The sequence below is a fragment of the Thermostichus sp. MS-CIW-26 genome, assembly GCF_054059115.1.
On record NZ_JBSSBV010000020.1, the window covers coordinates 1 to 54,568 of the forward strand.

The window sequence follows — 54,568 nt, forward strand, 5'->3', positions numbered from 1 at the left end:
GCAGGAATGCCCGACCGCGAGGTAAGGACTCCGTCCTGCTGACGGGAAGGGTGGCCCGCGCTCTGTCCACAGGACGAGCGCCGGGAGGATGTCACGCATCCACCCTAGCTCTGGATTGGGAAGGATGGCCAGCGCTTTTGCACAGGCGCAGCAGGGCACAGTCTCAGTACCCTGGTTGATTGAGTCAATGCAGAGGTGGGATCCCTCTGTTGGGATAGCCGTTAGGGAGGCAGGTTCACGATGCAACTGCGAACAGCTCTGCCGCTGTTGTGCCTTTCTCTCTTGGTAGCTGCTTGCCGGCCCGGCGGGCCACCTCGCAGCATGGGGGGTGAAGGGGGCGGAGAAGGCCAACCCACACCAGTGGCCGTCGGCAGGGTAGAGGAACAGCAAATCGAAGAGACTTCAGAGTTCATGGCCAGCCTCGGATCCCAGCAGGTGGCCAGTATCCGCCCTCAGGTCAGTGGACAGGTGACCCAGGTGTTCGTGCAGCTGGGATCCCAGGTGGCTGCCGGAGCCCCTCTCTTTAAGATCGACAGCCGGCAGCAACAGGCGGCGGTGGCCGGCCAAACGGCGGGGATTGCCGCAGCCCAAGCCAACCTGGAGAGCGGCCGGGCCGTGCTCAGCCAGTTGCGGGCGGATCGGATGCGGCTGGAGGCAGCGGCGGAGTTTGCCCGGGAGCAGCACGAGCGCAACCTGCGCCTCTTGGCCGAGGGGGCCATCAGCCAGGCGCAAGCGGATCAATCCAGCCGCGACCTGCGCCAGGCGGAGGCAGCTTTGGCGGCGCAACAGGAGCAGATCCGCGCTCAGGAGGCCGCGATCTTGCGGGCAGAGCGGGAGGTGCAGCGAGCCCAGGCCGAGGCGGAGCGGCAACAGGTGCAACTGCAGTTTTTCCAGGTTACAGCTCCCTTTGCCGGCATTGTGGGGGATGTTTTGGTGCGGCAAGGGGACTACGTGACGCCTCAGACGGTTTTGACCACCTTGACCCAAACCCAGGCGCTGGAGCTCAACCTCAACATCCCGTTGCAGCGGGCCCCCCAGCTGCGCATTGGCACGCCGGTGCAGATCCTGGATAGCCGCGGCGAGGTGATCGGCAGCAGCCAAATCTCTTTCATTGCTCCCGAAGCCAACGCCGCCACGCAATCGGTGCTGGCCAAGGCTCTTCTGGAGAACCCTGCCGGCCAGTTGCGCTCGGCCCAGTTTGTGCGGACTCGGGTCATCTGGGAGGAGCGGCCGGCCTTGCTGGTGCCGGTGACGGCGGTGGCCCGCTTGGGGGCGCAAACCTTTGTCTACACGGTGCAGACAACGGAGCCGCCAGCAGAGGGCATGCCCCCGGGGGCGGTGGCGGTGCAAAGGCCGGTGCAGCTGGGATCCATCTACGGAAACAGCTATGAGGTGCTGGAGGGTTTGGAGGCCAATGAGCCAATTGTGCTGAGCGGCCTGCAGAAAATCCGCGATGGCGCCCCGATTGTCGATGAGGTGCTTTTTCAGCAGAGGATGCAGCCACAAGGGGGAGGGAGACCTCCTGGATCCCCGCCCTAGGTCCTCTCTCCGGCGGTTTCCCAACTCAGCTATCCCCTTTCACTCCTCACTGCGCTGGACTATGTTTGTTGACTTTTTCATTCGCCGCCCTGTTTTTGCCAGCGTCTGCTCCATCCTGATCGTGCTGGTGGGGGCGGTGAGCATTCCCCTACTGCCGGTGGACTACTACCCACAGGTGGCGCCGCCAGCGGTGAGGGTGACTGCTGTTTATCCTGGGGCCAACGCCGAGACGGTGGAGACGGCGGTAACCAATGTGCTGGAGCAGGAGATCAACGGCGTCGAGGGTATACGGTCTATCGCCTCGGTGAGCAGCAGCAACGGCACCAGCCAGATCACCGTTACCTTCAGCCCGGATCGGGATCTGGACACGGCGGCTGTGGATGTGCAGAACCGGGTGGCGCGGGCCCAGGGCCGGCTGCCGGCGGAGGTGATCCAAAACGGCATCAGCGTGGAAAAGGCCGGCGACAGCGCCTTTGTGCTGGTGTTGGCGCTGCGCTCAGAGGCGGGGGAATACGACGAGCTGTTTTTGAGCAACTACGCGGAGCTGTTTGTGCGGGATGCTTTGCGGCGCATCCGCGGCGTCAGCGATGTCATCATTTTCGGGGAGCGCACCTATGCCATGCGCATCTGGCTGGATCCGACGCGGCTGGCCAGCTATGGTCTGACAGCTCTGGATGTGGTAAACGCAGTGCGCCAGCAGAATATCCAGGTGCCCGCCGGCCAAATTGGCGGCCAGCCCAGCCCCCCGGATCAGGAGTTTCAGATCAGCGTCCAGGCCACGGGGCGGCTGTCGCAGCCGGAGGAGTTCGCCCAGATCGTTCTCAAGGCCAACGCCGATGGCAGCTTGGTGCGCATTGCCGATGTGGGCCGGGTAGAGCTGGGGGCCCAAAGCTACGATACGTTCTTCCGCATCGGGGGGCAGGAGGCGGTGGGGATCGCCATCACCCAACAACCGGATGCCAACGCCCTAGAGGTGTCGCGGCAGGTGCGGCAGACGTTGGCGCAGCTGGCGGAGAGTTTTCCGCCCGGCTTGATCTACGAGATCCCTTTCGACGCCACCCTGTTCATTACCGAGTCGGTGCAGGAGGTGATTTTTACCCTGCTGCAGGCTATTGCCCTGGTGGTGCTGGTACTGTTCATCTTTTTGCAAGATTGGCGCGTCACCCTCATTTCCACCGTTACAATTCCGGTGGCGCTGCTGGGGACCTTCGCCTTTGTGCGCCTGTTTGGCTTTTCCATCAACACTTTGACTCTGTTCGGCCTCACCCTGGCCACTGGCTTGGTGGTGGACGACACCATTGTGGTGGTGGAGAATATCTCCCGCTACATCCGCGACCGCGGCATGCGGCCTCTGCAGGGGGCCTCGGCGGGGATGAACGAGGTGTTGGGGGCGGTGATCGCCACGACGCTGGTGCTGCTGGGGCTATTTGTGCCTGTTGCTTTCTTTCCTGGCACCAGCGGTCGCATCTACCAGCAGTTTGCCGTCACCATTGCCGTGTCGGTTTCGCTGTCCACGTTTAATGCCATTACCTTGGCTCCGGCTTTGTCGGCGCTGCTAATTCGCCCCCGCTCAGAGCAGATGTTTTGGCTGCTGCGCTGGTTTGACCGCGCCGTGGAAGGGATCCGAGCGGCCTACTGCCGCCTGCTGGAGCTGGTGGTGAAGCTGCGGCTGTTGGTGGTGACGGGGTTTATTGCCTGTTTGGGCCTCACCTACTGGCTGTTCCAAATTGTGCCGACGGGGTTTGTGCCGGATGAGGATCAGGGCTTTTTCATCACCATTGTCCAGGGGCCGCCGGGGGTTTCCCTCAACTATACCGACAGGGTGATCCGGCAGGCCGCCGCTATTTTGGAGGGGATCCCTGAGATCGAAAATCGGGTGATCGTGGGGGGGTTCAGCTTTACCGGGCCCTCGCCGGGGAATGGGCTGATCTTTGCCACCCTCAAGCCCTGGGAAGAGCGGCGGCAACCGGAGCAATCGGCGCAAGCGATTGTCAACCGGCTATTTGGGCCTTTTTTGGGCGGGATCAGCCGCGCATTGGTGATCCCGATCCTGCCGCCGGCCATTCCCAATTTGGGGGTTGCGGGCGGGTTTACTTTCCAGCTTCAGGATCGGGGGGTGAACGATTTCAACCTCTTGGAGCAGACGGCCAACACCCTGTTTTTTGTGGGCAACTCGCCGCCCCCGCCGGGCCAACCCCCCTTGGGCTTGCGGATTAACCCGCCCACCTTCAACGCCAATTCGCCGCAGCTAGAAGTACAGGTGGATCGGGAGATGGCCCAGTTGTTGGGGATCCCTCTGTTGGATGTCTTCGGCACGCTGCAGACGCTGCTGGGGGGCACCTACGTCAATGATTTCGACCTGTTCAACCGCAACTACCGGGTCTATGTGCAGGCGGATCAAGCATTCCGAGGTAACCCGGAAAGCATCGGCCAGTTCTACGTGCGGGGTGGGCAGGGGCAGCTCTTGCCGTTGAGCACCCTGGTTCAGGTGGAGGAGACCACCAGCCCGGCCATCATCAACCACTTCAACCTCTTCCGCTCGGTGGAAATTCAGGGCAGCGCCCTGCCGGGCTTTAGCTCAGGGCAAGCGATTCGGGCTATGGAAACTCTAGCCGCCCAGTTGTTGCCGCAGGGGTTTGGCTTCGAGTGGTCGGGCCTGTCGCTGGAAGAAATCGAGTCGGGAGGACAGGCGCCGCTGATCTTTGCTTTGGGCTCGGTGTTCGTCTTCCTGGTGCTGGCGGCGCAATTTGAGAGCTATGTGGATCCCTTGATCATTTTGTTGGCGGTGCCGCTGGCGGTTCTTGGGGCTCTTTTGGCGCAACTGCTGCGGGGCTTGACCAACGACGTCTTCTGCCAAGTCGGGTTGGTGATGTTGATCGGGCTGGCCAGCAAAAACTCCATCTTGATTGTGGAGTTTGCCAACCAGTTGGTTGCCCAAGGGATCCCCCTGGTTAAGGCTGCAGTGCAGGCGGCAGAGACCCGCTTCCGCGCCATTCTGATGACCGCCCTGAGCACTATCCTGGGTATTTTCCCGCTGGCAGCGGCCACGGGCGCAGGGGCAGCCAGCCGTCAGTCTCTGGGCACGGCGGTGATCGGCGGCATGTTCGTCTCGACAATGCTCAGTTTGCTGGTGGTGCCGGTGCTCTATGTCGTGATCAAGGGGATCCAGGTGCGAATTTTGGGGGGATCCCCTTCGCCTGTGGATCTGGCGCATCTGCCCCCACCGGAGGATCCCAAGGATCTGCTGCCTGGTGGCGACAGCGTTGGGTAGCAAGAGGGATCTGCTTGCTTCTTCTCTTCTGGCGGAAAAGCGAGTGGGGGAAGGGGGCACCTTTCATCCACCGAGGGCCCTGTCCTCGAGCAGTTCGGACTCGGCTTCGCTGGGCATTTTTTCCCAGAACTGAGCCAGGTGTTGCAGGCCCACAAAGCCCAACTGCCAGAGGATCAAGGCTAGAGAGCCGTGCTGCTGCCGTTGGATCTTCAGGGCCAGAGCCAGTTGTTTGGGCTTGAGGAGCTGCTGCTGGGCAGCAAACTGGCAGAACTGTCGATCCCATTGGCTGAGGGCCTGTAAATCCGGCAGGGTCGGTTCCATAGGTTTGGCTGGGCAGGAAACCCATCGAATTGAATATTGAATCTCGAGGCTCGGGATCCCCAGTGGAGATCCTGCGGATCCCTTGCAACAGGTTTCTTCCAGGGTACGTGAGCGCCCAGGCATCCCCAAGGCCAGTTCGGGCAGAGAGGACTGAGCTTTGTCGCAAAGCTGGCTTATAGATCCTGGCAGGACGGTCTATCCCCAGGGGTCGTCGTCGAAGGGACTATCTGACCAATAGCCACTCTGCTGGGATGGGGGGGGCTGTTGGGGGAGAGGAGGCGTGTAGGCAGGGGGTGGCGTTGGGATGGGGGTGGGTTTTTCCAGATCCTCAAGTCGAGGCAGGTCGGCGGGCTTGGGCTCGACACCAAGGCTTCTCAGCTTGGCTTGCGTTTCTTGCACTTGCGCATTGAGCTCTTCCAGGTAGGCGCGGTAGTGGTTGGCAGCTTCCAGGTACTGCTTGGCTTTCTTTTCGTTTTCCCGGACGACCGCCTCCAGTTCTTTGGTGCGAACGGTGTAATCGGCCTCTTGATTGGTGAGGTTTTCGATGGCTTGGTTGAGTACAGCCCGCCGTCGCTCCAGTTGGGCTACAATTTCCGACAACTGTCGTTCTCGCTCGCTAAGGCTGCGTTCCCGGTTTTGAGTTTGTTCCAGTTGAAAGCTGGCCTGGCTGAGCTGCTCTCGCAAATACATCACCTGGGGCTCCGTCTCGTTGCGTTCCTGTTGCAACTCAAAGACCCGCGCTTCCAAGTGATCTTTTTCCTGCTGCAACACTTCCCGCTCGTTCAAAAGACGGGTGTAGAGCTGGTTGAGAAAGTCCACCTCCATCACCACTTGGCTAAGCTGAGTGGCGTATTCCCCAACCAAAGCCAACTCCCGAGCGAGGTTTTGGGTTTCACTGGTGGCTTGATCGGTGAAAAACTGGGGAAGTTGGGTGGTTTCTCTGAGGCGTTGGGTAAATTGCTTGAAGCGGAAAGAAAAGTTGCTCGCCATTGCCGGTGCGGTAGCCTCGAAGATCAGGGGAATGCCGATGGTTGGATTTCACAGGGCTTGGATTGCTTCCAATCTACTTGGATTGCTTCCAATCTAACATTGAGCTACAGCTTTTGCGGAAGCTTGCCTTAGGTGGGATCGGGGGGAGTTTCAGGGGCCGGCATGGCAACTTCCCCAGAGGGATCCCGCTTCTCGGATTCCGGCTGGGGGTTTTCTGCCGCTCTGTTTTTAACCTTGTCTTTTTGGTCTTTCGAGGTGCCTTCTGAATCCTGGCCGGAGATGCGGCGCAACAGCCGTTGCAGGAGTGGGCTGCGGCGATCGCCGATGACGGAGAAGCGGCTTTCGATCTCTTCGACGGGGACGGGATCCATTTGGGCCAGCTCCGGCTCGCTGAGGAGGAGTACCCGTATCGTTGCAATGGGGATCTGCAAGAACAGGTTGGATCCCCAAAATCCAAAGGCAGCTATGGCTAGGCCGGCCAGACGGGTGCCGTTGCCAGGGGTGAGCGGGGCAAAGAGGGGGGCAAAGTCGTAGAGGCGCTCACCGACTTCCAGCATCAGGATTGCCGCCAACAGCGTCAAAATCTTATGTTCGGGGCTGAGGAAGGCGGCCAAGATGCGGCGCTGCTCGAGGGTGAGTTCTTCTGGGGGGACAGAAGCCACCCACACGCTAAAGATGTCAAACGGTTTGCGCCACTGCATAGCAAAGACCGGCCCAATGCCCACCACGGCCACCCAAGCCTGCTCCGCCCCCACCGGCAGGAGGGGATCCCCTGTGGCCAGCCCGATCAGGGTCAGCCCCACCCACAAGGGGAAGAGGAGGATGCCGGCGGCATGGAGCCAGAGGAAAGGTTCCTGCCAATGGCTGCGCATGGGGAGATGCCAAAAGGGACAGGGGAGAGCAGGGCTAGGGGCGGGATTTGTCTACCACTTCCAATTCTGTGAGGCGGAAGGTGACTAATTTGTCCCAGTTGCCGCCTTCAAAGAGGACAGCGGCATGGTTGTCGGTAACCCGCTGTACCTGGCCCTCAAAGCAGTAGTAGGTGTCGTTGGGGTTGATGACCCGCACGGCAACGCCGGGGTAGATCGGGGGAAGGGCTTCGAGGAGGGTTGGGGTTGGAGTCGTGTTCACGTTTCAGCTATCCTCTTTTTTGCAGAAGCTCTGCCTTACTATTATGGGGGAAAGCCCCTCTCTTGCCGAGTCTCCCCCTCGTTGAGCTTCTTCCCACAGCGGTTCACCGAGGGTTGGGCAATGGGCTGAGGTGTGGCTTCCAGCCCGCTAACACGAAAGGGGCCTGCACTGCAACTTCGACGGTCAATCCAGCTCCAGCTCAAGGCCCCAGACCATGGCTACCGGCGCCCAGTCTTCCCCCTCCCAAATCTGGCATGTGTTGGTGATCGATGATGAGCAGGGACGGCGGGCTGTGGCCCTCAGTGCTGCCACCTATTCCATCGGCAGGGATCCCAGCAATGCGATTGTCATCGATTCGGCGGCGGTTTCCCGGCAACACGCGCTGCTGCTGCGGCTACCCCAAAAAGATGGCCAGTATACCTACCGGCTGCTGGACGGCAATATCGAGGGCAAGCGCAGCACCAACGGCGTCTCGGTGAATGGGCAGAGATGTTTGAGCTGGGATCTCAAGGATGGGGATCAGATCCTGTTGGGGGATCGGGTGCGGATGCAGTACTGCATTCGCCAGTTGTCGGACGAAGATTTTCAGCGGTATCTCCAGTCTGTAAGCTTTCGCAGCGTGAAGGCGGAGGTGGTGGATCGACGCTCCACAACACTGCAGCGGTTTGATCCGCCCTCGATGCAGGCAATTTTGCCCCAAGAGGAGACGATGGAGAGAATTGACGTGAAGCCTCAACGCCGCAATCCGCTGCGGCTGCTGTTCCAGACCCTCTGGGGGCATTTGAGGGGAAAGCTGAGATAATTTAGCCCTCAGGAATGCCCACCCGTTCTGAGTCTGGGAGCGATGACGCGGTCTCGTCGGCGCCGCCTTTGCGCTCTTGCTCTGACGCTTCTGCCTGCAAGTCCAGGAGGGAGGGGGAGTTGGCTTCCCCAATCAACACTCCCCGCAGCCAGAGGGGAGCGACAAAGGTGGTGGCAATCACCATGACGATGATGCTGACATCGAGGGCATCGGAGAGAACCCCACTGGCGGCCCCCACACCGGCAAACACCAGGCCCACCTCACCCCGGGGAATCATGCCCACCCCGATGGCGTAGCGGTTGATGCCCGGCTTGCCAAAGGCCCCCAAGCCCGCTGCCAGCTTGCCCACAATGGCAACTCCGATCAAGAAGACGGCAATGATCAGCCCCTCTCGGTTGACGGGGAGGGTGGGGTTGAGTACGGCAAGGTTGGTTTTGGCCCCAACGCAGACGAAGAAGATGGGCACCAGTAGGTCGGAAATGGGCTTGATCTGTTCTTCCAGCTCTTGCCGTTTCTCGGTTTCGGCCAAGATTAAGCCAGCGGCAAAGGCGCCCAAAATCGCTTCTAGATGAATGATTTGCCCTACATAAGCCAGCAGAAAGGCCAGCACGAGGGCGGGCAGAAGGGGGTTACCTCGGGTCTTCAGGCTGTTGAGAAGGGCAACAAAGTAGGGGCTGAGAAGGCGCCCCAAAACAATGGAGCCGACCAAGAAGAGGATGGCACTGAGGATGATGATGCCGATATCGGAAAGGTTGACTTCTCCGTTTTTGGCCAAGCCCGCCACCACGGCCAAGATGATGATGCCCAACACGTCATCCAAGACGGCGGCGCCGATGATCACCTGTCCTTCTGGGGAGGTGAGTTTTTGCAGCTCGGCCAAGACGCGGGCGGTGATGCCGATGCTGGTTGCTGTGAGGGCAGCGCCGGCAAATATGGCGGGGATAACGGGCACATGAAACAGGTAGAGCAAGCCCAGGGTTCCGGCCAGGAAAGGCACAGCGACCCCGATGACGGCTACGGCTGCGGCTTGAGGGCCGACCCGCAACAGCTCGGCCAGATCCGACTCGAGGCCGATTTCAAACAAAAGGACGATCACCCCGATCTCGGAGAGGATGTCGATGATCTGGCTTTGGGAGGAGAACACCTGTACCAGGGATCCCTCGTCGAGTCCGGCAGTGGCTTGCAGAAATTGCATCAGTGCTGAGGATTGAGCCAAGGTGTGCAGCTCTTGGCCGGAAACTTGTCCTTCTGGGAAGACCAACAACCCCAGCGCGGAGGCCCCTACCGCGACGCCCCCCAGCAATTCTCCCAGCACCGGCGGAAAGCCGAGGCGAACGGCGATTTCTCCGGCAATACGGCTGGCCAGATAGATGACCACCAGAGCCATCAGCACCGCCGCCAAGATCAGGGGTAAAAGATTGGCAGCCCCTTCCGGTTCAAGGGGGGCAGCGGCTTCAACAGCAAGCAACACTGAATCTAGGTTGTTCAACAGCAAGATCTCACCCTCAAATGATGAACAGCTTTTTGTCTCGGGCCGGCCCTGGTGGGAACGCTGCCGTTCCCATTCCTTTCGCCCTTCTGCTGGAAGACTGTTACAGAAGCTAACCTCCCTTGGGAACTGTTGGCAACGCCCAGGTAGGCACTCTTATACTCCAGATAATTGATACTTATCTGGAGTATTGTCTCCACAGACGTTCCCATGAGCAGGACGAAGCCCTTACCACTTCCTCTCCTGGAAGACCCCTCGGAGCCGGCAATCCAGGACAAGCTGCTCCTCAGGAGGAAGCCTCGCCTTGGCCCGGTGCAGGGTTGGATCCATCCGGATCGGACGATGGCCCAGACAGATCCAGAGGATTAAAGCGGTTCATGGCTGTCCTCAGTCCCTCTTGCAAGCAGCACTCCACGGCCTCTACCGCCGTATTCAACACCCGCTCCAGCACCTCTTGTTCTGCAGGCGCAAATCCCCCCAACACATGCCCGACCACATCTTGGCTGCCCCTAGGTTTGCCCACCCCCAAACGCAGCCGCGGAAACCCTTCGCTCCCCAAGTGCTGAATGATGGACTTCATGCCGTTGTGCCCACCGGCAGAACCGGATCCCCGCAGGCGCAGACGACCCAGCGGCAAGTCCATATCGTCGTACACCACCAGCACAGAGGCGAGATCTAACTTGTACCAATCCAGCACCGCCCGCACCGATTGGCCGGAACGGTTCATGTAGGTTTCCGGCTTGAGCAAGCGTCGCTTTCCTCCCAGGGCAAACCCTTCTCCGTAGCTACCTTGGAATCGCTTCTCCAAAACCAACGGGATCCCCCAGCGCTGCGCCAGCCGATCCACCACCATAAAGCCGCAATTGTGGCGGGTATTGGCGTATTGAGGGCCGGGATTGCCCAAGCCCACAACAAGCTGCAGGGAAATCTCATCGGTTCCCTTGGGCTTGACCTGGGTCACAACGTTTCTCGCCTCCTCGAGCTAAAGTAAGGCATTGGGGCTTGGGGTGGTGTTGGCGTGTTTTTGGGCTGCTGGTCGCCCCGGAGGTTCGGATACCCAGCCGGCGGCAGGAGAACTCTTGGGGGCGAATGACTCCGCCATTGTTTATTGTGAACGCTTAATGTGAACGCTTCTGACCAACCCTGCTATGAGCCTGCCCACCCCCTTCGGTCTTCACCCCAGCACAACCGAATTCGATGCCTCGGATGCCCTGCGCCTCAGCCAGCGTCTGATTCAAGTGGGGATCGCCCTCTCCTCAGAAACGGATCTGCAGCGGCTGCTGGAGTTGATTGTTGCTCAAGCCCGAGAACTGACCCACTGTGATGGGGCCAGCCTTTTTGTCCGAGAGGGGGAGGAACTGCGCTTTTTCGTGGTCAACCGCCATGAGGAGCTGCGGGATCTGCGCTTGCCCCTCAGCCCTTCCAGCATTGTGGGCTACGTGGTGCTCACCGGGGAGAGCCTGAATCTGCCAGATGTCTACCACCTGCCCGCCGACCGGCCCTATGCCTTTAACCCACAGGTGGATCGGCAGACCGGCTATCGCACCCGCTCCTTGCTCACTGTGCCCATGCGGGATCCCTCAGGAAAGATCCTCGGCGCCCTGCAACTGTTGAACCGCCTAAAGCCGGATCACCCCACCCCCCTAGCTCCTGACCAAGTGGCCGAGTGGAGCCAACCTTTTTCTGAGCTGGAAGTTAGCGTGGCAGAAGCCTTGGCCTCCCAGGCGGCGGTTGCCTATCAAAACGTCCAATTGCGGGAAGAACTCAAATCTGCCCACTTCGAGACCATCTTCTGTCTGTCTCTGGCCGCAGAATACCGGGATCAAGATACCTCTTTTCACCTGAAGCGGATGAGCAACTACTCTCGCATCATCGCCAAGCACTTGGGCCTCTCCAGCCATGAGCAAGAGCTGATCTTCTACGCCAGTCCCATGCACGATGTGGGCAAAATCGGGATCCCGGATGCCATCTTGCAAAAGCCGGGGCGTCTGACCCCAGAAGAGCGGCAGATCATGAACCGCCATCCTGAGATCGGCTACGAAATTCTCAGCAAGTCCGACTCCGAGCTGATGCAAAAGAGCGCCATCATCGCCCTTACCCACCACGAGAAGTTCGACGGCAGTGGGTATCCGCACGGCCTCAAAGGAGAAGGGATCCCTCTAGAGGGACGGATTGTGGCCTTGGCCGATGTCTTCGACGCCTTGGCCAGCCGTCGCCCCTACAAAGAAGCCTGGGCTTTGAATGAGGTCTTTCAGTTTGTAGAAGACAACAGCGGCAGCCATTTCGACCCGCAAGTGGTGGCCGCCTTTAACCGAGGACGCAGCGAAATTCTGGAAATCTACCACCGCTATCAAGAAACCCGCTAAATCCAGCTCCAGATCAATCAGGGATCCAAGATACCAACCCAGAACATTCAGCTTCAAAGGGATCCATCCCCGCAAACTGCAAAGAAGGGATCCCAGGCCATCCTTTCCGTACAATCCCGCAGAATCTTATGGGCAAAAGGTGGGATCCCAGGGCAAACTGAAGGTGGTCGATTTTCTGCAGGAATCACCCCATCAAAGGCCGATTTAGGGCCGACTTTTTGTGTTGCTCTACACATTGGCATCCAACCCATCTGTACCCAACGTGTGCCGAGGATCCCTGTGATGGCTACCCTGACAAATCCACCCACTCCTACCCTATCGATCAACACCAAGCTGCGCGATTTGGCCTTGGTGGAGTTTCAGGTGAGCGAGTCCACCCCTTGTGAGAACGTGGTGCGCCGCCTAGAAGATGACAGCAGCCTTTCAGGAGTCATCGTGCTGGACGAGCGGTCACAGGTGCGGGGAATGTTGACCCGCCGCGCCATTCTGGAGTGGATGCTCAGCAAGCCCTACGGCCTGGATGTGTTTTTGAAGCGGCCCATCAGCTCCATGGTAGAGTTCCATAGCCGGGATTTTCTCTTGCTCCCCGGCGACTGCGATGTCATCCAAGCAGCCGACCGAGCTTTCCAACGGCCCGAAGAGACCATCTATGACCCCGTGGTGGTTCAGCTGGGATCCCAGGACTACCGCCTTCTCGATGTGCCGGTGTTGTTGGTGGCCCAGGCCCAGGTGCATCTGGCCACCCAGCGCAAGCTACAGGAGCAGCAGGAAGAGATGAAAAGGATCTTGGCAGAGCTGGAGCAGGAAAAAAACCGCAGCCTCCAGTATGCCCGGGATCTGGAGCGACAAAAAGCCGAGATCCTCAACCAAAACCTGGCCTTAGACATGGAACGTCGCCGGGCCCAACAGCGCTCCGAGGAGTTGGCTCGCCTTAACGCCCGCATCATTGAAATCAGTTCTGTGCTCTCTGAGAGAGGCAAATCCACCTTTGCCGCTACTTTTGAAGGCGTGGAAGCCGTACGCGGCCTAGTTCAGGAAATTGCCGACAACAGCCAGGAGTTGTCGCGGGAGCTCAAGGAGATCAACACCATCGTGGATTTGATCGTAGAGGTGGCAGGATACATTCGCCTGCTCTCTTTCAATGCGGCTGTAGAGGCCAACCGCAGCGGTGGTGCCGGTGGCTTTGGAGCCATTGCCCAGGAGATCCGCAAATTGGCCGGGCGAACCACCGAGGCCAGCAACCGCATTCGCGGCCTAGCAGAGCGTATCCAGCGCCAGAGCCAATCCACACTGCAATCGGCCCAAAGCAGCGCTGAGGTGGTGCAATCCCTTTACCAGCAGGCCCAGTCAGCCCAGTTGGCCCTGGAAGAGCTGCAAACCCTGTTGGAACGAGCCCAAATCTAGCCTCCCTTTTGAGATTCTTCTGGATCCTGAGAGCCTGAGGTTGCCATGGTGGCTAGGGGGCAGCTTTCCCCTCTCGAATCTCATAAGTATAAAATTGCCCAGCCACGGCAAGGGTTTCAAAGTGGTAGGTGGGCAAGGAGATCCCCAGTGGGCCAAAGTTGAGCAACGACAAATCGGTGGTGTAGAGGCTGAAAAGGATAAAGTGGTGTAGAGGCTGAAAAGGATAAAATTCTGCCGGCGGGTTTGGCGCATGAACAGAGCTTCTAGTTCGGGCTGGAGCTCTCGGACAAGGGCATGACATTCCTCGATCAAAGTGACCAAGAAAGACGGGATCTGAGCGCAGTATTCTCGCGTAGCGTAGGCGGCCAGTTGTTGCCCTGCATGGGTTTTGTACTGATACATTCACGCTGAACTCTCCTGAACATGGTTCAGGAAAGAAGCGATCGCATCCTGCCTATCTCTGAGCAGGAAGGCGGTATCCCGCAAAGCCCTGAGGAATACCCCCCGAGCGCTTTCCCCCTTCACTTCCCGGCAACCGTTGCGGTGGACTCAAGGATCAGGGGGAAACTTGGTCTACTATATCCCTCTCAATGACTTTTGCCAAACCGCCTAAAGCTCAGTAAATTCAGCAAAGTTCAGGGTTTTGGGGGTTAGAGGCATGCTCTTCTAAGGTGGGATTGGTGATGGCCAAAGCAGCCACTCCTCCCGCCAAAACCAGCCCGGAAAGCAAGGAAAAGACCTTCAGCATCGCAGCCTCCGAAACCGAATTCTTTATTCTGCTATAGGCTTGAGCCACCTCAACAGGGATCTTTCGGCAGAAGCCAAAGGACTCCGTCCTGCCTCTGGCGGGGTTGTTGCTATGGACAAGGGATCGCAATGCTGTTGCAATGGGAACGGCCAGGAACTGCCCCACAGAAGGGCTCCATCCCTTGATTGAGTTGCCGGCCCACAGGTTAGGATGGGATCCGACGCGCAAACAGCTTGCTGCTCTCTATGGAACTTGCCGATCTAAGACGCACCCTAGAATCGCTCACCTTGCGCCTGAGCAACGCTCAGGACTATCTTTGACCTGCCCCACTTGGAGCAACAGATTGCCATCCTAGAGCAAGAAGCCTCGCAGCCGCAGTTTTGGAATGATGTAGAGGCAGCCCGCCGCCACCTGCAAAAGCTCAACAGCCTCAAGGCCTCCTGGGATCAGGTGCACCGCTGGAAGGATCGCCTGGAAGATGCCGCCAGCGCCCTCGAGCTGCTCCAAGAAGAGCCCGATCCAGAACTCCTAGCCGAGACAGCAGGATCCCTGGCAGTGGTGGAGCGGGAGTTGGGCCAGTGGGAGCTGCAGCAACTGCTCTCCGGCCCCTACGACAAAAACGGTGCCATCCTCACCATCACCGCCGGCGCAGGGGGAACCGATGCCCAGGACTGGGCGGAAATGCTCCTGAAAATGTACACCCGCTGGGCCGAAAACCAGGGCTACAAGGTCAGCCTCTCGGAATACTCCGAAGGTGCTGAAGCCGGCATCAAGTCCGCCACCCTGCTGATCGAAGGCCCCTACGCCTATGGGTATCTTTCTGCCGAGAAGGGCAACCACCGCATGGAGCGCATCAGCCCCTTCAACGCCAACGGCAAACGGCAAACCAGCTTTGCTGGCGTAGAGGTGATGCCGATTCTGGAAGAGGAAAGCGAGTATGAGCTGAAGATGGAAGATCTGGAGTTCGAGACCTCCCGCTCAGGTGGGGCAGGTGGCCAAAACGTGAACAAAGTGGAAACAGCGGTGCGGGTGATCCACAAGCCCACCGGCATTGCCGTGCGCTGCACCGAGGAGCGCTCCCAACTGCAAAACAAAGAGCGAGCCATCCAGATCTTGAAGGCCAAGCTGATCGAGATGGAAGAAGAAAAACGCAGACAAAAGCTGGCCGAGATTCGCGGCGAGATGGTGACTCAGGGCTTTGGGGGGCGTATTCGCACCTACACCTTCGATCCCTACAAGCTGATCAAAGATCACCGCACCAACGCCGAAACCTACAATGTCGAGGCCTTTATGAACGGCGAGCCGGAGGAGCTGATGCATTTTATCCAGGCCTATCTGCGGCAGGAATACGCCAAACAACAGGCCGCCGCAGTCTAGGGCCGGCTGTAGCGCTCCCACACCGCCTGTATGAGGGCAGCCCGCTCCTGGGCTGAGAGCTGGGTCAAGGTCAGGGGATCCCCTTCCTGGAAAAACTCCCCTACCCCCCATCCCACGGCCCGGGGAGAGGCGGTTTTGGCTTGCAGGGATCCCGCCCAAGCCAACCCGTGCCAGGCGCCGATGGCAGTCTCCAGCGCCGAAGAAAAAACCAGATCCAGGCCGGGATGGCGGCTGAGATACTCTCGCAGCGCGATGCAGGAGCCCACCAAAGATGGCTTCACCACCAGGATCCCTTTCCATCCTGACCGATGGATCGCTTGCAACTGCTCCAGGCAGGCCACCGATTCATCCAAAGCAATGGGGGTCTGGTACTGGCGGCTGAGCTCCACCAGATGGGCGTGCTGATCCGGCGGCAGAGGCTGCTCCAAAAACTCAATCTTGACCGGCGAGGCCTGGTTGAGCCGATCACAAACCATCAGCCACCGGTGGGCCTCCGCAAGCCCTAGTCCCCCATTGGCATCCAAACGCAGATGGGATCCTGGTGGCAACCGCTCCAGCCATTGCTCCAGCTTCTCCAACTCCTGCTGCATGGGATCCCTCCCCACCTTGAGCTTGTACACCGACCGCGTGAGTGGGACGGAGTCCTTGTAGGAGTCCTTGTAAGATTCCGGCGGCAGGGTCTCCCCCAAAAGTTCACAGAAAGAGAGTAGAGAGAGATCCTTGTTCAACCAATCGGGATCCCGACAGGCCAGCCAAGCGCCTTCCAACCCAAACCGGCAGGCCGGCAGTGCTTCTGGGATCCCCAAAATATGCGCCTCCGACAAAAGAGGGGGCAACTGCCGACAAAACGCCAGAGCCTGCTCTAAGGTCTCGCTGCCAAACCAAGGGATGGGAGCAATTTCCCCATATCCCTGACAGCCTGTCTCCCGATCTGTAAGTCGGATCAGGATCCCTTCGCGCACGGACCACAGTCCGTGGTGGGTACGCAGGGGCCGCCGAAAGGGACGCCAGTAGGGGCAAAACGCAAAGGAAAACCGCTTTTCCAGCCGCCCAAGCGGCACGGATCCCTCTTTTTGGGTATCCCCTGCAGATGATCTGCTGTGCCTACCAGCCACAAAAAGCTCAAGCAAGATAAAGAAAGGAAAAACGCCAGTTTTCTCAGAGGGCTGCTATTCAGAAACGATCCCCATCGTTTTCTTGGACATCTCGAGATTGACCCACAATCGTGACCTCAATCCAGAGTTATGGTTACTTCAGGCCAGGGTGAGACACATGGGCTCCTAAAAAAGCTTTCCGGCACTGCGCATTCAACATTTTCAACATTTTTTATTTAGGTGTTTTATTGAGGTGTGGGCGCAATGTCCCCGTTTGAATCGAAATGGCCATGTTTGCCAGATCTTAGTTTTCCTCATGGTTTGCTCAGCTTAAAACACCAGCTCAACCTCTGCCAAGGCGGCTTCCGGCCCCACCAGAGCAATGGCCGGGGGGGTCAGGTAGGTTTTTGCGGCTTGATGGAGCTGCTCTGGGGTGAGTTGCCTGACCCTCTGCAAATACTGCCGGTCAAACTCCATGCCCAAGCCCAAAATCTCGTACCAGCCCGCCAGTTGAGCCACCTGGGCATTGGTTTGTTTGCTGAGGGCATACTGGCCCAGAAGTTTGCGCTGCGCCATTTCCACCTCTACCAGGTCGAGCGGATTGGCCTGCAGACGGTGGATTTCTGCTTGTAGGCGTTCCAGAGCCACCTGGGTGTTCTCTGCTGCAGTGCCCATGTAAACCCCAAAAGGGGCGGGATCCCGGCGGGTGGCAAAAAAAGCCGAGACCTCATAGGCCAGGCCACAGCGCTCCCGCAGTTCCACAAACAGACGGCTGGATAGACCGCTGCCCAAGTAGGTGGCCAACAGTTTCAGGGCCGGATAATCCGCAGAAGCAGCAGGGGATCCGCGAAACCCGATCAAGATCGTCGTCTGCTGAGTGGGCTGGGGCAACCTCAGCAGTTGGGGATCCCTCAGAGGGGGCAGGGGAACATCCCGATCCTCTGGAGAGGGGCCGGGAACAACCCAGTCCCCCAAAGCCGCTTCCACCTGGGCAGCCATTTGCTCCGGCGGCTCTGGGCCGATCACCACCATCACCATTCCATTTGGACGACAGTAGGCCGCGTGATAGGCCACCAAATCCTCGCGGGTCAGGGATCCCACCGTCTCCAGCCGTCCCAACCCCGGCAGGGCGTAGGGATGATCCCCATAGAGGGCTTGTTGCACCTGATCGAAAGCTAGGCTGAAAGGCCGTTCCTGCTGGGCGCGAATGGCTTGCAGCATCAACCCCTGCTCTCGCGCCACCTCCTCTTCAGGAAAACTGGGATCCCGCAGCGTCTCCGCAAGCAAATCCAGCAACTCCGGGAAATCGGCAGCCACACAGCGCAGGCTCACCTCGAAATAGTCGGCAGAACTGTCCACCGATAGCGAGGCTCCCAGCGATTCCACCGCAGCAGCAATGGCCTGGGAGTTGCGCCGATGCGTGCCTTTGGTGAGGACAGCCGCCATCAAGTGGCTCACCCCCGCCTGTTGCGGCCGCTCTGCCCGGCTACCACCGCGGAAAAAACAGTGGGCAGCCAAGATCTCCACCGTTGGGTTCTGGCCCAGCAACAGCGTGATGCCATTGGCCAAAAGGACGCGCTGTAAACGGCCACGTTGGGTGGCAAGCAGAGCAGAGTTCATGCAGGCAAGGGATCCCGTCCAAAATCCGAAAGTCAAGAGTCCAGAGCGTCGAGGCAGCGCTCACCGACAGGCCAGTTGCAGCTCCAAAGCCGTTGCTGGATCGAGGGCAGTCGGCTTGAGAACGGTGACTACATAAGCCTCCGGAGACAAGTACTGCTGGGCCAACTCCCGGATCTGAGCCGGAGTAAAGGATTGCACCAGCTCCAGGTACTCTTGAATGCGTTGCACCCCGCCCAACGTCTCGTAGTAGCCATAGATGCCCGCCAATTGGCTGGGGGACTCGGCGGAGAACAGGAACTCATGGGTGAGCATACGCCGGGTGCGATCCAACTCTGCTTGGCCGATGCCATCCTGCTGCAGCTTTTCGATCTCGTGCAGAATCGTCGCCTCCACCCGCGCCACATCCTCCGGCTCCAGCTGAGCGCCGATACAAAACAGTCCCCCCTCCTTCAGCACCAGCGAAGAACAGCCAATGGCCCTCACCCAGCCCCGCTGTTCCCGCAGCAGATGCACCAGCCGCGAAGTACGGCCATCTCCCAGCACAGAAGCCAACATCTCCAGGCCACAGGCTTGCTGCCAATCGTCAATGCCAACAGTAGGCCAGGCCAATTTCAGACGGGCTTGCTCCAAGCGGGCATGGTCGCTCTCCCGGCGCAGGATCCCTTGGGGACGAGGCTGGGGCGGGATGGGGGGGCTGGCCGGTGCTGGCCCGGCGGCAGGGCCGCCAAACTGCTCCTCCACCAAGGCCAACGCCCGCTCGGGATCGATGCCACCCGTCACCACCACCGTCATGGATTCAGGCCGATACCAAGCGCGGTGGTAAGCGCGCATCACCTCAGGGGTCAGTTGCATCAAGCTTTCCGGTGTGCCCAACACCGGTCGTCCATAGGGATGCTCCCCATAGGCGGTCTGCATCAAAAGCTGATAGGCCGTGTAATCAGGGTTGTCGGCGGCGCGGCGAATTTCCTCCAGAACCACCTGCCGCTCCCGCTCAAACTCCAGATCTGGGATCCCGGCCCGCAAAACCACCTCTGCCAAGTAGGGCAAGGTATCCGCTAGGTCAGCAGCAGCCACCGTAATGTAGTAATGGGTGTAGTCTTGGCCGGTGGCAGCATTGGTAACTCCGCCCCGTCCTTCGACGGCCCAATCCAGCTCACCAGGAGCCAGCCGCTCGCTGCCCTTAAACACCATGTGTTCCAAAAAATGGGATAGGCCCAGCCACTCCGGCGGCTCATGGCGTCCACCTGTCCGTACCCAGACGTCAACGGTTACAGAATCGGCAATGGGGATGGGATGAACGATAACGCCTAGCCCGTTGCTCAGTCGGTGGGTGTAGGCGGGCAAAAGACGAGGAGAGCGGTTCAAAATTCTTAACTGATGGAGAACAGTCTTAATTGTAGATGGAGAAGGGCTCCGGGAAATAGTATCTGAGACTACTTTTCTCGGCCTTCTCTCCCCGGCTTGCGGAGGCAAAACGCTCCGCCCCTTTTGGGGAACCTTTTGTGGAAGAGGAAGAACCTAGGCGCCTTGGGCCGCCCCCTGTCCACCCATCTCCCCAACTAAGGCTCTTGATGGAAATCCGGGGATCCCTGCCAAGCCAGACTGGGGGATCCCTCTCCGGCCAGATTGTCCTCCACCTGAAATCCAGGGGGCCATTCTTCGCTATCGCGCACCCGCTGCACCACCTCTTGGGGCAGCACGACCCCCAACTGCCGGGCAGCCATGGCCACCACATCCCCGCGATCGATCAAGCCGGCAATGGCGCCGGTGGGCGTGAAAACCAAAATGCGGCGGGGTTCTGCCTGGCGCATCATCTGAATTACCTGGGGAATGGGGGTCTCTTCTCGTACCCCCTGCAGTTGCTCCATCGGCTTGAGAATAGCCTTGAGGGTGAGGCGATCCCACTGGCTGCGCTCGATGTCGTTGAGCAGTTCTGGCCTGACCAGCCCACGGTAGCGGCCATCTTCCTCAGCAAAATAAACGTCCGCCGGTTGAGTTGGGGCTTCCGGCCTGAGAGAAGAAGGCACCAGATAGCGATCCACAAACTCCCGCAGGCTCATGTTCGCGTCCAAAACCCGAAACTGGCGGGTCATCACATCTGCAGCTTTCAGGCGGGCCAGCACCTGCTGCAGTTGCGCGTACTGGCTGTAGCGGCGGGCGGTGTTCAAAATAAACAGGCCGATCAACCCCACCCAGAGGCCGTTGAGGCTCCCCCAAAATACCACCAGCAGACCTAGCCCCACCAAACCCCAGCCCACCCCCTGGCCGGCTCGGGCCGCCCACAGCATACCCTTTTGCCGATCCCCTGTCCAACCCCAGATGGCCGCCTTGAGCATTTGCCCCCCATCCAGAGGCAGGCCCGGCAGCAGGTTAAACAGGGCAATCGTCAGGTTGATGGCAGCCAAGCTGGTGAGGGTTGAGGCCAGCATCGACTCCGGCACAGCCCAAGCCCGGGCCACGCTGAAGAAAACAAACAGACCCAAGCTGAGGAGAGGGCCTGCCACCGCCACGCAAAAAGCCCCAAGGGGGCGGGGAACTTCCCGCTCAATCGCCGCCATACCCCCAAAAATAAATAGGGTTATCGAGTTAACCCGTACCCCATAGGCGCGGGCCACCAAGCTGTGGGCCAACTCATGGGCCAGCAGAGAAAGAAACAACCCCATCGCCGTCAACACCCCGTAGGAGAGCACCAGCAGGAGGGCCGCCGGGAACCAGGTGTAGTCGATGAAAAAGGGGATCCCCCACAAGCTACCGATGCGCAGGCGACTGGTCATGACGATACAACTCCTTACACAGCTCTCACTGGGGAGAAGGCCCAGGAAGGTGCCGTTGAAGACGACAAGCAGCCCCTTAACTTGGGATCCCTCTCCTCCACTGTAGCCCTTCTGCCGGGCCTTCCGTTCCCTTGCGGCTCCCCCGGCAGACAGCGGGCCTGCCCTATCCCTAGAGGCTCTTAAAGATCTTCTCAGAGCACAACACTACCTACAACACCGGATCCCTGAAGATTGTGATAACGTGGTTGGGCATTGGGTCGGCGGGGCCAACCAGCACTCAAAAGTTGGAACGACCGAGCTTTAGCAGGGGAGCTTTGCAGGAGGGGTGTGGCTATGGTGTGGACTTCGTCCCACTCAGGCGAACAGAGCGAAGAAGTGCAGGGACTTGATCCCGCCCAGACGACGGGATCCGCGCCCCTGGGCGAGTTTCCGGCCACAGCCCCGGCGGCCAGCCCGGTGTTCTACCGCACCTACAGCCGTCGCCGCCCAGATGGCAGCCGCGAGACTTGGAGCGAGGTTTGCGATCGCACCTTGGCCGATATTGCCCGGTTGGGGCGCTTCACCCCTCAGGAGCGGCAGTTGGTAGAACGTCTGCAGCGGCAGTTGAAGGCGTTGATCTCCGGTCGAGCCTTGTGGGTGATGGGCACCGACTGGATCCAGAAGCCGGAAAACTTCTCCGGCGCCTACAACTGCACCAGTTTGGCGGTGGTGGACTGGCGGGCCTTTGGCCTGATGATGGATCTGGCCATGATGGGCTGCGGCACGGGAGCGGTGCTGGAACCCCAGTTCATCCGCCAGTTGCCCCCCATTGTCAACCGCCTGCGGGTTCACGTGAAGGGATCCATCGGCACCACCCCTCCCGAAGAGCGGCAGGAGCACACCCGCATCCAACGGCAGGGATCCCAGGTGCACATCCAGGTGGGGGACAGCCGCCGCGGCTGGGTGGAGTCCTACCAAGCGCTGCTGGAGCTGGCCTCGGATCCCGGCTTTGGCGGTCAGGTGGACGTGACGGTAGATCTGAGCGATATCCGCCCTGCCGGCGAGAGGCTGAAGGGATTTGGGGGCGTGGCCAACCCCATTAAGCTGCCCGGCTTGTACGAGCGCTGTGCCGCCATCCTCAACAGGGCAGTAGGGCGGCAGTTGAACTCCGTGGAATGCTGCCTGCTCATCGACGAGGCGGCGGTGGTGGTGGTGGCGGGAAACATTCGTCGTAGCGCTGGCATTCGTCAGTTTGCTGCCGACGACCAGCTGGGATCCACCGCCAAAGACAACCTCTGGCAGCAGGACGAAAACGGCAACTGGAGAATTGATCCCGAGCGAGATGCCCTGCGCATGGCCAACCACACGCGGGTGTTTCACCGCAAGCCGACGCGGGAAGAATGTATTGAGGCCGTGCGCAAGCAGTTTTACTCCGGTGAGGGCGCCATCCAGTGGGCCGGGGAAGCTGTAGCGCGGGCCAACGCCGACCTGCTCAACACCCCAGAGCTCAAGCGGGAGTTCCTCGACGTCTATGCCTCGCAGGGGCCAGAGGGAGCCGGACGCTGGATAGAAGAGCGGCAGGCAGCTACCGACTCTCCGTTCCTCCAACCCCCGGCATGGCATAGGGTACAACGGTACGGGCTGAACCCCTGCGTTACGGCCGACACCTGGATCCATACCGGCGACGGCCCGCGCCAGGTGAAAGACCTTATCGGCAAGCAGCACAGCACCTATGTCAACGGCGAGCTATTCAGCACCACGCCAGCCGGGTTCTTCTACTCTGGCACCAAGCCCGTGCTCAAGCTGTTGACCGAGGAGGGGTTTTCTCTGCGGCTGACAGGCAACCATCGGGTTCTCAAGGTCATCGCCCAGACCCCAAAGGCACAGTACACCGAATGGGTGCCGGCAGAAGACCTGCGCCCGGGCGACCGCATCCTGCTGCACAACCATCGCCATCTAACCCCGTGGGATGGTGAGGGAACCTGGGAGGAAGGCTGGCTCCTGGGGAATTGGTTGGGCAACGGCAGCCTTGCGACGACCCAGTGGAACGACACAGCTGTATTGCGCCACTGGCAGGATACCCAAGACGAGATGAACCCATATGCGGTTCAGCGGTTGCAAACTGCGGTGGGGTGCGAACCTCGCCGGCCAGAGACCTGGTATCACCCTGAGCTGAAGTGTCGGGTTATCCATTCCACCGGCTTGGCAAGACTGGCGGCCAAGTTCGGCATAGCTCCAGGACAGAAAGAAATGACTGCGGCAGTCGAGGCCACCAGCTGCGATTTCCACCGCGGCTTCTTGTGCGGCCTGTTTGATGCCGATGGCAGCGTGCAGGGGCTTAGCGTGCGGCTCTCCCAAAGCAACCTGGACACCCTCAAAGCCGTGCAGCGCATGCTTGCCCGCCTGGGGATTGTCTCGGCCATCCGTCCCGCTGGATATCACCTGCTGCCCGCCAGCCAGCGCCAGCCAGCCGCGCAGCACGAGCTGGTTATCGCTCACGAGCTGGTTATCACTAAGGACAACCTGCACCAGTTTCAAGCAGTAGTGGGCTTCCGCGAACCCCGCAAAGCCCAGAAGCTAGGCGAACTGCTGGGCAGCTATCAGCCCCGGCTTAACCGAGAGCGGTTTGCCGTCACGGTTGCAGCGCTGGAGCCTGACGGGGTGGAACCGGTCTATGACTGCACCGTGCCCGGCCCCAGCTGCTTTGATGCAAACGGGCTAGTCGTCCACAACTGCGGCGAGATCATCGGATTCGACTTCCACTGCAATCTGGCCGAGATCCACCTCAACCGGCTGGATCCCCAGAACTGGCAGGAGCAGGAAGACGCCTTCACGGCGGGAGCCCTCACGGTGGCAGCTCTGCTCCACCACCACTTTGTGGAACCTCGCTTCCAGCGCTCGCGGGAATGGGATCCCATCGTCGGCGTCTCGTTCACAGGCCTGTTCGACTTTTGCGTCAAAGCCTTTGGGGTTGAATGGCTGCGCTGGTGGCAGGAAGGGAGACCCGATACCCCCATCGGGAAGGAATTCAAGCAGCAGGAGCGGGAATACCTCAGCCGCTGGAAGGAGATTGTCCACCGCGTGGTCTGGGACTACTGCGACCGCCACAGCCTGCGCCGCCCCAACCGCTGCACCACGGTTCAGCCCGCCGGCACCAAGTCGCTGCTCACCAACGCCTCTCCCGGCTGGCACCCGCCCAAAGCCCAACGCTACATCCGCCGCATCACCTTTGCCAAAAATGACCCGGTGGCGCTGGCCTGTCTGGACTATGGCTACTCGGTGGTACCTGCTCAGGCGGACAAAGATGAAAACGGGAACTTGCTCAACGACCCCTTTGATCCCCGCTGTACCGAATGGCTGGTGGAACTGCCTGTGGAAGTAGAATGGGCCAACCTGCCCGGTGCTGGCCAGATCGAGATCGAGCAATTCTCGGCCCTGGCCCAGTTTGACTTCTATATGCAGGTTCAGAAGTACTACACCACCCACAACACCTCCGCCACCATCGAGCTGCGGGAGGACGAGGTGGAAGCTCTGGGATCCCGTATCTACGAAGCCATCCGCGACGACGAGGGCTACATCAGCGCAGCGCTGCTGGCCCGCTTCGATGCCCCCTTCCCCCGCCTGCCTTTTGAGAAAATCGACAAGCCCACCTATGAGCGGCTGGTGGCCGAGGTCAAGCAGAGACGGCGGACAGATAACTTCTTCGCGGCCCTGGCCCGCCACGACCGCAACCTGACCCTGACAGCAGAGGGGCCGGCGGGGTGTGATGCTTTGGGGTGTCTGTTGCCAGATTCGGCGCCTCAGAGCTAGTTCCCCAAAAGGGTTCCCCCTGCTGCCGACCAACCCCATCGGATGCAAAGGCGCGACCGAGCTCCCTCCTGTGATACCTTTGTAGGGACTCCTCACAACCCCAGGGATCCCTTCTGCCCTTGGAATCGGCCCCATGCAAGACGAAAAAGACACGCTTCGCCAACAGCTTCTCACCCTGCAAAGCGAGGCCCTCGCCCAAGTGGAACAAGCTGACGGTCTGGAGGCTCTGGAACAGATCCGCATCGACTACCTGGGCAAGAAAGGTAAGCTCTCCAAAATCTTGGGGGGAATGGGGAAGCTGCCCCCAGAAGAACGGCCTGCCATTGGCGCTTTGGCCAACACCTTTAAAGAGGCCCTCCAATCCAGTCTGGAGCAGCGCAAACAGGCCCTTGGTGAAGCTCAACTGCTGGCCCGCCTAGAAGCAGAGCGCCTGGATGTCACTATGCCCGGGCCCCGTCGGCCTCTGGGGCGGATCCATCCGCTGCAGGCCACCATCGACCGCATGCTCGATATCTTTGTGGGAATGGGCTACACCGTGGTGCATGGGCCTGAGCTCGAGACGGAGTACTACAACTTCGAGGCCCTCAACACCCCTGCCGACCATCCGGCGCGGGATATGCAGGATACCCTCTACCTGGCCAATGGCTACCTGATGCGTACCCAAACCTCCTCGGTGCAGGTGCGCTACATGGAGCAACACCAGCCGCCGCTGCGCATTGTGCATGCCGGTCGGGTGATGCGCCGCGATACCGTGGATGCCACCCACTCCGCCGTGTTTCACCAGATGGAAATTTTGGCGGTGGGCGAGAACCTCACCTTTTCCGACCTGAAGGGCACCCTCAACACTTTCATCACCCGCCTATTGGGCAAGCGAGAAACCCGCTTTCGGCCCAGCTATTTTCCCTTTACCGAGCCTTCTGCTGAGATGGACGTGCGCTTTGGCTCGAAATGGCTGGAAATCTTCGGCTGCGGCATGGTGGATCCCAATGTATTTCAAGCGGTGGGCTACGACCCGGAGCGCTACACCGGATTTGCGGCAGGGATCGGCATTGAGCGGATGGCCATGCTCCTCCACGGCATTCAGGATATCCGCCTGTTTTATACCAGCGACCTGCGCTTTCTGTCTCAGTTTTAGGTGGCTATCTTATCTGAGGAACAAAACCCTCGTCCTGAGCCCTGCAAGACCTTCAGAAAACCCTCTTTCAGGAAAAGGTTTGCTTGTAGATCAACTGCAATTGTTCTAGCTCATCTTGGCGGGCAGCACGGCGCAGCAGGCGCATTTGCTCTTCGATGAGCTGGCGAGCCTCATTACGGCTAATCGGATCGAAGACCAACTCCTCCATGGCAGCAGGATCCCCGCTGTTATCCGGCGGCCTGAAGTAAACCCGAAAAAAGAGCCTTTGGGCGTAGAGAGTGGTGAAGAGAGCCTGATTTTCGTCGACCTGACACAGGCTGTAGAGCAGACCAAATGTGGGGTGATTCAGATACAACTCATTCATGCCCAATAGCGTATCACTCTTGGGGGAGAGAAGAGACTTTTCTTCCCGGTCGGTGCCAGAGAAAGTTCTGGAAATGATGTGGCTATGGCTCTTGAGACCAAGGGCTTAAATCACAAGTTCCGCCCAGCTCGATTTTGGCCGTTGCGACTGGATTCAACATTAGCAAACTAACAAGATTTTGGGTCAGGCTGTTACCGCCGCTGCTGTTCCCGCACCTTCCTCTTCGTGTCATTCAATTCGTTTTCCACCTCTAGCTGACGAAATTGCTCTTCCAATTCATCCCAAGCCTCGAAAGGTTTTCCCCAAGGGCTGAAATTCCGGTCCGGGTTGTCGATGCCTTTGGCTTGCGCGGCTCTTACCTCCTGCAGCTTAGCCTTCACTTCTTGGCGGCGCTGGCGAATCTGCGGCAGCAGGGCTTCCATTTGTTGGATTTTCTCCTTTTGGGCTTTCATTTGACCCCATAGCTGGCTGCCCCTCTCCAACAGCTCAGCCTCCCGGCGTCGCGCTCCTTCGGCCAGATCGGGACGATTGGCCCGCTGCGCCTTCTCAATGCGAAAGTGCCAGGTTTTAATCTCCTCGGCTAAGTTGAGAATGCTTTTTTGGAGAGCCTCCTCTTGGACGCGGCTTTCCTGCAACAGCTGCAGGGTATCCGATTCCTGCTGGCGCAACTGCTCATCGAGGGCTTGCAGCTCGATCTCGGGGTGGGCCCTGAGAAATTCCTCCAGGCGGGTTTCCAAAAATCGGATGATATCTTCGATCAGTTTCATGGACGGATCCTCTTCCCAAGCCCTCAGTTGCGTTTAGAGTAGCCCAAGCTGGGCCATCCTAGATAGGGTTATCCCATGCCCGTTTAAGACATTCCCTTCGACCTTCACCCAAAGTGAGGCCAGGGATCCATCCGGCACGCCAGTTCACCGCAACTGGGAACTCTCCTGAACCCAACTGCCCCCAGGCGGATCCCTGTCTTCCTCAATCCAGCAGACGGCCATCCCCAACCCGGATAATGCGCTGGGCGGCCTGGGCTACTTCAAGGTCATGGGTGACCACGACCAGGGTGATGCCCTGCCGGTGGAGCTCCGCAAAAAGGTTCAGCACTTCCTGGCCGGTATGGCTATCCAGAGCCCCAGTCGGCTCATCAGCCAGCAACAGTTGGGGTCGGTTGACAATGGCACGAGCAATCGCCACCCGCTGCTGCTGGCCGCCGGAGAGTTGGGCCGGACGCTGCTGCAGTTTGCTCCCCAAGCCCACTTGTTCTAGGGCTTGCTTGGCCCGCCGGCGTTGCTCCGGCTCCGGGATCCCAGCATAGGCCAAGGGCAGCATGACGTTCTCCAGCGCTGTCAGGACGGGCAGGAGATGGAACTGCTGGAAGACAAAGCCGATTTTTTGGTTGCGAATGTGGGCCAAATCGCGATCGGTCAGGGTGGAAACTTCCACCCCATCCAGCCAGTAGCGCCCTGAGCTGGGCCGATCCAAGCAGCCGATGAGGTTCATCAGGGTGGATTTGCCGGATCCAGAGGGCCCCATAATGGCGCAATACTCTCCCGGCTGGATCGCCAAGTCGATATCGTAGAGGGCCTGAAAACTGCCCTCCGGCAGTGGATAGACTTTGTTCACCCCAACCATCTGCACTACGGGCGGGCTGGCCGCAGCCAAGGCCTCGGCTGGGCGCTCCAGGGATCCGACCGGCCCACGGCGATGATTTGCCCAGGAATCTTGCTCAAGCATGGTTGGCACCGCGACTTGCCCCATTCTAGCCTTTGGGCTTCCCTGGCTTGACGGCTAACCGGAAGAGCGGATCTCCTGCGGCTGATGGTAGGGGCAGCTCCCCTGGGGATCCACCCTGAGGCGGTAGAGGGGAGAGCGTTCCTGATCGCAGCGAAAGGCTTGGGCTTGGGAAGTCAAGATCTGGCGGGCAAAGCGACAATTTTGGCACTTTTTGCCACCGTGATGACTGGATACAGAAGGCTGTTTTGGACGCGGCACGATCCCTGCTGGAGAAGGGGCAGCCTCTGCCGGGCGGATCAGCTCCCGTGGAGAAAGGCCGCGCAGCACCAGTTCGGATCCCTGCCAGCGGGCTTCCACCAGGCCGGTATCGGCCCAGGCCGGCCAACGGGGATCCTGGGTGATCTGGGGCGGCAGACGCACCTGTACCCCCGCCAAAGTCCGCGGCGAGCCCTGCTCCTGCCAAACTTCTTCCACCTCCCCCTCGTAGCGCACAGCGGGATCCGTGACCTCGGCAGGAGAATCCGGGAGCTTGACCGGGGTTTGCAGGCGGCCATCGGGCAACTCCAGCCAATGCCCAGGCTGAGGGCAGTGGACATGGTAGCGATTGCACAGCTCCGGCAGATCCGCCAGATCCTGAGCCTGCTTGGGGTCGGCGTGAACCAAGACCAAATGCTGGGGGCGAAAGGTGTGGATGATCTGGGTGAGATGCCCGACATCGTTGTGGCTGTGCCAGGTTATCCATTCAACGGCAATGCGGGAGCGCAGCGGCGCCGGCCAACGCTCAAATGGGGTGGCCAGCTCCACTTCCGGCAGCCGCACCAGCAGACAGGAGCGCTGCGGTTGGGCCAGCAATCTCGACCAGATGGGATCCCAAGCCTCAGGCCCGGCATCGGCGTCGCACAGCAGCAAGCCTTGGGGCAGAGGATCCGCTTCGGTAAGGGGCTGAACCCGCGGCTGCAGGCGGTCTTCCCAGAACAAGGGCTGGTAGGTGGCGAAATTGCGCACCGGCTCCGGCAGGTAGGTGAGCAAGCGCTCGTAGAGATTGCAGCCTGCCGCCAGCCCCGGCGCCACCCATATCTTGAGCTCTTGGGGGGCTTGGGTAAAGCGGTGGTGGGCTTTGAGGAGAAAGATCAGCTCCTGCCCCAACCCCAACACTGGCAGGGGAAACAGCACCGTTTGCCCCGCTTCCAAGGCGCTGAGCAACCGCTCCACCAGGCGATTTTCCAGGTGACGACGGGGTGGATGGCGGGTGGATCCCAGCGAAGCCTCGATGAGCAACACGTCCGGCTGCCAGTGGCGCAAAGCAATGAGATCCAAGCCGGGGGCAAAGCGAGTTGAGGCCAGGGAACAGTCGCCCGTGTACACGCAGGCTTGGGCCGGAGTGGTTTGGGTATTTTGCAGCAGGGTTGCCGCCGCTCCCAGCAGATGCCCAGCCGCAAAGAAAGTGAGCATCAGATGGGGCAAAATCTCTCGCGCCCGGCCCAAAGGCAGCGCCCGAAAGGGGGGAAAGCGAATGTCCCGGTCGTAGCCTGGCCAAACGCCACACTCCCACAGACCAGCGGCCAAATGAGCAGTCACCGGCGTGGCGTAGAGAGGTACCTGAGGGTAACGACGATGAAAAGCAGGTAGCCCTTGCACATGGTCAAAGTGAGCATGGCTGCAGATTACCGCATCCGGGATCCCTGGCAGAGCCTTAAAGAGGGCAGGAGCGGGCAACCCGCAATCGAGAAGCAAACGGTGGGATCCCATCTCCACCCAATAGGCACAGCCCTGTTGACGGGGATCCGTACCCAGGGGGAGCAGTCGAAGGGGGGGTCTCTCTGACTCCACAGGTGTGTCGTTCTGAACCTAGAAGACCGCGTTCAATCCTGCAAACAGGAGGGGCGACTTGGCCAGGGATCCCCCCTCTCCACCGGTACACCTCCCCGGAGAGTTGGAGACAACCTGTGCCGATCCACTTATCCTACACTTCTCACAGCATAGCGTTTGCCCACCATCTGCCGCGGCAGCCTGCCATTTCATCCATGCAGCAGCTGAATGGATGTGGAGATTTGGTTTTGCGATGAACTTGTCTTGGCTTGGCAGCCTATGGGTCGGCGCTCTCTTCTGTCGCCGCAGCGGCGCTGCTGCTGGGAAAAGCAAAGCCGGCAAAATCGTGATCGTCGGGGCGCACCGTCAGGATCATCAGGTTGTAGAAGGCCCAGACCAAGCCAAACAGCAGCTCAGGCCAAGAGGGATCCCAACTGCCGGCAGAACGCAGGGATCCCACCCCCATAGCCAGAAAAGTCAGCACAATAGCCAGAGCCTGAGGTCCTAAGGAGAGCTGGGAAGGCTGCTCGGGATAGGGGGGCACTCCCTGCAGACTTTGCACCAGCGCCTGGATGGACTGAAAAAACTGGCTGCCCGTCTGCCGTTCCGACTGCCAAGCTGCCCCCCACAAATGCGGGGGAAAGGCCAAGAGCCAACTGATGCGCCCTAGGAGAGCATAAGGCAAAAACCACGCGAAGAAGACCCGGTCAAAGGCCGGCACCGGCATCCACCCCGTGCAGAGAAAGACCATCGGCACCGCCAAGTAGACCAGCTCCGCCATCCCACCGGCAGCCCAGAGGGCCAGCCACAGGTATTGAAAGCGCTGCTGCTGTGTGGTCGGCTTGCCCCAAAAGGGGTTTTCCCTCAAGGCCGAAAACAAAGCCAGCAAAGCAACGCGGCGGTTGCGCAAGGGCAACAAAACACCCGTAACCTGGGTTTGGCGAACCAATTGAGATTGCCAGCCACGGCAGTGCATCTGACACCCCAACTGCACAGGGCGACGAATGTCGATCCGCGGGATCCCTTCCAAAGCCTTGCGCCGGATGAGACAGCCAGAACCCAACAGGGGTGCCGCCTGGTAGCCCTGGGATCCCACCGCCAAGAGCTGCTGCAGTGGGTGAACGGCTCTGGGCTGGCCTAGGGTGCGCAGCATTGCCTGCACAAAGCCAGTTCGGTTGACAATTGGAGCCCGCTCCGGCGAGTTGTAAAAGTGGGGCAAGGTCTGCCACAGGAAGTCCCGCTCGAGAAAATGGCCCGGCTGCACCAGGAGCAGATACTCCCCTTGGATATGAGGGGATCCCATCGCGTAAGCCAGGGGGTCGGCTGTGGGGCTAGGGCAGGCCCAGTATTCGCAGGGAATGGCCCGGGCCGCCTTGGCCATCTCCTCATCCTCTACCCGATCCACAATGTGGACAAACAACCGCTCCCACGGGTAGTCGAGGTGCAGAGCCGAGAGCACCGTCTGCCGGGTTGCCTCTACGGAATCCCACTGGCGCATCACCAGCACATCCACTCGCGGTAACTGGAAAAACGACCGCCGCAGAACCTCCGGGGATGGGATCGTCTCTCTCGGCACCTGGGGATAGCGGCTGAGGGTGAAGCCCACCGCTGCCAGCCAAACATACAGCTCTGCCCCCCAAAACAAAAGGGATCCCAAATCCATCAACCCGGCTGTCAGTCGCCAGTAGAGGTACATCACCCCGGCAATGAGGTGAAGCAACCCTGCCCAGCGAAACAAATACACCCGCATCAGCTTTCTGCCTTCCGTGCTTTTGCCATTTTCGCCCCTAAGTGGTCAGGGATCCCTAGCTCCTCTTCTCTTCCGGCTGGCCCCAATCCTCAAGAACGAAAAAAGTTCAGGAATCAGCAACAGCAAAACCCTGTCTGCTCTGGAGCAGACAGTTTTCAGCCCGGCAAGCAGCTTGGTCGACAGAAGCGAGAATCTTCTCTTGCGGAAGAAACTGATACATTTACGCTGAGCACTGCTGAACATCACTGTTCAACTATGCAGCGATAGCATTCTGTTTGTTTCCAACCAGAATGGCGGTATCCCGCAAAGCTTTGAGTAGAATACCCAAAGCGCAGTTTCCGTGTCGTCTTACTACCAATTTTCTGCTTTGCTTTGGCTACCATGTTGGCAGACTCGAAAGTAAACAGAAAGATCAACTGGTAGTAATCCGTACTGAACATATTATACATTATTTTCAGTATAGTTGAGCTTATTATTGACTAGAGTCATGCTCTCCCAGGCAGTTTCAAAGCTGGGCCTTTCCCTACTGGGCAGCCACCTCAGCTGGGTAGACACTCACCTTTTGCCGCCACTTGCCATAGCGCTCAAAAGTCACAATGCCGGTGACCACAGAATACAAGGTGTCGTCGCCGCCGATGCGCACGTTCACCCCTGGGTGAAACTTGGTGCCCCGCTGCCTGACCAGAATGTGGCCGGGATGCACCAGCTCGCCCCCATAGCGCTTCACCCCCAGCCGCTTGGCATTGGAATCTCGACCGTTGCGAGTGCTGCCCGTTCCCTTCTTATGAGCCATAACGCCTCCTATGCAACTGCGTGATCAACAGAAACGAGATAAAAAAATCGGGATTCAGGACACCTGAGTTCAGAGTTTATTCCTCATCCACAGGGATCCCTGTCGCCGCTGCCGAAGGGGCTGCCTCTGGGTTAGACTCTGGAGCCGCTTCCGTACGGGATGGTGCCGTGGCTAGGGGCACCCCATTGAGTTCAATAGACTCGATCAGCAGACGGGTCAGCGGTTGCCGATGACCCCTCTTTTTGCGGGTCTTTTTCTTTGGCCTCATCTTGTAGACGATGATTTTATCGCCGCGCCGATGCTGTAAAACCCGTGCCCTGACGACCGCCTCCGAAACGTAGGGATGCCCCAACGTCACCTGACCCTCGTGGTTGATCAACAGCACACGAGACAAATCGAAGGGGCTGTTCTCCTCCACTTCCGCCAGGCGATCGACCTCGTAAAAACGCCCCGGCTCCACCCAAAGCTGCTTACCGCCGGTTTCCACAATTGCGTAAGTCATCTTTCTCCCTGCCGTACAGGTGCCCTGCGGGGGTCTTGAAACCTGATCCGAGCATTGACAGCGATCTTAGATCGTAGCCGAAAAAGCCGCCGTCCGTCAGCTGGGTTTGGTCGAGGACTGGCTTGCAACAGTTCCGGTCGAGCAGTGGGACGGACTCCCCAAGCACCTCATGCTGTTGCCCCCCAGCCCCTTTCCCAGAGGAAGAGGGGAGTTGGGAAGCAGTTGGGAAGCAAATGTGCAGCATCTGAGGCGACCGCAGGCCAGAGGTTGCAGAGTCATTCTTTGCTATTCGGTCAGCTTCTCCCAAGCAGCCTGAAGGGCAGCCTGCATGCGCTGAGCGGCGCGGCTGAGGCGATGTTGCCAGGTTTCCCACTTGTGTTGCAGAAACTCTGCCGCCTCGTCCAGTAGGGAGAGATCGAACTTGCCCCCTTTGGCCAGCTCGTCCCGCACCTGCTTCACCTTAACGCGCACCACCTCCGGCGGATCCTGTGGGCCAACCAACGCCTTGAGGCGATCCCCCATGCGCTGGATAAGCTGTTTCACCTGCCGAGATTTTTCGCTCCAAAAGTTCTTTAAGCCTTCCGCTTCCGATTTCAGCCGCTGCGGAGCATCCTCCTTAACCACCACCGCGTCCACATCAATGGCTTCCACATCCTCAGGTAGGAGAACGGCACGCCCCCCCCAAGGCTCGGCAATGCTGCCACCCAGAATATAAGCGGCAATGGATCCGGTCTCCCAGTCGAAGAGAAAATCCTCAATCCAGCCGACCTCTCGATTCCCAATGCGCACTGTGCGGCGGTAAAGAGAGCTGATGGGGGTTAGGGGGGTAGCAAAAACGGTAGAGTAGGTCAGCAGCGCGTCTGGCCCGATGAGAGAAATCTGCTCCAGGGGGGTGTACCCCTGCTGGCTGGTGAAGTAGCATACCCGCCCTGTTGGGTCAACCCAGATTTCTTCTACGGTACCCAATGCGGTAGCAGTGCTGCCATCGAGGGCCAGCAGGCCCACCACCTGGCTACGTCGGATGATCTGTTCCATAGGGTTCATCGAAGTTTATCTCCTTGATGGGTTAGCTGGGCAGCCTCAAAATCCGCGGTAGTGGCGCAGTTGCCCCCTGAGCCGGGCAATTTCCTGAGCCATGTCCAAGACCATCGCTGCCCCCGTCCAGTTAAGCCCCAAGTCTCGGTGTAGGCGGCTCATTTGCAACAACCGCCTGAGCTGTTGGGGGGTCAGGTAGCTGCTCTCGGCCTCCACTAAGCCTTGGGCCAGCAGCCATTCCAGCAGGTGGGGAGGGATCCCCAGCAGTTCCGTGGCCTGCTCGAAGGTATAGAGCCGTTCTTCTACCCGCACAATGGCCAAACTCATAGACTCACCTCCTGCAAGTGGGCGCGGGGATCCCAGCTACGGCTTTGGCGCAGCTTTTCGTAGAGATCCCGCTCGGTCTGGGAAAGGGATTTGGGCGCCACCACCTTCAGCCGCACCAGCAGGTCGCTCCGCTGGCCTTGGGGATCCCGCCAGCCTTGGCCCCGCAGCCGCAGGGTTTGGCCGCTGTCTACCCCGGCAGGGATCTTCAGTTGCACGCGACCCGTAGGGGTGGGAACTTCCGCCGTCCCTCCCAAAGCCGCCTCGTCAGGAGTAATGGGCAGCTCGCAGAGCAGGTTGTCTCCGTCAAAGCGGAAGAAGGGATGGGGGGGCAGCTCCAAAGTGAGGTAGAGATCCCCTCTTGGCCCGCCAAAGGGGCTGACCTGGCCTTTGCCCTTGACGCGGATGCGACTGCCCGGCTTAGCGCCGGGGGGAATGCGGATAGTTAGCGTTTCTCCATCTAGGTTCAGCCGTTTCTGGGTGCCGTGGAAAGCTTCTGCCCAGCTGAGACCCAGAGTGCCCTCCACATCCTGCCCCGGCAAATCCACCGAAACAAACGGCCCAAAGCCGCCGGCGAAGCCCTGGAACCCGCTGCGGCGGGATCCCATACGGCCCAACAGCTCGTTGATAAACTCCTCGAAGCTGGTGTACTGGGCGAAGCCCTCCATGCCAGGCATTCCAGCAGCAGAACCAGTACCCACCCGCTGCCAGTACTGCCCAAACTGGTCGTAGCGCCGCCGCTTTTCCGGATCTGAGAGCACCTCGTAGGCTTCGTTGATCTCCTTGAAGCGCTCCTCTGCCGCCTTATTCCCAGGGTTGACATCGGGGTGATACTGGCGGGCCAGCTTGCGATAGACGCGCTTGATTTCCTCGGCAGAGGCATCTCTGCTGACGCCCAGGATCTTGTAATAATCCTTGAAGTCACTCGCAGCCATAGGCTCACCCCTGCAAGGTTAGGTTAGAGTTTTTCGGGCTATTCTCAGGATATAAGGTTGCAGCTAAAAAATTGGAGCAGACCCAGAACACGTACAGGCAGAGCGGCGAGATGGCGCTTTACTGTGCTCTCGCTACTTCGGAAACTTTTTGGGCTAGGGCTTGCGTTTGGAGAAGATCCCTTTCTCATCTCGTGTGAAAATTTGCTTGACCTTTTCCCAAGCTTTGAGGAGTGCATGGGTGGAGTTATTGCTCTCTTGTTTGGCTTGGTTGTAGGCTTCCACAAAGGTTTGCTGCGCTTCTTCCGAGAGGTCAGCGCGGATTTCCGGCGAGATGCTCTCTGGGGTTAAGTCTCCCTCTGGCTCACCGGGCAAGTTCAAGTCGGCAATGGAAACTTCCTCTCCGCCAGCACTCTGCAGCAGCAAGTAAATTTCGCCCGACTTCTCTTCCGGTACTTGCACCACCAACAAGAACTCGCCCGCCTGTACCCGGGTTTGGTAGATGGCGGCTTTCTCCTGCGGCATACCCAAGGCAATCAGGGCGGATCCCAGGCCCGCTCCCAGTGCTCCGTACAAAGCGCCGCCCGTTGCCCCCAACAAAGCGGCTCCCAGAGGCCCAGCGGCCACCACTGCCCCCAAAAAGGGAATGAACAGCACCCCCACGCCAGTGAGCAGCCCCAGCAGGGATCCGAACAGGGATCCATAGATGGCCCCATTGGTCAGACCGTCCAGAACCACCTCTTTGCGGGTGATAAACCCGGTAATTTTGGCTTCGGTTTGAAAGTTGCGGCCAATAATGGAGATGCAATCGTTGGGAATGCCACGGTTCAAAAGTCGCTGGATACACTCTTGCAGCTTGCCCTCTTCTTTGAAGGCGGCGGAAACACACTTTTTGGGAGCTTGGGCAAAAGCGCTCATACGCAATCTCCTGCTGAGTTTTACAGTGCCAAGGCAGGTTTTTTAACCTTTTCCCTGCTACTACTCTCGTCTATTGTCTCCCCTCATCAACAAAGGATCCAGTCGAAGAATCGCGAACCCCCTGGAGAAATCTCCGTAGTAAACTACCCGACTCCGACCGCTAAAGCGGTACGGAGCGGGCTTTCAGTAGCCCTGAGCCTGCTCTGCTCTACCAGAGAACAAAACAGGCCCGTTCGCGAAGCGAGCCGTAGGCTTAACCTCTAGGCTGGTTTACGACAGCCCCCAAGAGCGCAATTACGTTTGCACCATTCAAGTCCGCATCTCCTTCCCATCCACAGTGCCCACACTTGAACGACTTACCACTGCGATAGGATTGCGCAGGGTCGGGATGGATGTGCAAACACCGGTGGCAGGTCTGCGACGTGTAAGCAGGCGGAACAAGAATCAGAGAAACCCCTGCAACCCTCGCCTTGTATTCCAGAAACTGGCGTAGTTGGTAGAACGCCCAACTGTTGGCCCTTCGTCGCTCGGCTTTGCTGCGCGGCTGTTGATTAACCCTTTCCCGGATCCCTGTCAGGTCTTCCAGAGCGATAGCACTGTTGGTAGCTTTTGCCCTGGAGACAATAGCTTTGGAGATGCGATGATTAACCCACGCTTGAAAGCGTCTCTCCTTGCCAGACAGCCGTTGCAACAGTTGACGGCATCTGCGCCGCGAACTGCGTGTGCCCTTACTGGCTTTGCGTTGGAGTGCCGCCCTCAATCGAGAGTAGTGGTCTCGGACTTTGTTCAACTGCTGTCCATTCCAGTTATCTCCTTCCGATGTATGAGCAATATCCGTCCTTCCCAAATCCACGCCCAGCACTCTATCCGTGCCTTGCGGTGGGCACGGTTCCGTTTCCACACAGATTTGAATGGAGTAGAAACCGTCTTTGCGCTTGACCAGAGTGGCGGATTTGGGGTTGGAGCCTGCCAACTGTTCTCTCTGGTAACGGCCAATCGCCAGCTCAAAGCGCTCTCGACCCCCAACCGTGGTCAGCGACACCGTCCAGTCTTTCTCGCGAAACGAAAAGATACGGGCATCGTAGGTCGCAAAGCCTCTCTTGAACGCTTTGACCGGACGGTTTTTCTGTCGGGCAACTTTACGGGCACCGGCCAGCCGTCTGCAGACCTGCTGAGCCAAGTTACTGGACAAGCCAAACCGAGCGCGAATCTGGTAATAGCAAAGGGACTGGAGTTTGACTGCGTTGACTACTTTTTCTGGTGTGTTTTGGTTGACCCAGTTCAACGCCTGCACAAAGGCATCCATTGTCGCATCCAACTTTGCGGCTTGCGACTGAGACACCTTGAGCTTACAGGAGACGGTCAGGACTTGGGTCATGGTTCTATCATAACTTCCGCATTCCTCCCGACACTGACCCTACGGGTACAGTGCGGGGCTCCTGCGATTTCTAGCTGAGGATGCCAACTCTACCCTTACCCCCAGCCTCCTTCCAGAGAGAGGGGAGTTAGGACTTAACGCACGCTACTTGTTGTTGAACGACTGTGGTGTTTGGAAGAGCTACAGCGAGCGGATCCCGGCCATCAAGCCCTGGCAGACCCCCGTCAGGAAGTCTTGATCTAGGGTTTCGAGGGTGTCGCTTGGCTTGTGGTAGTGAGGGTTGCGCAAGAAGGCGGTGTCGGTAACCATAACGGCGGCGTAGCCCGCATCCCAAAAGGGGGAGTGATCGCTCAGGCGAGTGGCAGGCAGGATCAAGCCCCGCTGCCCGGCCAGCAGCCAGCAACAAGGGATCCCCACTTTTTGAAAATCACGCTGCAGCTTGAGCAGATCCCCCCAGGTGGGCCAGTTGCCAATAAGGCCAATGTAATCTCCCCGGTTGGGGTAAAGCTTCTCAAGGCCGGCGGGATAGTCCTGGGATCCGGGGGTGGGATCCCGGTAGCCCAGCATCTCCAGAGAGAGCATCAGCCGCAGGGGCTGGCGCTGCTGTTTAAGAAAGCGGGCGTAGGCTGTGCTGCCCACCATTCCCCGCTCCTCCAGGTCAAAGGCCACCAGCCACAGCGGAGAAGAAGCCGGCTCGGCAGCAAAATGGCGGGCCAACTCCAGCAACACCGCCACGCCGCTGGCGTTGTCGTCAGCTCCAGGAGTTGCCGGGGCAGCGTCAAAGTGGGCTCCGATGAGGATGGGTTGGCGGCCAGAACGGGATCCCGGCAATTTCAAGATCCAGTTGCGGTGCAGGCGGCCACCGGCCTCAAAGGGGAAGGACTCCAGGGATCCCCACTTAGAAAGCTGCTCTTGGATGTAGCGCTCCACTTGGCTATGGCCCAGGGGCGACCAGTCGGGATCCCGGGGCTGGGCCACTTGCTGCAGATGAGCCTCTAGGCGCTGCTGCAGGTCTGGGAGCTCTGCTGCTGACATCAGTTTCCCACCTCAGAGGGAATGGCTTGGGCATGGACTTGGCAGGCCAACTCCAGGGTGAAGTAGCGGTGGGATCCCACCGTTCCCGCCAACACCCGAAACGGATCCTCAGGCTCCCCCAGGTGATCCAGCACCAGAGCCGCCCCGGAAAAATCCTGATCCCGGGTATAGTCGTTTACCGTCACCACAGTGGGAATACCGGCCTGCTGGGCCGAGCGCAGCCCATTCTCCGAGTCTTCAAAGGCCAGGCAGGCCTGGGGGGGCAGCCCCATCTGTTCCAGGGTGTAGAAGTAGATGTCGGGGGCGGGCTTTTTGGCGGGGACAATATCGCCGGCAGCGATCACTTCAAACCAGCTTAGGCTCTCCGGCAGTGTGTGCTCCAAAAGGGCTGTTACATTTTCCGGCGTGGTGGTGGTGGCAATGGCCAAGCGGATCCCAGCAGCTCTGGCCTCCTGCAGGAGGCGCTTCACCCCTGGGCGGAGTGGGATCCCCCCTTGGGCCAATAGGGCAGTGTAGTGGCGGGTTTTGGCCTGGTGCAGCCGGGCAATGAGGGCATTTAAATCTTCACCAGGGGGTAGCGGCGGCTGGCAGGTTGCAACGAAATGGCGAATGCGCTCTTTGCCCCCCGTAATGGCCAGGAGTTGGCCGTAGAGCTCCACCGACCAGTGCCAGTCCAGCCCTGCCTCGGCAAAGGCAGCGTTAAAGGCCACGCGATGACCATCCCGCTCCGTGTCCGCCAGCGTGCCGTCCACATCGAAGATCAAAGCTTGGAGTGTCATGTGTACCCCCACCCGCCTACAAGCGACTCTATGCTACTGCATGGCTTGGGTGCCCCTAGCCAGGTTTCTGGGAAGGCCAACAAGGTGAGAAAATGAGGCACTGGTTATCCAATCTCGCCATGAGCTTCGATTTTGACGTAATCATCATCGGTGCCGGCGTCGGCGGCCACGGCGCTGCTTTGCATGCTGTCGAATCCGGCCTGAAAACCGCCATCGTTGAAGGTGCAGAAATGGGCGGCACCTGCATCAACCGCGGCTGCATCCCCTCCAAGGCTCTCTTGGCCGCCTCCGGACGCCTGCGGGAACTGCAACACAGCTCTGAGCTGGGCATCCAAGTGGGATCCCTTCAGGTGAACCGAGAGGCTATTGCCAATCATGCTGCCCAAGTGGTGGAGAAGATCCGCGCCGACATGACTCGCTCGCTGGAGAAGCTGGGGGTAACAATCCTGAGAGGGCGAGGCAAGTTGGTGGCACCCCAGCAGGTGGAAGTCCAGGAAGAGAAGGGATCCCACACCTACACGGCGCAGGATGTTATTCTTGCTACGGGCTCCCGCCCCTTTGTGCCCCCTGGCATCGAGGTGGATGGCCGGACGGTGTTCACCAGCGACGAGGCGGTGCGGCTGGAGTGGATCCCGGAGCGCCTAGCGATTATCGGCAGCGGCTACATTGGCCAGGAGTTTGCCGACATCTACACTGCCTTGGGATCCCAGGTCATCCTCATCGAAGCCCTAGAGACCCTGATGCCGGCTTTCGACCCAGACATTGCCCGCCTGGCCCAGCGAGTGCTGATCAAGCCCCGCTCCATTCAAACCTTTGTGGGCGTGCTGGCTCGGCAGGTGATCCCCGGCCAGCCGGTGACCATTCACCTCTCCAACGGCGAGACGCTGCAGGTGGATGGCTGCTTGGTGGCTGCCGGTCGGATCCCGGTCTCAGAGGGGCTGGGCTTGGCCGAGTTGGGCATCGACACCGGCAAACGGGGGTTTATTCCTGTCGATAGCCGCATGGCCACCGATTTGCCTCACCTCTGGGCTATTGGGGATGTGACCGGCAAGATGATGTTGGCCCACGCGGCGGCAGCTCAGGGGAGAGTGGCCGTGGAAAACATCTGTGGCCGTACTGCCTACATGGACTACCTCAGCATCCCGGCCGCGGTGTTCACTCACCCGGAAATGGGTTTTGTGGGGCTGACCGAACCTCAGGCCAAGGAGGAAGGCTACAGCGTGGGCACGGTGCGCACCTACTTTGGCGGCAACTCCAAGGCCATTGCTTCGGGAGAGACAGAGGGCATGGTCAAGCTGGTCTTTGACAAGAGCACCGGCCTACTGCTGGGATCCCATATCTTCGGGCCCCATGCGGCGGATTTGATTCACGAGGCAGCTCAGGCCATTGCTCGCCGGGCCACGGTGCGAGAACTGGCCGGCTTGGTGCACGTTCACCCCACCTTGGCAGAGACGCTGGAGGAAGCCTACAAGCGGGCAACTCACGCTCTGGCAGGGCCTTAGCCAACGGCTCGGCAGAGGGTCGCCTGCCTCACTCGGTTTTGTGAGGACTCCGTCCCGCCCGCTCTGCCTCCGGCGGGGTTTACAACCAGGCTGTGAAGGGCCAGGTTCTCAGACGGGCAACCCAGCAAGATCTCCCGGCTCAAAGCGTCAAGAAGACCTTAGGATGGGGGGGAACGCGTGGGAGGAAGTGCTTTTGGTGAGCGAAGCCGAGATTACCCGGGCGGTGCAGGCCCAGTACGAGACGTTCCCCTACCCTCCTATTCCTTACGACCGGCCCTTTGAGGGCTTCTCCAGTCTGGGCAGCTATACCTTGGCGCAGTACGCCCGCACCCGCACCTTGCAAGAGCCCACAGGATCCAGGTTTTTGGTGGCAGGGTGTGGCACCGGCTGGGAGGTGCATGGCATTGCCGCCAGCAACCCCGGCTATGGGTCGGTGGTCGGGATCGACATCAGCCGCCCGGCCCTAGAGATTGCCCAAAAGCGAATTAAGCACCACGGCCTACGCAACTGCTCTGTGCAGTACGGGGATCTGCTGGATCCCTCTACTTGGCCCGAAGGCAGCTTCGACATGATCAGCTCCTACGGGGTAATCCACCACACTGCCGATCCCGTCAAGGCTTTGAGGAACTTGGCCTCGCGCCTAGCTGCCGACGGGGTGATGGCGCTGATGCTCTACAACCGTTCAGGCCGTTGGCATCTGTACCGCATTCGGCGAGCCTTGGAGTTGTTGGGCATCACCCCACCTGCAACCCCAGAAAAGATCGAATTTGTGCGGCAACTGCTGAAGGGAGCCAGCCCCAATTCCCTTTTGGCCAAGCACGCCAAGGCTCACCAAGAATACTATGGACAAGATGAAAACATTGTCGATAATTTCTTCCATGCCAATGATATTCCTTTCGACATCGGCGAGATTCCCGACTTGCTTGCCCAAGCCGGGCTGGAGTTTATCGATGTAGCCCCCTACTTGGACTATTGGAATGCCAGGCCGTTGATTGCCGCCACCCACCCGGAGTTCCATCGCCGCTACGAGGCCCTTGCTCGCATCGACCAACTGCGGGTCATCGAGTATCTGGAGCCCCTATATCACACGCAAAATCTCTTTTGGTGCTGCCATCAAGGTCAAAAGATAACAACTTGGGATCCCTTTACAGTCGAATTTTTTAAGGGATCCCGCTGGCAACTCAACCCCTTGTTCGTCCGCTATGGCAGCGTGCGCTACTGGGATCAAAAAATCCCCTTTTCAGATCTGTTGGGCAAGCTGGATCCGGCCCAGATCCTGACCCAGAAGATGGATATTTTCTGGCCCGTCGCCCGCATCCCGGGCAAGATGATAGCCTCTACCCGCTACCAAGTGGTGGAGCTGCTGCTGCCCTTGGCCAATCAAGCCCGTTCTGGCGCTGAGATCCTGGCTGCCCATGAAGAGAGAGCCGACCACCTTCTCAACCTATTTCGACAGTGGGAAGCAGACCGGTTAGTCCTGCGGGTTGCCTAGCTTCTGGTTATTCCAAACAGTCCAAATCACCAGGGTCAAAGTCTGTTCCATGCTAAGGTTGTATCATGCATGACCGAGGACGGTGCTTCTCCCCAGGCATGTTTGCGCCGGCGGTGCGGAGCACCTCTACTGGGACATCTTCGCCACAGCTTTCCCTGTGAATAGAGCTGGCAGATCTGGATCCCGATCAACATCCCTGACAACCCCAACGCCAGAGCTGGTAGGAGGCAAGGATGGCTGACTACAATCGCGGCATTATGAAGTTCAAGGGGGCAGATAGCCCAATTGTCGTTTTGATCTCGGCAGGAATTGTGGCCGGTGTGGTTTCGGCCCTGATCTGGTGGGCTTTGCACTTTGCTTACGCAGCTTGAGTCTCAGCCCATATCAGAAGCCGAGGTCAGTTTTTCCTACATTGCCAGCCTTCCGAGCAAAGGAGGGGAGTGGGACGAGGCTTTCTTGCAACGCTTGCGGCAGTCTCTTCAGCGTTGGTACCGTGAACACGGGCGGGATCTGCCCTGGCGCCGCACCCGGGATCCCTACGCCATTTGGGTTTCGGAAGTGATGTTACAGCAAACCCAGGTGGCAACAGTTATCCCCTACTTTCAGCGCTGGATGCAAACCCTGCCCGGGATCCCAGCATTGGCGGCAGCCCCCCAGCAGCAGGTGCTGAAACTGTGGGAGGGCCTAGGCTACTACCGGCGGGCCCTGAACTTGCACAAAGCCGCCCAAATCCTGGTGCGGGAACGGAACGGCGAGTTCCCCAGGGATTTGGAGCAGGTGCTGGCTCTGCCGGGGATCGGGCGCACCACAGCCGGCGGCATTCTCAGCGCTGCCTTCGATCAGCCTTTGCCCATTTTGGATGGCAACGTTAAGCGGGTGTTGGCTCGCTTGGTGGCTTTGCAACAGCCTCCGGCCCAGTGTCTGCCCCTGTTGTGGCAGCTTTCCCAGCAATTGTTGGATCCTGTGCAGCCACGGGCTTTTAACCAAGCCCTGATGGATTTGGGAGCTACCGTCTGTCGTCCCAAAAAGCCTCACTGTGGCCGGTGCCCTTGGCAAGCGGATTGCAGCGCCTACAATCGAGGTCAACACCAACAATTGCCTATGTCTGCACCCCGTGCCTCTCGTCCTCATAAGCAAATCGCGGTTGCCATTGTTCTGCGGGGAAAAGAAATCCTTATCGATCGACGACTGGAAAGCTCAATGCTCAGTGGGCTGTGGGAGTTTCCCGGAGGGAAAATCGAGCCGGGAGAAACGGCTGCTGAGTGTGTAGTGCGGGAGGTGAAGGAAGAAATCGGCATCGACATCGAGGTGGTCGCACCGCTGGCCACCATCGAACATGCCTACACCCATTTCACCGTTACTCTTATTGCTTTTATCTGCCGCTACCTGGGCGGAGAAGCTCAAGCCCTGCAATGTAGCGAGGTGCGCTGGGTCAGCCCGGCGGAACTGTCGGAATTTCCCTTCCCGGGAGCCAATCAAAAGTTGTTTCCCCACTTGTATGCTTGGCTGGCAGAGCATGGCAACCCATGATGAACCCACCCAATCCGCCAAATGGCTTAGACCCTTCTGGAACGTTTGCCCCAAGACATTCGATAGGATAGTAGATGTCCTGCTGCCGTGAGCTACGGATATGCTTGTCACTCTGGAAAAAGCTGGGGAGATTCTGGCTAAGGGATCCCATACAGCCATCACAACCACAGATGGCAAGATCGCGCTGGTGCCCAAAGGAAAAGAAACCCTCAAACTGACGGCCAACGAAGCCATTAACCTAATGTTTTACGTCGTCCGCTCCGCTGAACCGGCAGAGACGGTGATGGCCCAACTGGAGGAGGCAGTTGCCAAAGCTCAAGCCCCCGATCCAGCCGAGGAACGGGCCAGAAAATATCGAGAACTTCGTGGCGTCTAAAGGGGTGGCATTCGTGCCGGGTGGAGCCTTTCGCCAACTGGAGAGCATGCCTCTAACCCCCAAAACCCTGAACTTTGCTGAATTTACTGAGCTTTAGGCGGTTTGGCAAAAGTCATTGAGAGGGATATAGTAGACCAAGTTTCCCCCTGATCCTTGAGTCCACCGCAACGGTTGCCGGGAAGTGAAGGGGGAAAGCGCTCGGGGGGTATTCCTCAGGGCTTTGCGGGATACCGCCTTCCTGCTCAGAGATAGGCAGGATGCGATCGCTTCTTTCCTGAACCATGTTCAGGAGAGTTCAGCGTGAATGTATCAGAGACTCCAAAACTTAAAAGCAGGAGGAGCTGAGGGCGACAAACTTCCCATCGGTGGTCCACCCCAGCAACATTGGCTCCTGCGGTTGAATGGCCCGTCCGGTGAGAGCGCAGCATTGGGCTTGGTGGGCCGTGGCCGGGAAGCTGGCCCGAATATCCTCAGGACTGAGGGCAGCAGCCCCTTGGGAGTGGCGTAGGACATAGCTCCAAAGAATTTCCCGTATGAGGGCCTGGTAACCCTGATTTCCGGCCAACGCCTTCAGTCGCTGCTTCAGCTCACGTTCCAGCCGAATGCTGGTCACTTCCATCTGGGTCGTGGGAATGGGGGAATTGGCGCGAATGGGCATGCCGAGATCCTCCCTCGAAAAGCCTATACTACTCCTGTAGCATAGCTGGCTTACCGCCTGAGCGGGGATCCCGGCCTGGGTGAGATGGCTCAGGTCAAAATGGTTGCAAGCTGTGCAGTTCTGACCGCTAAGGCAACGTCAGCACCTGAGTGTATGGTTGAGTTGATCCCGCCCCGTCGCCGTGCCTTGGAGCATTTGCTGGCCCGCCTTGGATTCAGGGATCCGGCTTTGCTGGAACAACTGCGTTGGGATCTGCTGGATCAGGCTCTGATTCACCCTTCTCTGGATGGCCGACGGAACAACGATCGGCTGGAGTTGTTGGGGGATTCTGTCCTGCGAATTTTGGTTACGGAATTCTTGTTTCAGTCCTATCCCCATCTGTCGGTGGGAGAGCTGACCGCGATTCGCTCCGACCTGACCAGCGATGCTTACCTGGCAGAACTGGCGGATCTGCACGGCTTGGATCGCTACCTGGAGGTGGGATCCAGCTCTCAAAACGACTTGGCCGGACGGGGTCGGCGGCTGGCGGATGCTTTCGAGGCTCTCCTGGGAGCCTTTTATCTCAGTTGGGGTATTTACACGCTGCCCAGGCTGCATCCCTGGCTGGATCCCTACTTACACCGACGAGTGGAGCAATGGTTCCAAGACCCCACTCGGCGCAACCCCAAAGCAGCCTTGCAAGAACTCACCCAACGCCTTTGGGGTAGCCTGCCCGAATACCGCCTGGTGGCCGCCCAGGAGCATCCCCCTCATTTCACCATGGAAGTTTGGGGGCAAGGGCGGTGCTGGGGCCGCGGTGAAGGTCGCTCGAAAAAGGCTGCGGAAATGGCCGCCGCTGCTCAAGCCTACGAACACTTGCAGTCGGAGAAGACATGAGAGGCAACCACCGCTACGAGTTGGCCAGTTGGTTGTTTTTGCTGGGGAGTGGCCTGTTTGCGGTGAGCGAGGTGATGACCTTGGGCAGTGACCCCTCTCTGTGGGATCCAGCAGCTCCAGCCTTTCTCAATCTCAAGGTTGTCCAAACCCTGCTGGGGATAGGAGCCAGCCTCCTGTTCGTCGTAGGTAGTGCTCTGTTCATCCTCGATGCCCGTCACCGCTGAGATGTGCACCCTACCCAAAACCACAGCAGCCCTTCTCCGAGAGCAACAGAGGCGAATAGATGAGAAGCTTGCTAATAAGGACTTCTTCCGGCTACGGGATCCGCAGGCGAGAGACTTTCTTCCTGTGGCAACTCTTCCGGCTCATTTGAAGAGCCATTCGGACCAGAGGAAAAAGATGGCTCTGGGTTGCTCGCGTCGGCAGAATCCATCCCCGGCAAAGCCAAAGAACCGGCAGCCTCGGTGGCCCGAGCATACAGCCTGGATCGAACCTCTGCCTCCTGCTTGGGCTTCAGATAAAGGTTCTCCAACAGCACCGCCATACCGGCCACCCACGGGGGGGCGATCACCGCCCCAACAATACCCAACAACTGGGTGCCCCCCAGCACCGCCAGCAACTGATACAAGGGCTTCACCCGCACCGAGGATCCCACCAACAGAGGATCCAACACATAGGTTTCCAGGTTTTGAACGGCAACGTATAGGATCAGCACCCACAAAAAAGTCCAGCCCCCCTGAACGATTGCCACCACCAAGGCGGGCAGGGATCCCAGTACCGGCCCAATGAAGGGGATAAGGTTGGTAAACCCAGCGATCACCCCCAGCGCCAGAGCAAACTCCGACAGGCCCAGAAAGCGAAGCGAGACGGTGATCATCACACCCAAAATGGCAGAGACCAGCACCCGCCCCTGGATGTAGCCCCCCATGCGCTGAGCCATCGGGTGTACCTGCTGAGCCAGCCGGTCATTCCAGGGATAAGGAAACAACTCCACCAAGCCCCGCACCAAGTCAGAGCCGCTCACCAGCATGTAGCCGGAAATGAAGAGGGTCAGCACCGTGGTTAGCAGACCGCCCAGCAAACCGCGGGTGAAGTCGAAAGACTGCACCAGCACCCGTTGTCCCGAGCGAACTGCCCAGCTCATCAACGACTGAGGATCGAGCAACTGGTTTAAGTAGTCCAGCGCCGCCGGATCCACCCCCGCCAGATCAGCAATCCAGGTGTCCACCAACAGTTGCAACTGCTCCAGATAGAAAGGCAGCCTCGTCAGCAACCGCTGGGTCTGAGTCGCCACCGTCGGGCCAATAAGCAGAGCCAAGCCGGCAATCCCGGCAATTAAGCTCAAATACACCAGCACAACCCCCAGCCAGCGGGGGATGCGTAATCGCTCGGCCAGATCCACCAGGGGAGCCAGCGCTGCCGCCACCACCACCGCGATCATCACCGTCAGCACCAAGCTGCGCAGTTGCCACAGCAGCAACAACAGCATCCCTGTGGCCACCACCAGGGCTACAGAGGATACGGAGATGGTCAATTGTCTTCGGCTCATCATCTGGCTGGGTTCTCTTCAGGGGGCTAGGTAACAGACGGTTCTACCATCCTGGCTTGCCCTAGCTGGACTTGCCAAACGCTCTTGGGCAAAGACCCTAGACCCAGAACTTCCCTGCCCAGTCGGCCAGACCAAAGATCCGCAGCAAAAACCCAGCCAGAATTGCAGCTACCGCAACAGTTCCATCCGTACCGCTTCTGCATATTCCAGCAGCTCCGGGGATCCCGTGCCGGAAGCCCGCCACAACATCAAAGCGCTACCCAAATCGGAAGCGGCACCAGCCCTATCCTCTCCCTGGTAAGCGCGCGCCATACCCCGGTAGTAGTACACATCACCTTGGTAAGGCTGCAACTCAAGAGCTCGGCTGAAATCCTGAACGGCCAAATTGAAGTCGCAGATGCTGGCCCACATCAGGCCGCGATGGACATAGGCCTCGAAAAGATCGGCAGCACTTTGATTTTGCTTGGCCAGCTCAATCGCCAGATGCGACACATCAAACGCCGATTCCAGATGGCCTTGTTCGGCCCAGATGCGAGAGCGGATCAAGTGCAATTGCGGGTTGTGATAGGCAATCCGATCCAGGGGAGACAAGGTCGCCAGAGCCTGCTCAGGTTCTTGCAAACGCTCGTGTTGGATTTTGGCCTTGAGCAAATAGGCTTCAGCCAGATAGGGATCCAAAGCAATAGCAATATCCAGATCCCGCAGAGCGGAGCGCATCAGGTAAGCAATGGCAGAAGCATGCTCCGGCTGCGGTAAAGCAGCAGGATCCTCCTGAGACTGACGCCAGAAGTATTGCGCCCGTTGCAGATAAAGCTGCGCATTTCCCGGCTCCTGTTGGATGGACTGGGTTAGCAGCGCCAGCTCATTGGGAAGATCCGCCGGAGCAGAGGATTGAGAGAGAGTGGAATCCTGACGCCGAGGCCGTGCCGGCACGGCAAGGCTTGGGTTGGAACGGCCAACAACCCCCGCGGGCTGGGGATCTGCCTGTTGCGCAAGCCATTGATAGACCTGCTGCTGGTGAGCGAGAGATCGCTGCTCAAGCTGTTGTACCCGTTCTTGCAGTTGGGCTTGCCGCCTGAGCCAAGATTCAGAACCTGGTTCATCTTCAAACAAGGCCTGGGATGAGGGCAGGGAGTGCTCCCAAGCTTGTAGAGAAACCTCAGTGACAGGACTCTGGCTCTTACGAGATGAGGTCAACCAGCCACCTTCGCCGATCAAAAACGGCAAGGACAGCAAACCCAGCAAAGCCGAGCCGGAGAACAGAAGACTGGGCCTAAGCATGGATCCCACCCCTTGAAATAGCTTAGAAGTAAAGAGTTGCCTCTAAACTAGTTCGCCGCAGCCGCAGTGTCCAGACTTTCGGCGATACCCGTCCTGCCCCAAGACCTGGAAACTCCCCTCTAGGGGATTTTGCCACCCGCCAGATCCACCAACTCCACGCGGCGATTCTTCGCCCGGCCTTCCTCAGTGGTGTTGCTGGCCACAGGAGCAGAGAACCCCACACCAACCGGATAGAGTCGACGTTGCTCGATACCCAGCTGAACCAACCGGTTGACAACCGCCTCGGCCCGGCGCCGCGAGAGACCTAGGTTGTAGTCGAAGCTACCGGTTGCATCGGTATGACCGACCACGAGGATGCTGAGGTCGGTGCGCTCGCGCATCAGCTTGGCGATCTCGGCAAGGGTGGGCTCGGCAGCCGCTTCAATCTGATCCGAGTCATAGGCAAAGAGAATGCCGTAGAGGGCGATCCGGCCATCGCGGCTGATGGCTTGATTGATCTCGCCGCTTGTGATGCTTTCAACCAGCTCCAGGCGTTGCTGGCGGGGCTTGACATCGACGACATCCACTCGCCCCAGAGTAATCCCGGTCGGGATCTGCCCACTGCCGCGGGTGATCTCCCAGTCATCGGTATTGACCACAAAGTAGGCGCTCACGAATCGCTCATCGCCTTCGGGGGACTTGCCACGTGCGGCTAAATAGGCAGCAGTGTTTTCTCTGGCGTTTTGAAACGGCCACTGGGCCCGTTCTTCCGGCGTGCTGTAGGTGCCCTTCATATCCAGGATCTCGTCAGCAATCTGGTTGTTGTAGCCGAGGGTCTCAATCTCCTCCCCCAACCCGGAGAAGAGGATCTCAAAGCCGGACTCTTTCAGTTCGGTTTCGTAGTTGAGCAGCGCCTCAAGAGGGGCAACCCGCTCCGGCAGTCGGTAATAGGTCGTGATGCGACGCCCTTCGACAGTTTGAGACCGGTACGGCTGCACAGCTCCCATCGCGCCACTGAAGACGATTTTTTCAAGGGCTAACTTAAAGCGGTCGTAGTCGGCCTGCGATTGAAACACAATGCTGGATCCTGCAAAGCGCTTGAGCCCCGGAGGATCCGCCGTTCCGGGCAGATCGGCCCGAGCCAGCCCCGCCTGGACAAGTAGAGCTGTTAGCGTAGAGAAAATAAAACCTTGCAGGGCATGGCGCCGCAAACCCACGTAAAAAGGCATGGTTGTCTCCCAGGTCTCCGGATCCGTTCCGGGTTTTCTGCCAGGAGTTTACCCTAGAAGGGATCAGAAATGCATATGCATAAAGTTAAGGTCAAGGCAAACTTTGTAGTCATTTAGGATTGAGATGAGATGACTGGGGTACCAAATTCTTCTCGCTTGCTAGGACTAAAAGTTTGGGTATGGGTGGGATGTCCTAGAATAAAGGGGAGAGGGAGCAGGCCACCGTTTTCTTAGCAAGCTGCCGGTGGATACAGGAATGAATCGCGATCTATTGCCCCTGTTGATTGCATTGGCGGCTGGCTGTGGCCTGACTAGCCGCTGGCATCCCCAGAAGGAAGCGGTGTGGCTCTACCAGTTGAGCCAGCCGGTTACAGCGCCCCAGCCGGGGGTAGAGGTCTGTGTCTTGGATCTATTTGACACGCCCCCGGAGACTGTTGCTCTGCTCCAGCGGTCGGGTGCCCGCGTTGTTGCCTATTTTTCAGCCGGGAGTTGGGAAGATTGGCGACCAGACGCTGCGTTGTACCCGGAAAGCGTACTGGGCGCAGCCTACGAAGGCTGGGACAGAGAACGCTGGGTGGACATTCGCGCCCTTGACATCCTGGCACCAATCCTGAGCGCGAGGCTTGATCTGGCGGTGCAGAAGGGATTTGACGGTGTAGACCCGGACAACGTGGACGGCTACCTGAACCCCACCGGCTTTGCCCTCGCACCGGCTCACCAACTCCAGTTCAATCGCTGGCTGGCCCAGGAAGCCCATCGTCGCGGTTTGGCGGTCAGCTTGAAAAACGATCCTGAACAAGCGGCTGCTCTAGAGCCCTATTTCGACTTTGCCGTGAGTGAGTCCTGCTTTGCAGAGGGGTGGTGCGATCTTTGGCAGCCTTTCACGAAAGCCGGCAAGCCGGTGCTCGCCATCGAGTACACAGATGCCTTCACCGAAACTGAGTTCCTGCAACAGGTCTGCTCTGCTGTCCCGGCAGGTCTGCATGCTGTGCTCCACCGCAGGAAACTAGAGGGTTGGGGCGTGTGGTGTGGTGCGGGGATAGCTGTGCCAGGTGTAGCCAAAGATTTGGTTAGCCAGCCAAATCATCAAAGCGCTGATGACCGCCCTTTGGCGAGTTAACCTGGTGCCTGCAATGATGCCGATAGCAACAAAGGGCAGCGTACAGGTATAGGCGATATTGCTCAGGCAGCCAAGGGTGGTGAATAGGCTGGGCCAAGTCTTGGGTAGCCTGTAGCCAAATAGAGGCTGGGATTCGGCGAGGAGCTTCGGGAAGGGCTTGAACAAGCGGCTGTAGGCTGACCATAGGCTAATCTCCTGGGAAAAGATGGGCTTTTAGGGGACAATTCCTAAGCAGGTGCTCGTGGACAAGTTGTCCCGCTACTGGCGGAGTAACCCGCTTGTACCAGGTGCGGTCGCCAGAGTAAAAAACCACCGGTCGCTGTTGGCAAACTTCTAGACAACCTGAGGTTATGACCGGTACATCCAGGTTGACTTCTCGGCGGGCAGATTCCAGAGCTTCCACAACCGGTTGATAGTTGCGGGAAGGATAGCAACGGCTGGAGCGACAGACAGTCTGGATCCCCCACCTGCGGGGCTGGTTCTGGGGATTGAGACGGCGGTAGAGAGCGGCGCGGCTAACCCATCTTTTGCGGCGCAGCTCGGGTGGGGTCTTGCGGTAGGGGCCGCCTTGGTGCTCCTCCAGGCACAAATGCAGGTGCCAAGTTTCGGTGGCCACTGTCAGGTAGCCGTCGTAGAGCATGCACAAAGCCGTCGGCTTTTCAAAAGCCAGCTCCAGCACTCCTCCTTCCACCCCATGACCGAGTTGGATCTCGGCCCAGCGTTCTTGAAACAGCTCGTAGAGCAACGGCCCGAGACAATCAATGTGGGCAGGGATCCCTTCAGCGCCGTCGTCTGGAGCAGCGACGCAGTAACCAACTGGCGGCGGCCCGGTCGCCTTCATCCCATGCCAACCGCTCCACGGCCACCATCACCATCGAGGTGATCACAGCTTCACTTAAATGGCGAGAACGCAAATGCTGCACGGCTGAAGTGGCGGCCTCCAGGTCGCGTCTGCGAATGGCGCGGAGCAGCTCATCAGACATAGACCAAGCCAACGAGCCTCACTTCCTTTCTGCCCCCTTTCTACCCCAAGAGCCAGAAACTTCCCCTTTCCTTCACCTGCTTGTCAGATAATGCAAAAGTTCGTTTTACTTTCACGAAATATCTCACAAGATGTCTCAGGAATTGTTACACTTTTTGCCCCTGAGCCGACTAGGCATGTCAGACAGCAGGGAGGACCGCAGGGGAGCACGGGATCCCTTGGATAAGCCGCTCCATTTCTGCTTGTAAATCTTGGGTGAGGGCTTGTACGGCTTGTCGGCGGTTGGCCTGGTAGGCGGGCCAGCGTTCGGAAACCGAGAGGGGATCCCCAATGCTGAAACGGGCCAGGCGGGGGCCCAAGCGGGGGGGAGCAGTTCCGACGGGATTTTCTCCTTTGATCCAAGCCAGCAGACTCCAGAGGCGCAGGGCGGTTTCCGCCAACTCGTCTAGACTCAAACTGGGCTGCTCGGGCATGGGGCGCACCGCAAACACCATCAAGGTTTCCGCCAAGCGCATGTGCCAGAGGTGAAAACTGGCCTCAGCAGCCACTCGATTGGCCAGCCCCCTCTCCAGAGCCGAGAGACCAGCAATATCGGCAATATCTTCGCGGTAGATCCAGGCCCAGCCCGCCTGTTCGATGCGGTGCCGCCGCTCGATGAAGTCTCCTTGAGGCTCTAGGCCGAAATGTTGCTCGGCCACCCGCAGGGCCAGATCTGACAAGCTTTGAAGACGCGCCAACAGATCCCCCTCTTTAACTTGGGCTCTATCTGCAGCAGGAAGAGCAGGGGCATAGAAGCGCTCATAGAAGGTCTGCATGACCTGGAGCAGGTGTTCTCCCAAGCGAAGGATACGGGCCAGCAAAAAGGCTTGACCGGCGTGAGCCGAGCGCGTGGGCGGCAGCTTGCAATCGGCCTCCATGCGGCTGAGCAATCTATTCAGAGCGGCACTGGGATCCCGCAGGTAGGAATAGCGAAGGCCTACCGGCAAGATCAGCACCTGCTCTGGCCGTCCCGCCTTGTGCAGATCCTCCACCGCCCAAAAGCTCATCTGGGCTACCCCCGGCTCCAACGGGTTGAGAAGACTGCTCATACCGTTGATCGTTCCTTCTGGAGCTACCGCCAGCGGATATCGGCCCGATACAAACTGCTCACGAGAACTTTTTAGCCCTGCCCGATCCAGACGGCCTCGCAAAATCGGGATCCCGCCCAAGCGCGGCAAGCCCCAACGGGCAACGGATCCTAGCCACAGAGGTAGGCCGCGGTCATAAACAAACAAAACGTGGGGTCGGCCCCGAAAGCGGATCCCCTGGCGTTGGGCCACCTGCGGCAGAAGATGGGCAAACAAGTACATCAAGCAGGGGGGATCATCGAGGGTCGGGTGTCGAAACGCCACCAGCAGGCGAATCTTGCCCGCCTCAAACTGCTGATAAAGCTGAGCCAAACGCTCTCCCCTCTCTACTTCAACGCGAGGGATCCCTTTGGTCCATCGCAACCAAAGGGGCAAGCCTGCTTGAGCGAAATGAACGACCCAAGGCGTCAATCGCGGCGGCAAAAACTTGAGGGGTGGCTGAACCTTCTGTTGCATAGGGATCCTTATCTAGGGTCAGAAAGAGGGTGAACCTAGGCTTTGGATCCCATCTTAAAGAGGGCAAAGCGGGAAGAAAGCTGCGCAGTGACAGTTCGTCAACTGGATCCCTTCTCCTCAACCCCAGGAGAGGTTCAAGCCCCAGCAGTTTTTTTTCGGCGACCGCGAGTCGCTTTGGGGGAAGCTTCTTTGCTTGGGGTTGACTCCTCCACCCCCTGGCCGTTTAGCACTTGCTTGAGGTGAATGTGCTTGTAACCCAGCTGAATCTCAAACTCATCCCCAGGCTTGAGATTCATTTTTTCGGTGTAGGCCGACCCAATGATCAACTGCCCATTTTTGTGGACGCTGACTCGAAAGGTTGGTTCACGACCGCGCTTGTCTCGGCTGGAACTTGGGCTGAGACTCAGACCTTTTGCCGCCAGCACCGCGTCATAGAACTCATTCAAGTTGACGCGAGGCTTGTTGGTCTTGGTCATGGTTACATAGCCACATCGCTTTGCCGTTTCTCGGCGCGGAAGATGCCCCAAAGCTTCGACCTTCTGCAGCAGAGCCTTCCCGGTTAAAGGTTGTGGTGGTATATCTGACATTTTTTAATGTCCTACATCCTTCTCTTAAGATCATACCCTTGTGATGTACTCCTGCAACCGAAAGTCGGAGGCTTTTTTGAAGACAGGTTTTTCTCTTGTTCCTTGAGCCAGCAGCTCCGAAGGAAAAACCTCGTCTCCCTCAAGAGGTGTTCCTGCCCTTGCCAAAAGGTGATGGGGGCAAAAAGAACTCAAGCCCTGAAGAGTGCTGGGGCTTTTGTGGATGGAGCTGACAAAAGATCGCCTTGGGGGTAGTACCGCGGTGTAGATCCGACTCACCGCTTTCTACAGCCTCATCCCCACTCGTCGGCTGCCCCAAACTCTGATCACAGCCAGAAAACAGGCTCGACTTTCCAAAAAACCGCCGCTGAGATGGTGATTGCCTTGCGCAAATCGGTCGAAAAGACAGCCAGAGCGGTGTGAAGCTGGATGCCATCAGACCTAGGCCAGCAGGCATTTTTATCTCTTGGCAGAGGCCGGCTACATCTGAGTAATGGCTGAGGGATCCCCTCTTCGGCACTTCTTCAGATGGGAGCGCAGTAAACTACCCGACACCCGCGCTACGCGCAGGGTGCGGGCTTTATCCCAATCCCTAGCGGCCCCAGAGGACAGCTAAGTTTCGGAATTTCAGGC

General features: G+C 58.9%; 49 protein-coding genes and 3 pseudogenes. 16 read left to right on the forward strand and 36 right to left on the reverse strand.

Translation table 11 applies throughout. From position 1 onward, the window contains the following. The first annotated feature begins 240 nt into the window (after positions 1 to 240). Positions 241 to 1,539 carry an efflux RND transporter periplasmic adaptor subunit gene (locus tag ACVWZU_RS08150; protein ID WP_457402344.1) on the forward strand — a complete coding sequence of 433 codons (1,299 nt, stop codon included), beginning with the start codon at positions 241 to 243 and terminating at the stop codon, positions 1,537 to 1,539. A 61-nt stretch (positions 1,540 to 1,600) separates the two neighbouring features. Then, a complete protein-coding gene (locus ACVWZU_RS08155) occupies positions 1,601 to 4,810 on the forward strand; it encodes an efflux RND transporter permease subunit (protein WP_457444286.1) in 3,210 nt (1,069 codons plus the stop codon). A 63-nt stretch (positions 4,811 to 4,873) separates the two neighbouring features. On the opposite strand, the gene ACVWZU_RS08160 is transcribed toward ACVWZU_RS08155, so the two are convergent. The 4 genes from ACVWZU_RS08160 to ACVWZU_RS08175 all read right to left on the reverse strand — a co-directional run bounded on the left by ACVWZU_RS08160 (position 4,874) and on the right by ACVWZU_RS08175 (position 7,252). Further along, the gene (locus ACVWZU_RS08160; RefSeq protein ID WP_457444288.1) at positions 4,874 to 5,131 is read right to left on the reverse strand and encodes a DUF2949 domain-containing protein; all 258 of its coding nucleotides are present in this window, start codon (positions 5,129 to 5,131) and stop codon (positions 4,874 to 4,876) included. A 195-nt stretch (positions 5,132 to 5,326) separates the two neighbouring features. Next, positions 5,327 to 6,121 carry a hypothetical protein gene (locus ACVWZU_RS08165; protein ID WP_414344360.1) on the reverse strand — a complete coding sequence of 265 codons (795 nt, stop codon included), beginning with the start codon at positions 6,119 to 6,121 and terminating at the stop codon, positions 5,327 to 5,329. A gap of 128 nt (positions 6,122 to 6,249) precedes the next feature. Beyond that, on the reverse strand, positions 6,250 to 6,993 hold the full coding sequence (locus ACVWZU_RS08170; protein ID WP_457444290.1) for a low-complexity tail membrane protein: 744 nt from the start codon (positions 6,991 to 6,993) through the stop codon (positions 6,250 to 6,252). 34 nt (positions 6,994 to 7,027) lie between these two features. Then, entirely contained in the window at positions 7,028 to 7,252 is a 225-nt protein-coding gene (locus ACVWZU_RS08175) for an NAD(P)H dehydrogenase subunit NdhS (protein WP_011432364.1), read from the reverse strand. A 214-nt stretch (positions 7,253 to 7,466) separates the two neighbouring features. On the opposite strand from ACVWZU_RS08175, the gene ACVWZU_RS08180 reads away from it, so the two are divergent. After that, a complete protein-coding gene (locus ACVWZU_RS08180) occupies positions 7,467 to 8,054 on the forward strand; it encodes an FHA domain-containing protein (protein ID WP_457444292.1) in 588 nt (195 codons plus the stop codon). A gap of 1 nt (position 8,055) precedes the next feature. On the opposite strand, the gene ACVWZU_RS08185 is transcribed toward ACVWZU_RS08180, so the two are convergent. Continuing rightward, positions 8,056 to 9,525: a cation:proton antiporter gene (locus ACVWZU_RS08185; protein ID WP_457444294.1), complete on the reverse strand. Its 1,470-nt coding sequence runs from the start codon at positions 9,523 to 9,525 to the stop codon at positions 8,056 to 8,058. A 304-nt stretch (positions 9,526 to 9,829) separates the two neighbouring features. Beyond that, complete coding sequence (gene pth, locus ACVWZU_RS08190) at positions 9,830 to 10,504, reverse strand: aminoacyl-tRNA hydrolase (RefSeq protein ID WP_457444296.1); 675 nt, start codon at positions 10,502 to 10,504, stop codon at positions 9,830 to 9,832. A gap of 187 nt (positions 10,505 to 10,691) precedes the next feature. Here pth and ACVWZU_RS08195 point away from each other — a divergent pair, with 187 nt between their 5' ends. Both ACVWZU_RS08195 and ACVWZU_RS08200 read left to right on the forward strand, forming a co-directional pair. Then, positions 10,692 to 11,909: an HD domain-containing phosphohydrolase gene (locus ACVWZU_RS08195; RefSeq protein ID WP_457444298.1), complete on the forward strand. Its 1,218-nt coding sequence runs from the start codon at positions 10,692 to 10,694 to the stop codon at positions 11,907 to 11,909. 282 nt (positions 11,910 to 12,191) lie between these two features. Beyond that, on the forward strand, positions 12,192 to 13,313 hold the full coding sequence (locus tag ACVWZU_RS08200; protein ID WP_457444300.1) for a methyl-accepting chemotaxis protein: 1,122 nt from the start codon (positions 12,192 to 12,194) through the stop codon (positions 13,311 to 13,313). A gap of 52 nt (positions 13,314 to 13,365) precedes the next feature. Here the strand turns inward: ACVWZU_RS08200 and ACVWZU_RS08205 are convergent, their stop codons facing one another. From ACVWZU_RS08205 to ACVWZU_RS08215, 3 genes and pseudogenes are all read right to left on the reverse strand, one after another. Continuing rightward, positions 13,366 to 13,614: a DUF4359 domain-containing protein gene (locus ACVWZU_RS08205; RefSeq protein ID WP_457444302.1), complete on the reverse strand. Its 249-nt coding sequence runs from the start codon at positions 13,612 to 13,614 to the stop codon at positions 13,366 to 13,368. Continuing rightward, positions 13,524 to 13,715: pseudogene (locus ACVWZU_RS08210) on the reverse strand (DUF4359 domain-containing protein); the annotation flags it as partial. The pseudogene ACVWZU_RS08210 and the gene ACVWZU_RS08205, both read right to left, overlap by 91 nt. A 223-nt stretch (positions 13,716 to 13,938) precedes the next feature. Next, on the reverse strand, positions 13,939 to 14,061 hold the full coding sequence (locus ACVWZU_RS08215; RefSeq protein ID WP_414349965.1) for a hypothetical protein: 123 nt from the start codon (positions 14,059 to 14,061) through the stop codon (positions 13,939 to 13,941). Between the two features lie 245 nt (positions 14,062 to 14,306). Here ACVWZU_RS08215 and prfB point away from each other — a divergent pair. Beyond that, positions 14,307 to 15,438, forward strand: a protein-coding gene (gene prfB, locus ACVWZU_RS08220; RefSeq protein ID WP_414344353.1) for a peptide chain release factor 2 whose coding sequence is annotated in 2 segments (ribosomal slippage) — positions 14,307 to 14,378 and positions 14,380 to 15,438 — 1,131 coding nt in all. Because the reading frame shifts where the segments join, the coding sequence is not laid out codon by codon here. On the opposite strand, the gene ACVWZU_RS08225 is transcribed toward prfB, so the two are convergent. From ACVWZU_RS08225 to ACVWZU_RS08240, 4 genes are all read right to left on the reverse strand, one after another. After that, complete coding sequence (locus tag ACVWZU_RS08225; protein WP_457402362.1) at positions 15,435 to 16,553, reverse strand: o-succinylbenzoate synthase; 1,119 nt, start codon at positions 16,551 to 16,553, stop codon at positions 15,435 to 15,437. The two genes, prfB and ACVWZU_RS08225, sit on opposite strands and share 4 nt — an antisense overlap. A gap of 309 nt (positions 16,554 to 16,862) precedes the next feature. Next, positions 16,863 to 18,152: a M16 family metallopeptidase gene (locus ACVWZU_RS08230; RefSeq protein ID WP_457444304.1), complete on the reverse strand. Its 1,290-nt coding sequence runs from the start codon at positions 18,150 to 18,152 to the stop codon at positions 16,863 to 16,865. 60 nt (positions 18,153 to 18,212) lie between these two features. Continuing rightward, on the reverse strand, positions 18,213 to 19,517 hold the full coding sequence (locus ACVWZU_RS08235) for a M16 family metallopeptidase (protein ID WP_457444306.1): 1,305 nt from the start codon (positions 19,515 to 19,517) through the stop codon (positions 18,213 to 18,215). 194 nt (positions 19,518 to 19,711) lie between these two features. After that, on the reverse strand, positions 19,712 to 20,926 hold the full coding sequence (locus ACVWZU_RS08240) for a site-2 protease family protein (protein WP_414418684.1): 1,215 nt from the start codon (positions 20,924 to 20,926) through the stop codon (positions 19,712 to 19,714). 333 nt (positions 20,927 to 21,259) lie between these two features. Here ACVWZU_RS08240 and nrdJ point away from each other — a divergent pair, with 333 nt between their 5' ends. Next, positions 21,260 to 24,715 carry a ribonucleoside-triphosphate reductase, adenosylcobalamin-dependent gene (nrdJ, locus tag ACVWZU_RS08245; protein ID WP_457444308.1) on the forward strand — a complete coding sequence of 1,152 codons (3,456 nt, stop codon included), beginning with the start codon at positions 21,260 to 21,262 and terminating at the stop codon, positions 24,713 to 24,715. A 133-nt stretch (positions 24,716 to 24,848) separates the two neighbouring features. After that, a complete protein-coding gene (pheS, locus tag ACVWZU_RS08250; RefSeq protein WP_011432376.1) occupies positions 24,849 to 25,850 on the forward strand; it encodes a phenylalanine--tRNA ligase subunit alpha in 1,002 nt (333 codons plus the stop codon). A 67-nt stretch (positions 25,851 to 25,917) separates the two neighbouring features. On the opposite strand, the gene ACVWZU_RS08255 is transcribed toward pheS, so the two are convergent. The 15 genes and pseudogenes from ACVWZU_RS08255 to ACVWZU_RS08325 all read right to left on the reverse strand — a co-directional run bounded on the left by ACVWZU_RS08255 (position 25,918) and on the right by ACVWZU_RS08325 (position 39,194). Then, positions 25,918 to 26,214, reverse strand: coding sequence for a PipX family protein (locus tag ACVWZU_RS08255; RefSeq protein WP_011432377.1), 297 nt, complete (start codon positions 26,212 to 26,214; stop codon positions 25,918 to 25,920). A gap of 191 nt (positions 26,215 to 26,405) precedes the next feature. Further along, positions 26,406 to 26,981 carry a TIGR04376 family protein gene (locus ACVWZU_RS08260; protein ID WP_414329872.1) on the reverse strand — a complete coding sequence of 192 codons (576 nt, stop codon included), beginning with the start codon at positions 26,979 to 26,981 and terminating at the stop codon, positions 26,406 to 26,408. A 202-nt stretch (positions 26,982 to 27,183) separates the two neighbouring features. Next, entirely contained in the window at positions 27,184 to 27,939 is a 756-nt protein-coding gene (locus ACVWZU_RS08265; protein ID WP_011432379.1) for an ABC transporter ATP-binding protein, read from the reverse strand. A 54-nt stretch (positions 27,940 to 27,993) separates the two neighbouring features. Beyond that, the gene (locus tag ACVWZU_RS08270) at positions 27,994 to 29,769 is read right to left on the reverse strand and encodes an MBL fold metallo-hydrolase (protein ID WP_457444310.1); all 1,776 of its coding nucleotides are present in this window, start codon (positions 29,767 to 29,769) and stop codon (positions 27,994 to 27,996) included. A gap of 256 nt (positions 29,770 to 30,025) precedes the next feature. Further along, a complete protein-coding gene (locus tag ACVWZU_RS08275) occupies positions 30,026 to 31,498 on the reverse strand; it encodes a cellulose synthase (protein WP_457444312.1) in 1,473 nt (490 codons plus the stop codon). Positions 31,499 to 31,751: 253 nt separating this feature from the next. Further along, positions 31,752 to 31,935 (reverse strand): annotated as a pseudogene (locus ACVWZU_RS08280) (hypothetical protein); the annotation flags it as partial. A gap of 86 nt (positions 31,936 to 32,021) precedes the next feature. Continuing rightward, positions 32,022 to 32,291 (reverse strand): 50S ribosomal protein L27, encoded by a 270-nt coding sequence (gene rpmA / locus ACVWZU_RS08285; RefSeq protein WP_011432382.1) that lies wholly within the window; start codon positions 32,289 to 32,291, stop codon positions 32,022 to 32,024. Between the two features lie 76 nt (positions 32,292 to 32,367). Next, positions 32,368 to 32,793 carry a 50S ribosomal protein L21 gene (rplU, locus tag ACVWZU_RS08290; RefSeq protein WP_457444314.1) on the reverse strand — a complete coding sequence of 142 codons (426 nt, stop codon included), beginning with the start codon at positions 32,791 to 32,793 and terminating at the stop codon, positions 32,368 to 32,370. Positions 32,794 to 33,078: 285 nt separating this feature from the next. Continuing rightward, positions 33,079 to 33,828 (reverse strand): PRC-barrel domain-containing protein, encoded by a 750-nt coding sequence (locus tag ACVWZU_RS08295; protein WP_457384160.1) that lies wholly within the window; start codon positions 33,826 to 33,828, stop codon positions 33,079 to 33,081. Between the two features lie 45 nt (positions 33,829 to 33,873). Further along, a complete protein-coding gene (locus tag ACVWZU_RS08300; RefSeq protein ID WP_011432385.1) occupies positions 33,874 to 34,155 on the reverse strand; it encodes a chaperone modulator CbpM in 282 nt (93 codons plus the stop codon). After that, positions 34,152 to 35,087 (reverse strand): DnaJ C-terminal domain-containing protein, encoded by a 936-nt coding sequence (locus ACVWZU_RS08305; protein ID WP_457444316.1) that lies wholly within the window; start codon positions 35,085 to 35,087, stop codon positions 34,152 to 34,154. Before ACVWZU_RS08305 ends, ACVWZU_RS08300 begins: the two co-directional genes overlap by 4 nt. A 153-nt stretch (positions 35,088 to 35,240) precedes the next feature. Next, positions 35,241 to 36,002 carry a ChaB family protein gene (locus tag ACVWZU_RS08310; RefSeq protein WP_457393650.1) on the reverse strand — a complete coding sequence of 254 codons (762 nt, stop codon included), beginning with the start codon at positions 36,000 to 36,002 and terminating at the stop codon, positions 35,241 to 35,243. 143 nt (positions 36,003 to 36,145) lie between these two features. Further along, positions 36,146 to 37,380: pseudogene (locus ACVWZU_RS08315) on the reverse strand (RNA-guided endonuclease InsQ/TnpB family protein). Positions 37,381 to 37,560: 180 nt separating this feature from the next. After that, positions 37,561 to 38,415 (reverse strand): M28 family peptidase, encoded by an 855-nt coding sequence (locus ACVWZU_RS08320; RefSeq protein ID WP_457444318.1) that lies wholly within the window; start codon positions 38,413 to 38,415, stop codon positions 37,561 to 37,563. Continuing rightward, on the reverse strand, positions 38,415 to 39,194 hold the full coding sequence (locus tag ACVWZU_RS08325) for an HAD family hydrolase (RefSeq protein ID WP_414407863.1): 780 nt from the start codon (positions 39,192 to 39,194) through the stop codon (positions 38,415 to 38,417). Before ACVWZU_RS08325 ends, ACVWZU_RS08320 begins: the two co-directional genes overlap by 1 nt. 119 nt (positions 39,195 to 39,313) lie before the next feature. On the opposite strand from ACVWZU_RS08325, the gene lpdA reads away from it, so the two are divergent. From lpdA to ACVWZU_RS08350, 5 genes are all read left to right on the forward strand, one after another. Next, positions 39,314 to 40,696 (forward strand): dihydrolipoyl dehydrogenase, encoded by a 1,383-nt coding sequence (gene lpdA, locus ACVWZU_RS08330; protein ID WP_457444334.1) that lies wholly within the window; start codon positions 39,314 to 39,316, stop codon positions 40,694 to 40,696. 163 nt (positions 40,697 to 40,859) lie between these two features. Next, positions 40,860 to 42,188 carry a class I SAM-dependent methyltransferase gene (locus ACVWZU_RS08335; protein ID WP_457444321.1) on the forward strand — a complete coding sequence of 443 codons (1,329 nt, stop codon included), beginning with the start codon at positions 40,860 to 40,862 and terminating at the stop codon, positions 42,186 to 42,188. A gap of 233 nt (positions 42,189 to 42,421) precedes the next feature. Then, entirely contained in the window at positions 42,422 to 42,559 is a 138-nt protein-coding gene (locus tag ACVWZU_RS08340; protein ID WP_011432392.1) for a hypothetical protein, read from the forward strand. Positions 42,560 to 42,644: 85 nt separating this feature from the next. Further along, positions 42,645 to 43,718, forward strand: a complete 1,074-nt coding sequence (mutY, locus tag ACVWZU_RS08345) for an A/G-specific adenine glycosylase (RefSeq protein WP_457444336.1) — start codon at positions 42,645 to 42,647, stop codon at positions 43,716 to 43,718. A 100-nt stretch (positions 43,719 to 43,818) separates the two neighbouring features. Continuing rightward, positions 43,819 to 44,094 (forward strand): hypothetical protein, encoded by a 276-nt coding sequence (locus ACVWZU_RS08350; RefSeq protein ID WP_099812344.1) that lies wholly within the window; start codon positions 43,819 to 43,821, stop codon positions 44,092 to 44,094. Between the two features lie 325 nt (positions 44,095 to 44,419). Here the strand turns inward: ACVWZU_RS08350 and ACVWZU_RS08355 are convergent, their stop codons facing one another. After that, positions 44,420 to 44,752 carry a hypothetical protein gene (locus ACVWZU_RS08355; RefSeq protein ID WP_457444323.1) on the reverse strand — a complete coding sequence of 111 codons (333 nt, stop codon included), beginning with the start codon at positions 44,750 to 44,752 and terminating at the stop codon, positions 44,420 to 44,422. A 153-nt stretch (positions 44,753 to 44,905) separates the two neighbouring features. Between ACVWZU_RS08355 and rnc the strand changes: the two genes are divergently transcribed. Both rnc and ACVWZU_RS08365 read left to right on the forward strand, forming a co-directional pair. Next, positions 44,906 to 45,628, forward strand: a complete 723-nt coding sequence (gene rnc, locus ACVWZU_RS08360; RefSeq protein WP_011432396.1) for a ribonuclease III — start codon at positions 44,906 to 44,908, stop codon at positions 45,626 to 45,628. Next, positions 45,625 to 45,852 (forward strand): hypothetical protein, encoded by a 228-nt coding sequence (locus ACVWZU_RS08365; RefSeq protein WP_414344842.1) that lies wholly within the window; start codon positions 45,625 to 45,627, stop codon positions 45,850 to 45,852. The genes rnc and ACVWZU_RS08365 overlap by 4 nt, the downstream gene beginning before the upstream one ends. Before the next feature lie 71 nt (positions 45,853 to 45,923). Here ACVWZU_RS08365 and ACVWZU_RS08370 read toward each other — a convergent pair whose 3' ends face one another. The 3 genes from ACVWZU_RS08370 to ACVWZU_RS08380 form a co-directional block, all read right to left on the reverse strand. Then, positions 45,924 to 47,177 carry an AI-2E family transporter gene (locus ACVWZU_RS08370; RefSeq protein WP_011432398.1) on the reverse strand — a complete coding sequence of 418 codons (1,254 nt, stop codon included), beginning with the start codon at positions 47,175 to 47,177 and terminating at the stop codon, positions 45,924 to 45,926. A gap of 168 nt (positions 47,178 to 47,345) precedes the next feature. Then, positions 47,346 to 48,458, reverse strand: a complete 1,113-nt coding sequence (locus ACVWZU_RS08375; RefSeq protein ID WP_457444325.1) for a hypothetical protein — start codon at positions 48,456 to 48,458, stop codon at positions 47,346 to 47,348. 119 nt (positions 48,459 to 48,577) lie between these two features. Continuing rightward, positions 48,578 to 49,666 carry an OmpA family protein gene (locus ACVWZU_RS08380; RefSeq protein ID WP_457444327.1) on the reverse strand — a complete coding sequence of 363 codons (1,089 nt, stop codon included), beginning with the start codon at positions 49,664 to 49,666 and terminating at the stop codon, positions 48,578 to 48,580. 256 nt (positions 49,667 to 49,922) lie between these two features. Between ACVWZU_RS08380 and ACVWZU_RS08385 the strand changes: the two genes are divergently transcribed. Beyond that, positions 49,923 to 50,786: an endo alpha-1,4 polygalactosaminidase gene (locus tag ACVWZU_RS08385; protein ID WP_457444329.1), complete on the forward strand. Its 864-nt coding sequence runs from the start codon at positions 49,923 to 49,925 to the stop codon at positions 50,784 to 50,786. Positions 50,787 to 50,973: 187 nt separating this feature from the next. Here ACVWZU_RS08385 and ACVWZU_RS08390 read toward each other — a convergent pair whose 3' ends face one another. The 4 genes from ACVWZU_RS08390 to ACVWZU_RS08405 form a co-directional block, all read right to left on the reverse strand. Further along, positions 50,974 to 51,627, reverse strand: coding sequence for a (2Fe-2S) ferredoxin domain-containing protein (locus ACVWZU_RS08390; protein ID WP_414406465.1), 654 nt, complete (start codon positions 51,625 to 51,627; stop codon positions 50,974 to 50,976). Next, positions 51,566 to 51,769 carry a hypothetical protein gene (locus ACVWZU_RS08395; protein ID WP_041436260.1) on the reverse strand — a complete coding sequence of 68 codons (204 nt, stop codon included), beginning with the start codon at positions 51,767 to 51,769 and terminating at the stop codon, positions 51,566 to 51,568. Before ACVWZU_RS08395 ends, ACVWZU_RS08390 begins: the two co-directional genes overlap by 62 nt. A 178-nt stretch (positions 51,770 to 51,947) precedes the next feature. Beyond that, positions 51,948 to 53,351 (reverse strand): 1-acyl-sn-glycerol-3-phosphate acyltransferase, encoded by a 1,404-nt coding sequence (locus tag ACVWZU_RS08400; protein ID WP_457444331.1) that lies wholly within the window; start codon positions 53,349 to 53,351, stop codon positions 51,948 to 51,950. A gap of 134 nt (positions 53,352 to 53,485) precedes the next feature. After that, positions 53,486 to 53,938, reverse strand: coding sequence for an AbrB family transcriptional regulator (locus tag ACVWZU_RS08405; RefSeq protein ID WP_414343799.1), 453 nt, complete (start codon positions 53,936 to 53,938; stop codon positions 53,486 to 53,488). Positions 53,939 to 54,568 lie beyond the last annotated feature (630 nt).

Excerpts from the sequence above, each read along its gene's own strand:
- ACVWZU_RS08365 (WP_414344842.1), top strand. The coding sequence starts at position 45,625 with ATGAGAGGCAACCACCGCTACGAGTTGGCCAGTTGGTTGTTTTTGCTG.
- rpmA (WP_011432382.1), bottom strand. The coding sequence starts at position 32,291 with ATGGCTCATAAGAAGGGAACGGGCAGCACTCGCAACGGTCGAGATTCC.
- pheS (WP_011432376.1), top strand. The coding sequence starts at position 24,849 with ATGCAAGACGAAAAAGACACGCTTCGCCAACAGCTTCTCACCCTGCAA.
- ACVWZU_RS08380 (WP_457444327.1), bottom strand. The coding sequence starts at position 49,666 with ATGCCTTTTTACGTGGGTTTGCGGCGCCATGCCCTGCAAGGTTTTATT.
- ACVWZU_RS08195 (WP_457444298.1), top strand. The coding sequence starts at position 10,692 with ATGAGCCTGCCCACCCCCTTCGGTCTTCACCCCAGCACAACCGAATTC.
- ACVWZU_RS08300 (WP_011432385.1), bottom strand. The coding sequence starts at position 34,155 with ATGAGTTTGGCCATTGTGCGGGTAGAAGAACGGCTCTATACCTTCGAG.
- ACVWZU_RS08260 (WP_414329872.1), bottom strand. The coding sequence starts at position 26,981 with ATGAAACTGATCGAAGATATCATCCGATTTTTGGAAACCCGCCTGGAG.
- ACVWZU_RS08150 (WP_457402344.1), top strand. The coding sequence starts at position 241 with ATGCAACTGCGAACAGCTCTGCCGCTGTTGTGCCTTTCTCTCTTGGTA.
- ACVWZU_RS08155 (WP_457444286.1), top strand. The coding sequence starts at position 1,601 with ATGTTTGTTGACTTTTTCATTCGCCGCCCTGTTTTTGCCAGCGTCTGC.
- ACVWZU_RS08405 (WP_414343799.1), bottom strand. The coding sequence starts at position 53,938 with ATGTCAGATATACCACCACAACCTTTAACCGGGAAGGCTCTGCTGCAG.
- ACVWZU_RS08240 (WP_414418684.1), bottom strand. The coding sequence starts at position 20,926 with ATGACCAGTCGCCTGCGCATCGGTAGCTTGTGGGGGATCCCCTTTTTC.
- ACVWZU_RS08275 (WP_457444312.1), bottom strand. The coding sequence starts at position 31,498 with ATGCGGGTGTATTTGTTTCGCTGGGCAGGGTTGCTTCACCTCATTGCC.
- ACVWZU_RS08265 (WP_011432379.1), bottom strand. The coding sequence starts at position 27,939 with ATGCTTGAGCAAGATTCCTGGGCAAATCATCGCCGTGGGCCGGTCGGA.
- nrdJ (WP_457444308.1), top strand. The coding sequence starts at position 21,260 with ATGGTGTGGACTTCGTCCCACTCAGGCGAACAGAGCGAAGAAGTGCAG.
- ACVWZU_RS08165 (WP_414344360.1), bottom strand. The coding sequence starts at position 6,121 with ATGGCGAGCAACTTTTCTTTCCGCTTCAAGCAATTTACCCAACGCCTC.
- rplU (WP_457444314.1), bottom strand. The coding sequence starts at position 32,793 with ATGACTTACGCAATTGTGGAAACCGGCGGTAAGCAGCTTTGGGTGGAG.
- ACVWZU_RS08215 (WP_414349965.1), bottom strand. The coding sequence starts at position 14,061 with ATGCTGAAGGTCTTTTCCTTGCTTTCCGGGCTGGTTTTGGCGGGAGGA.
- ACVWZU_RS08230 (WP_457444304.1), bottom strand. The coding sequence starts at position 18,152 with ATGAACTCTGCTCTGCTTGCCACCCAACGTGGCCGTTTACAGCGCGTC.
- ACVWZU_RS08400 (WP_457444331.1), bottom strand. The coding sequence starts at position 53,351 with ATGCAACAGAAGGTTCAGCCACCCCTCAAGTTTTTGCCGCCGCGATTG.
- ACVWZU_RS08160 (WP_457444288.1), bottom strand. The coding sequence starts at position 5,131 with ATGGAACCGACCCTGCCGGATTTACAGGCCCTCAGCCAATGGGATCGA.
- ACVWZU_RS08255 (WP_011432377.1), bottom strand. The coding sequence starts at position 26,214 with ATGAATGAGTTGTATCTGAATCACCCCACATTTGGTCTGCTCTACAGC.
- ACVWZU_RS08355 (WP_457444323.1), bottom strand. The coding sequence starts at position 44,752 with ATGCCCATTCGCGCCAATTCCCCCATTCCCACGACCCAGATGGAAGTG.
- ACVWZU_RS08310 (WP_457393650.1), bottom strand. The coding sequence starts at position 36,002 with ATGAGCGCTTTTGCCCAAGCTCCCAAAAAGTGTGTTTCCGCCGCCTTC.
- ACVWZU_RS08325 (WP_414407863.1), bottom strand. The coding sequence starts at position 39,194 with ATGACACTCCAAGCTTTGATCTTCGATGTGGACGGCACGCTGGCGGAC.
- ACVWZU_RS08200 (WP_457444300.1), top strand. The coding sequence starts at position 12,192 with ATGGCTACCCTGACAAATCCACCCACTCCTACCCTATCGATCAACACC.
- ACVWZU_RS08390 (WP_414406465.1), bottom strand. The coding sequence starts at position 51,627 with ATGAAGGCGACCGGGCCGCCGCCAGTTGGTTACTGCGTCGCTGCTCCA.
- ACVWZU_RS08350 (WP_099812344.1), top strand. The coding sequence starts at position 43,819 with ATGCTTGTCACTCTGGAAAAAGCTGGGGAGATTCTGGCTAAGGGATCC.
- lpdA (WP_457444334.1), top strand. The coding sequence starts at position 39,314 with ATGAGCTTCGATTTTGACGTAATCATCATCGGTGCCGGCGTCGGCGGC.
- ACVWZU_RS08335 (WP_457444321.1), top strand. The coding sequence starts at position 40,860 with ATGGGGGGGAACGCGTGGGAGGAAGTGCTTTTGGTGAGCGAAGCCGAG.
- ACVWZU_RS08205 (WP_457444302.1), bottom strand. The coding sequence starts at position 13,614 with ATGTCATGCCCTTGTCCGAGAGCTCCAGCCCGAACTAGAAGCTCTGTT.
- ACVWZU_RS08375 (WP_457444325.1), bottom strand. The coding sequence starts at position 48,458 with ATGCTTAGGCCCAGTCTTCTGTTCTCCGGCTCGGCTTTGCTGGGTTTG.
- ACVWZU_RS08170 (WP_457444290.1), bottom strand. The coding sequence starts at position 6,993 with ATGCGCAGCCATTGGCAGGAACCTTTCCTCTGGCTCCATGCCGCCGGC.
- ACVWZU_RS08180 (WP_457444292.1), top strand. The coding sequence starts at position 7,467 with ATGGCTACCGGCGCCCAGTCTTCCCCCTCCCAAATCTGGCATGTGTTG.
- ACVWZU_RS08340 (WP_011432392.1), top strand. The coding sequence starts at position 42,422 with ATGGCTGACTACAATCGCGGCATTATGAAGTTCAAGGGGGCAGATAGC.
- ACVWZU_RS08370 (WP_011432398.1), bottom strand. The coding sequence starts at position 47,177 with ATGAGCCGAAGACAATTGACCATCTCCGTATCCTCTGTAGCCCTGGTG.
- ACVWZU_RS08305 (WP_457444316.1), bottom strand. The coding sequence starts at position 35,087 with ATGGCTGCGAGTGACTTCAAGGATTATTACAAGATCCTGGGCGTCAGC.
- ACVWZU_RS08320 (WP_457444318.1), bottom strand. The coding sequence starts at position 38,415 with ATGTCAGCAGCAGAGCTCCCAGACCTGCAGCAGCGCCTAGAGGCTCAT.
- rnc (WP_011432396.1), top strand. The coding sequence starts at position 44,906 with ATGGTTGAGTTGATCCCGCCCCGTCGCCGTGCCTTGGAGCATTTGCTG.
- ACVWZU_RS08295 (WP_457384160.1), bottom strand. The coding sequence starts at position 33,828 with ATGGAACAGATCATCCGACGTAGCCAGGTGGTGGGCCTGCTGGCCCTC.
- ACVWZU_RS08385 (WP_457444329.1), top strand. The coding sequence starts at position 49,923 with ATGAATCGCGATCTATTGCCCCTGTTGATTGCATTGGCGGCTGGCTGT.
- ACVWZU_RS08395 (WP_041436260.1), bottom strand. The coding sequence starts at position 51,769 with ATGTCTGATGAGCTGCTCCGCGCCATTCGCAGACGCGACCTGGAGGCC.